Source organism: Chloroflexota bacterium (assembly GCA_034717495.1).
GTDB lineage: Bacteria > Chloroflexota > Anaerolineae > JAAEKA01 > JAAEKA01 > JAYELL01.
This window is the reverse complement of record JAYELL010000005.1, coordinates 1-54,440: the sequence shown is the minus strand read 5'-3', so window position 1 is coordinate 54,440 and position 54,440 is coordinate 1. Positions and strand designations below refer to the sequence as shown.

Sequence of the window (54,440 nt, the reverse complement as noted above, 5' to 3'; positions counted from 1 at the left end):
TTGGCTCCCAATGTGTCCCTTTGACGGCTGCGCAAATGCAATTCTCACACAAATGGTGTATAATTCTAAAGGTGATCGGGCGAGAGCTAATCTACCAGTTACGGATGACCTGAAGCGGTAATCGGTATTCGGTAATCCGATGGGATTCGACACGGTTCTGGATCGGGTTACCGATTACCGGTTACGGGTTACCAGGTTCGGTGGACGGTAAGCGGTAATCGGTATTCGCTATTCGGTAATCCGATGGGATTCGACACGGTTCTGGATCGGGTTACCGATTACCAGTTACGGGTTACCAGGTTCGGTGGACGGTAAGCGGTAATCGGTATTCGCTATTCGGTAATCGGATGGGATTCGACACGGTTCTGGATCGGGTTACCGATTACCAGTTACGGGTTACCAGGTTCGGTAATCAGATGGGATTTGACGCGGTTCCGGATCGGGTTACCGATTACCAGTTACGGGTTACCAGGTTCGGTAATCAGATGGGATTTGACGCGGTTCCGGATCGGATTACCGATTACCAGTTACGGGTTACCAGGTTCGGTGGTCGGTTCGGCAAGATAGGATGATAAATGGAATACAAAGATTATTATCAGATTTTAGAGGTATCAAAGAGCGCGGATGAACAGGTGATAAAGAGCGCCTACCGCAAATTGGCCAGGCAATACCACCCGGACGTCAACGATAACAAGGCTTTTGCCACCGAAAAATTCAAGGAACTCAACGAGGCGTACACCGTATTGTCCGACCCCGAAAAGCGGCGACATTACGATAGCTTCGATGCGCGTTGGACCCAGCGAAGCTATTCGAGTTCCCAGAGCTACGGGCGCGCGTCCACCTCCCGGCAAAGCTATCAGAGAACAACAGCACAGCAGACTGACTCTTCGACGCGAAGTCGCCAGAGTCGACGCCGCACCTACACACAAACCATCGACGCCGATGATCTGGAAAACATCCTGCGCGGCTTCGCTGCTGCCTACGGCAGCACCCGTACCAAACGCAAGTCTTCCGGCGGCGATTTCTCCGATTTCTTCGACGCCCTTTTTGGCAGTTTCTGGGCCAGCGAAGAAGGGTCCGGACAGCGCACGCCGCAGCCCCGCGGCAAAGACATCCGCATGTCAACCGAGGTTTCCCTGAAAGAGGCCTTCACGGGAACAACACGCACCCTTCGCTACAGTGACGGCCGTCGGGTAGAGGTGACGATCCCTGCAGGGTCCAGCACGGGCACTCGCTTGCGCTTGCAAGGACAGGGACAACGAAGCCTGTTTGGCGCCCGCGGCGACCTTTTTCTCGATATGGAAGTCACGCCCGATCCCAGGTTCGAACGCAAGGGCGATGATCTGTGGGTCAAAGTCAACGTCGATCAGGCCACGGTGGACAGCTCTGGCGAGCTACAGGTGCCCACCATGGAGCAACCTGTTTGGTTGACCTTGCCCGCCGATACGCAACATGGTCAAGCGATCCGGCTCCGGGGGAAGGGCATGCCCAGCCTGCAGACCCCGGGCCAGATGGGCGATCTTTTCGCCGTTGTGCAAATCACCAAGGGAAGGCGTCGAAGAGCCAAAAAGCAGGCTGGCGACTCCACCGGTGGTTCCTGGAGAAACTGGCTGCGCAGGCTGACCGGCATCGGGCTTTTGGCAGTCGGTCTGATCGCCATCGCCGCCCAGGCGGTGGCAGGTACGCCCGTCGGCTGGCTACTGGTTATGGCCCTGGCGTTGATATTGGTTGAGCAAGGATTAAGCAGTCATTCGCGCGGATGGATTATGGCAGGCGTTGCGAGCCTGGTTGCCGCGAGCTTTCTGGCCACGCAGGCCAACCTTCAGATAAACGATGTGTTGACCCAGGGCTGGCCCCTCATTCCGGCGGCCAGCGGTTATTACCTGCTTCGCCGCGGCGAAGCGTAAGTGGTCCTTTGCGAAGGAAGTTACTCTTCGCTGAAGTGACCACCAGGAGAAAACCATGCCCGAAATTCAAGATGGTCCTCATTCACCCCTGTTCGCAACCCTATCCTTTGCGGGAAACACCAGACTGTCCGATTTGACCGATGCAGATATTTCCGAAGGGATGGCAGCCGCATTGGACCACGCGCCAAGCGGGTCGTGCGTCAGTTGGGGCATCCCTTTCGAGATTGATAGCGTGCTCCTGCTGAACGAGGGACCCGTTACCATCGAATGTGCTCCGACGACCGCGCAGTGGTTCATCTTCATGCACACTTCTGACCTGCCGCCCATCGAAACCAACGCGCACGGTTTCATCTCCCCCATGCGCGGCCAGGGGCGACTGGCCGAACACACCGCCGATTACATCCTGCTTTACGCCGACGGCACAGAAGAACGGGCCGCCATCCGCCGTCGACATCAAATTGGAGCGTTCAGCAAACGGTGGGGCGAAAACTGTTTTCAGGCGGTTGCTCATCAAAAACCGCATCCCATGCGAGCGGCACATGAACAGACCCGGGGAGGCTGGGGCCGGACACAAACACGCACCATTCAACCCGGCAACAGTCTGTCCTGGATTAACTGGCTGTGGGCGTGGCAAAACCCGCAACCACGCAAGGAAATAACCGGTATTCGCTTCGAGCCGGTATCGGGGCCGGTGCTTGTGATGGCTGTTTCTGCCGGGAACGCCTCATCCAACCCTCTGCGCTGGCAAACCCGCCGCAAAGCCTGTTTGGCTTTGCCCGAGGGCGTAACCTTCCAGCCCGATTCAAACGATTTCGGCTTGCTCGAGCAGATTCAACTTGATTTGGGGCAGGTTATCTCAGCCGTGCCCCGCCCCGTCTATCCTCAGGATGAGTGGCCGGACACCGACAACAACCGGCGGCCGTTCATCTCCAACCATGAGATCCTGATCGAATACACCGCACACCCAGACGCCAATTTTCATCTCAGCGGCGGGCATACGACGGCCGTGGCCCAGGTCGAGGCTGGTGCAGCCGACGGCATCTTGCAACCGGTGGAACGGGCCAGCCGGCGCGTCAATCTGCGGGTGGTAGAAAAGGAAAACGGCCGTGTTGTGCCTGTCAGGCTGCACGTGCATGGCGAGTGGGGCGAATACCTGGCACCGATCGACCGCCACCGCATCCCCAACAGCGCATGGTTTGAGGATTATAGCGTGGATTATGTGCATACCGCCCGGGCCGAGCCCGATCGAGCCCATTATTCGACCTATATCCCTGGCGAGACGGTAATTGATCTGCCTTTGGGACAGGTGTATGTGGAGGTATCAAAGGGGTTTGAGATACGGCCGCTACGCACCATCATCGAAGTAACCGCCGATACCGAAACCATCACCCTCAAAATCGAAAGGGCGCTGCACTGGCGTGAAAAAGGCTGGGTTACGGCCGATACCCACGTCCATTTCCTTTCGCCCACCACCAGCCTGCTGGAGGGCAGCGCTGAAGGGGTGAATGTCATCAACCTGCTGGCCAGCCAGTGGGGCGAGTTGATGACCAACGTGGGCGATTTCGATGGCAGGACCACCTGGGGGTCTAAAGAAGCAGGCGGCGACGGCGAATATCTGGTGCGCGTAGGCACGGAAAATCGCCAGCATGTGCTGGGGCATATCTCCCTGCTGGGCTACCAGGGCAGCATCATCGTCCCCCTGTGCAGCGGCGGCCCGGACGAGTCGGCACTGGGCGATCCGGTTGCGGTCTTGCTGACGGAGTGGGCGCGGCAGTGCAAAAAGCAGGGTGGATTGGTGGTCATGCCTCACTTCCCCGATCCCCGCCTGGAAAATGCCGCCAGCATTATCGAAGGGGATATTGACGCCATCGAAATGACCTCATGGGGCGAGTTGTACGTCGGCATTGACCCATACTCGTTATCGGATTGGTATCGTTATTTGAACTGCGGCTATCTGGTTCCGCTGGCGGGCGGCACGGACAAGATGACGGCGAACACAGCCGTTGGCACCATACGCACCTATGCCCGCATCGCCGCAAACACGCCCTTCACCTACCAAAGCTGGATGGAGGCCGTGCGCCGTGCCGAAACCTTTGTCACCTATGGGCCATTGCTGGAATTCGCTGTCGATGGACAGCCCATGGGCAGCCGCATCGGGATGTCTGCCAGCGGCGGCACAGTAGATGTCACCTGGCAAGTAGCCAGCGTCACCACTCCTATGACACGCGTGGAGTTAGTGGTCAATGGCGAAATTCGGGAGAGTGCGGCCGTCTCCCCCAACCAGGCCGCCGGACATTGGTCGTTCAAGGTAGAGAAAAGCGGTTGGCTGGCCCTGCTGGTGCGCGGCCATCAACCCGAGCAGCCGGAAATCATCGCAGCCCACTCCTCCCCGGTCATGATCACGCTGGAAGGATCGCCCCTGTTGGCGGCAGCCGACGCCGTCACCATCCTGGAGCAAATCGAAGGGGCGCTGGCCTACGTGGACGCCATCGGCACCCGCGCCGACGAGAAGGCTTACAAGCGCATGCGGCTGGTTCTCACGTCTGCACATCGCACTTTGCACAATCGCATGCACGCTCAGGGTTATTACCACGAGCATACGCCGGTAACGGCGCATCATGAATAGATAGGACGCAACCTCACCCGCCCAGGCCATCAACCTGACCGCCCAATCACGGCCGGCTCAAATGCAAAACACCAATCTGCTCCAGGGTGATCAGGTTCGGCTGACCGCCTTGAGCGAAGAAGATCTGCCCCTTCTATGGCATTGGTACCAGGATGCCGGTTTTCTGCGTCTCCTGAACGCTACGCCAGCCCAACCGCGCAGCAAAAAACAGTTGCGTAGCTGGATCGAAAACAGCAGCGCTTCCGATCGGGACATGACCTTGGCGATCCGCACCCTGGACGACGACCGGTTACTCGGTTATGTCGAGTTAGATGGTATTCTTTGGAATCAAGGGGTAGCTTCCCTCAGCATCGCCATCGGGAACCGAGACGCTTGGGGCCGCGGCTATGGCCGCGAGGCACTGGCGTTGATCCTGCGCTTTGCCTTTCAAGAGCTGAACCTGCACCGCATTGGCATCACCGTCTTCAGTTATAATCAACGAGCCATTGCCCTCTACGAAAGCCTCGGTTTTCAGAAGGAGGGCGCGATGCGAGAGTTTGTGCATCGCGATGGACAACGCCACGACATGCTGGTCTACGGTCTACTGCGCCACGAGTGGCGGGCGCCGGGCGAGGAAGCGGGGAACTGAGGCGGGTTACGCCGCCAAACCGATAGAGACCCAGATCAGCGGCTCCACGGCCGCGGCAGGATTGGTCACCTCGTGGTCCATGTTCCGGGGAATGTTGACGCTCATGCCCGCGGCCACATCGAACACGTCCGCACCTAACAACATCTGCCCGCTGCCCTGCACAAACACGTAGAACTCGGGGATAGGATGGCGGTGTCGCTCCATGGTCATGCCGGGGTCGAGGATCCCCCAGCAGGGAGCATAGGCAAACACGTTTTCCCGGATCTGATCGGGCTCAAGATCGGGGAAGATGCGCTGTACGAACATGGTATCGGCGTGGGCCTTCTCGAACCTGGTGCGGTCGAGCTTCCCAAGGTTCTCCTTCATCGGTTACCCCTCCTGCAACTTGCGAAAGATGTCCTCCATGAGCAGCACATCGGCCAGACAACGATCCCCGCTGGTGGGAAGGTCGCTGCCGTGGACAATGGCCGCCACAAAAGCCTGAGCCTGCTGGTGAAAGGCCCACTCGACCGGCGGGAACAGCCGCTGCTCCGACCAGACGCCAGCCACCTCCCGCCAGATGCTGACCTGTGCCACCTGTTGGCGATTCAACGGAGTCGCCGAGCGAATCTCCACCCGCCCACCCCCGAAAACCAGCGAGGTCTGCTCTTCCCAATGGTGGCTGTGGCTGGGGGTGCCCCGGAGACTGACCAGCACATCCTCGTGGCGCAGGGCCACCAGGAAGGACTGGCCGCCGCGATGGGCCGAACGGCAGACCATGGGCCCACCCGGTAACAGGAAGTGCAACAGGTTGACATTGTGGGCATAGATGTTCAGAAAATGGTCGTAGATTCCTCGTTGATCTCGGGAAAGAAAAGCCGGGAAGGTCGGTTCCAGATCGTTGACGAGGGGCGGCTCGCCGCTTTCGATGGGTTTCCCGGGGTTGTTCAGCCAGTCGCCCAGAAAGCAGGTAGCGCCCACCATCTTGAGAGGGCCCAGCTCGCCACTTTCCACAAAGTTCGCCACCGCCTGCTGTGCGAACTGGATGCCGGGATCGTAGCGCTTCATGAAGCCGACCGCGTAGGTGAGATCCTGCCGGGCCGCCATATCCACCAGTTCCACATGCGCCTGGGGCTGGGAGCTCATGGGACAGTTATTGATCACCCTTAATCACCAGTTCCACATGCGCCTGGGGCTGGGTCACCCGAACTCCAGGGGTGGCTTCATGGGCTTAACTACTGGCTACCTTCGATTTGTAAGATGCTTGTACAGATGTTATACTGTGGAGCGTACACAGTCACTTCACATTCGTCAGATCCCCACAGACCCTGGAAGTCCTTTGGCGCCGGGGAGTTGGCGGAGAGGCTGGCGCAGGGCAGTGTTTCGTCCCCTGGTTTTCAGCATCGCCAACATTCCAGCATATCTATTATTGGAGGAATTATGAAGAGTCTCAAAACGTGGTGGTCCAACGACCTGCCGAAATCGGTGAAATTCGTCTTCGCCGTGTTGCTGGCCAACGCGGTGCCTGCCTTCTTCATCCTGATGGTCCTGCCGGATTGGACCGAAACCCTTTTCGTCTGGACGGTCAAGCCCGTCATCAATGCCCGCCTGGTGGGTGTCATGTATGGCAATGCGCTACTGCTGGTCGCCATCGGTATCTTCCAGCCCAACTGGCCCCGGGTACGCATCATCATGGTTGTGATCACCCTGTTCTCAATCCTGGCTACCCTCCTGACCTTCGTTTATCTTAAACCCTTCCTGGCCCATCCCTGGTACCACCTGACCTACTGGCTGGGCATGTACCTCATCCTCTTCTTCGCGGCCCCCTATGTGTTCATCACCCAGGAGCGTGCCCACGGCGGTCGGTTGCCCGTGCGGATCCCGCTCAACCTGGGGGCCAAAGTGCTGGCTGCCCTGGCCATGATCGCCGCCCTGGTCTGCGGCCTGGGCCTGCTTTTTCGCATTGACACGGTCAACCAGTACTGGCCCTGGACAATGCCACCCCTGGTGGGCGGGCTGATCGGTGTGCTCTTCACCACCCACGCCGTAGCCTATGCCTGGGCCCTGTGGGACGGAGACTGGATACGGGTGCGCCCTATGTTCTGGCAGGCGCCGCCCACTGCCCTGCTCTTTCTGCTGCTGCCCATGTTGCACCCAGGTGATCTGCGTCCCAATGCTGGCAGCACGCTGACGCTCTACTATGTCATCGCCGGCTTCGTGCTGCTCGCCTTTTCGATGGTCATTCTGAGCCATCGCTCCCCCGTGGAAAACCTGGCCGAACATGCTGAGTAAAGACCGCTTTCCCGATGTACGCCTGGACGCCGCCGGTCTCTTCCTGGCCGGGCTGATCAACACCTTCCTGGCCCTGTTTGTGGCCGGCGTTATCCTGGCCCCGGGCACCAGCAGCGGCCAGCCCGACATTCTACTGCGCGCAGCCTGGATCGGCGAGAACACGCTGCGCTGGCAGGCCGGCTGGCTCTTCTGGTTCGCCGTGACCCTCAGCTTTGCCTGGAGTTACTACGCTCTCGGCCGCCATCTTGGGGGAAGACGCCCGTGGCCCGCCCTGGCCATCGGTGTGGCCCTGGTGGCCGCCGCCGTCGATCTGGTGGGCGTGCTGGTCAACATCGTCGTCCTGCCTGATCTGGCCCAGGCGCTGGCCAACCCAGACCCCGCGCTCCAGATCCTCTTTCGCGCGATGGAAGGGCTGGCCTATGGCCTGGTCAACGTGGCCGCCTTTGGCCTCTATTCCCTTGCCGGGCTGTTGCTGCTTCCCGCCCTCTTCGCCACCGCGGACTACCCCCGCTGGCTGAGGTGGTTGGGCGTTGCCGAATGGACCATTGCCATGCTGGCCACCCTGCTGCTGGTGGTCGCGCCTCAAGCTGCCACCATTCCCCTGCTGATCAGCTTCGCCCTATACGCGCCCTGGGTGTGGGGCAGTGCCGTGTGGTTGCTGCGAGAGCGTCAACCGGTTCAGCCGGCCGAATAGTAGAGCATCGCCCCGATACCGCCATATTCCTTCAGTTTCTCACCAGAGCCACTTCGACACCCTGCTTCTCGATCACGGCCGCCCCGCTGCTGTTGCACACACCCAACAGGTTCTCCACCACCACCATGTCGCGGGACTCCTCGTAGCCCTCGGCGATGCTCTGGACAATGCGGGTAATCTCGTTTTCGGGCAACTTGAAATCGATGGTGGTACCGGCGGCGGCTAGAGTCAAATCCTTTGCCAGCAGCGAACCTGTTCCTGTTCGCGACTGGCGGTAAAAAGACATCGCCCATTGATCGTACTTAGGACATCGATACTGTTTTTCGGCCTGGGTACGGCTTTTTGCCGCTCATCGCATCAGGGTGCTGAAACCCACTGCCAGGCGACCCAGAAATGGAAAGCCTTCACGGTACAACTATTGACAGCAGCAGAACCCTATGTTATTATACTGGTATACCACATACGACATACGATACGTTTTCGCGCCGGTGAATCACAATGAACGGCTCCAACAATCTCTCCAGACTCCTCAACAACCGACCTAGCGCTGCGCCCCGTCTTGAAAGAACACTGCTGAAGGATCAAGCCACCGAGCTCCTGCGCTCCTACATCACGGGCGGCCATTTCGCTCCCGGCACCAAGTTGGTCGAGCGCGAAGTGGCGGACCTCCTGGGCATCAGCCGCGCGCCCGCTCGTGATGCGCTGATGCAGCTCGAGCAGGAAGGGCTTGTCATCTCCAAACCCAATGGCCGTTACGTCATCGAATTGTCCGAACGGGATGTTACAGAGCTGTACCAGGTGCGCCTGACGCTGGAGATGCTGGCCGTCGAGTTGGCGGCGAAAAACACCAACCCCAAGAACCGCAGCGCACTCCTGGCCAAACTTGCCGAGATGGAACAAGCAGTAGCCGAAAAGGATAGCGACTCCTACACTCACAGCGATCTGGAGATGCACCGGCTGATCTGGCACCAGGCCAACAACTGCCACCTGGTCAACGTGCTAGACTCCATGTTAGGTCCCATATTCATGTTCGTGGCCTGGCACGCCGGCGCCTATGACTGGAATAAGACCCTGGACTTGCACGTTGATCTGGTGCAGTGCATCAACTCCGGCGATCCCCAAACGGCCAAAGAAAGCCTTGCTCACCATACCGAAAACGCCCTCAACCGCTCCCTGCGTATGCTGAGAGCAGGCTCGTAGACAGTTAGCCCTTGCGATTATAACCCGACGCCGACGACTCCCTGTAAAACACTGATCAGGAAGTGTCCCGACGATGACCGAAACCCGCGACTGGAACGAACTCGAACGTCGCCACCGGGCGTTCTGGGCATGTGAACCGGCAGATCGGCCCCTGATCGGCGTGGTCTACGATGCTTACGTGGACACCGAGTTGACGGCGCGGGCAATGGGGCAGGGCGAACTCAGCCCTGACAGCATCGATCCCGGCGCCTTGCTATCCGAATACGACCGGGTCGCCGCGGCCCGCGAACTGATCGGCGATGATATGGTGGCCGTGGCCGAATGCCTCCTGGGAGTGCCCTGGCTGGAGGCTATGGCCGGCTGCCGGGTGCTGGTGCCCGAAGGCAAGAGCCTGTGGCCCGGGCAACCGCTGGATCCCACGGCTCGCACCTCCATCAACTTCTCGTCGGACAATCCCTGGTTCCGGAAACTGATGGCCGTGATGCAAACCGTCATCGAGCACGTGGAAGGCCGTTATGCGGTCAGCTTCAGCCATCTGCGCGGCCCCGCCGACATCCTTATTGCGCTGCTGGGCAGCGAGGGTCTGTTCTACACCATGTTCGACGATCCAGGTGCCATCACGCGCCTGGCTGCCGAAGCTGCCCAGCTCTGGCAACATGTGGCCCGGGCCCAGGCCAAGATACTGCCCCGCTACCGCGGCGGCTACGGCGTGCGCCAGTTCGGCCTGTGGGCGCCCGAGGCCGCACCCTGGCTGCAAGACGACACGTCGAGCATGATGTCGGAGGCCCACTACCGCCAGTTCTTCCTGAAACCATTCCGGCGGATTTCAAGCTTCCCGTTTGGCACCCTGCATCTGCATATCCCCTCCCTTCACCTGGCTGAGACCCTGGCCTCAGTGCCCAACGTGCGAGCCATGAACTTCTACTTCGACTCGCAGACGATCACTTTACAGGATGCCATGCCCACCCTGCGTAAATTGCAGGCACTGAAAATGCCGTTAATTCTTGCGCGCGAGGTCTTCTTTGGCTTCAGCCTCGACGAATACGAGGAGATCATGGATGGCCTCTCGCCGGCCGGCCTGATGGTGCACATGAAGGCCGACTCGGTCGAAGAGGGCCGAGGGGTAATGGCATATATTTCTGAAAAATCAAAAACAGCCAAGCCCAACCTTGCGCGGGAGAAAACGTCTTGAAATCGGATGTATTGGCCTGGGCGGCAGGGCAACCTGGCGGTAAACTGGTTTCCAAGGAAACTTTGAATCACCAGGGCCTGATCGAATTGGTCACCGGTCTGGATGTGTATCGACACACGGCCGAGGGCTTCATGCGAGCCTATCAAGCCCTCGGCATCGACATCATCAATCGGGTGCCGCTGGAGAATGCTCCTGCACCAACGCCGGCCGGCGAGACCCGGTTCCTGCTCGGTGCGCCCTACAACCTGGCCCATCTGGGCGTCTACGATACGGCCATGCGCCACACCTATGCCGCCAACTGCCCAGATGAGATCTGGGACCTTGACGCGGAGGCCCTGCGCTACGAAGATCTGGTTACACCCGTGCCTCACCCCTGTAAAGCTGCTGATATCGCGGCACGTGAGGACTTTGTCGGCGATGCAGGCATGTACTATCCCATGCTCTACACGACCCTGTTCATGTGGCCCGTGGAGACGCTGGGCTGGGAAAATTTCATGGTGGCCGCTGCTCTGGAGCCTGACCGGTTCCACGACCATGTCCTCTTGCCATGCGTGGCAAAATCGATGGCCATCGTGGCCGAGATGGCGATGGCCTCTGACTCGCCATTCATCTTTGTGCATGACGACCTGGCATCGGCCACCGGGCCCATGTTCAATCCGGCCTGGTACGATGACTACATCTTCCCCCACTACCCGACGATCTTCGAACCGGCCAGGCAACGCGGCAAGAAGATCATCTTCGTGGCCGATGGCAATATGACCACCTTTCTGCCGCAGCTGGTCGATGCCGGCGTTGACGGCTTGATGTGGGAGGCGCCTCTGACTCCTGTCGAAGCTGTCATCGAACACTTTGGTTCGCCAGGACAGTTCATGATTGGCGGCATCAGCACCAGAACCCTGGCTTTCGGCACCCCTGATGATATCAAGGCGGAAGTCAATGTCGTGACTTCGGTGGCGAAAGATATCCCAGGCTTTGCTCTCGCCACAGGCGGCGGTTTTCACAGCGGTCTGCCCATGGAAAACATTGCAGCCTACTTCGATGCCCGCATGGCCATCGGCGCAACGCCGGCAGATTGGCGCACGCGGGGCCGGGCATGATTTCGCATTGGCTGCTAAATCCAGGCACATAGACTTGGGAGAAACACCATGAAGAACGGCAAGCCTGATGGGCTGTCCGGTAAGGAAAGGATCCGGTTAGCACTTTCCTTTCAGGAAGCCGACCGCGTCCCGATCTGGGAGCTGGGCTTTCACAACGCGGTCGCACGCCGGATCATGAACCGGGATATCCTGCTGCCCACGGGGGGCGGTCGCACAATCCGGGCCGTTTTGGAGGCGAACGCCAGCGGGCCCAGCGCCCGGCGCGCCGTGATCAGTCGTATCGTCGACGACACCATGACCTTCTACGACCACATGGGCTTCGACATGGTGCGCGTCCGCCCCACCGACTTCCTCACACCCTTTGCGTTCGGTTCCGGGAACTGGGCTCCAAACGCATTGCTGGAGGTGAGTTATCAGCAACCCAATCCTGACACCTGGATTATCAAACACCCGGACGGATTCTGGTCCCGGCACATCTATATCGATGAAAGCGAGATCCTGGCAGATGCCGACGATTCGATCAAGCAGGGCGGCATCGACGAGTTAAGGCGTTACATCGAAGTCCTGGAAGACCGTCCAATCGATCTCAGCACCGAACCACTGCGAGATGCGCTGGACGGAATCCGCCAGGCGGTCGAACACCCGCTGGCGGAAAATATCTTTGTCCTGGGCTGGGGCGACGTATGCTACCCAGGCTCTACCGCCCACGTCACGGACTTCCTTATGGCGATGGTGTGCGAACCTGCACTCGTTCACCGGTATATGGAGGTGACAACAGAAGGAATCGTCCAGTTGGTGCGGGCTCAGGCTGACCTCGGGGTGGATGGGATCACGGGCGGCAATGACTGGGCATTCAAGGCCGGGCCCATTTTCTCGGTGCGCCACCTGCGCGAGCTGATCGCTCCTTATCTCAGACGGATCGTGGACGAAACCCACCGCTGCGGTTTGAAGTACATCAAGCATGGCGACGGCGATCTCCGCTCCCATCTGCCGGTTCTCGTCGATGATGTGGGCATTGACGGCCTGCATTCCCTGGAACCGGGCGCCAACATGGACATCTTCGCCTTCAAGCGACAGTACGGCGACCGGCTGGCCCTGCTGGGCAACCTGGACTGCGATCTGCTGGTGCGAGGAACACCGGATCAGATCGAGGCCCAGGTGGTCAAGCTGATGAAAGCCGTTGCGCCCGGTGGTGGCTACGTGTTCAGCACCTCGAACTCCGTGCTGATGGATGTTCCGCCTAAAAACCTGGATACCATGCTTGCTGCCGCGCGCCGCTTCGGAAAATACCCCATCCGATGCTGACCGGAGGACCATTTGTGAAAAAAGGTGTTGACAACGAACCAGCCTTCTGGTATAATTCTGGTATACCACATACGATATATTGCCCACGCAGTTCAACTCCGATCCGGAAGGATCTTTTTTGCTACGCTCCGCCCGGGCGCGGCAAGTCGCCCTGGCGCAAGGAGGTGCCTATTGGGCCTGACTGCCGATCCGTCGCCTTGCTTTTCTGGCTAGTCCCTCTCACCGCATATTCCCACGGAAAAAAGGAGTTCCACTATGTCCAAACCAGTCACCCGGCGCAATTTCCTCCGGATTAGCGCATTCACGGTCGGCTCTGCGGTCGCCATGCCCCTCATCAGCAGTTGTGCTGCGCCAGTAGTTCAGGCTCCAGCTCAGCCGGCCGCGGCCCCGGGCGAGCTTTCCGGCACCCTGACCTTCTGGCAGCCGATCGACAATCACTACGACGCTTTCGATTACTTCGAGACCATCATCCCCGAGTTCCAGGAAAAGTACCCTAACATCGAGGTCGATATGGTCGAGTACCCCTTCGTCGGTTTCGAGGCCAAGTTCCTGGCAGCATTCGCCGGCAGGGAGAACGCCCCCGATATCTTCGTCGGCCTGGTGGCGCCGTGGGCCGGCTGCGTAGGCGTGGCCGATCCCATGCCCGCCGACCTGGTCGAACTGGCGGAAGCGGAGATCATCCCAGCCTTTCACAACGTCATGAAGTACGACAACACCTGGTACGGCTATCCCGATGGCCCCACCAACGGCCTGGGCAGCATGCTGTTCTACAACACCGATCACTTCGCCGAGGCCGGTCTCGAAGGCCCACCGGAGACCATGGATGAGTTGTACGAATATGCCAAGATCCTTGCCCAGAGCGATGACGCCGGAAACGTCACCCGCTCCGGCTTCGCTCATCGCTACGACGACGCCCGCGGGGCCGGCACCGGCAGCAAGATCATCCCCTTCCTGCATGCCTTTGGTGCCCGTATCTACGACCTGGAGAACAGCCAGGCCGCGGATGTCGCAAACTCCCCGGAAGCGGTCGAGGCCCTCGAGTTCGCTCGCAGGCTCGTGGACGAGAACATCTCCAGCATCACGCTGGGCAAACCCGAGCAGCAATTCGCGGCCGGACAGGCATCCATGTTCTTCCGCGAGTCCTTCATGGTTGGCTGGCTGGCCGACAACGCGCCCGACATCAATTACAAGGTCTCCCACATCCCCCGCCAGGTTGATGAGGGCATGGGCGCCACCGGCGTGGTTGATTGGGCAATGATGGTCAACCAATTCAGCCCGCTGAAGGAGCCGGCCTGGGACTTCATCCGCATGGCCGTGGCCACCCAGGAAGGCGACCTCGAAGCCTCCAAGCTCAACGGCTCGCCAGTGGCCTGGACCAAAAACACCGACTCCGAGCACATGCAGGCCCGCGCCGACTACGATGCGCTGGCCTACGCCTCGGAGAACTACGTTGAGGCGCTTTATACCCATGCGCGCCACCAGGAGCTGGGTGATCGCCATGCCCAGGCGATTCAAGAGATCCTGCTTCAGAAATCAGATCCCAAAGAAGCGTTGGACGCAGCAGCTGCCGACATGCAGAAGGTCATGGATAAGGGGCCCTGCGGCTGATTCTTGTCACATGTTGGATCACGCATGAGGTTGGTTGCCGGCTCCATGCGTGATCCACGAACCCCTCAAGACAACCACCACGGAAACCCACAATGACCACGGCCAATGCCGGCAGAAACGTATCCTCTGGGCAAAGTGGCCCGCCTGGCTCCAAAAAGCCGTGGGGCACCAGGAATTACATTGTTGGCGTGATCACAGGCAGCACGACCGCCTACCGCGAGGCCCGTAGCGGCTACCTGTTCACCCTGCCAACTCTCATCTACATCATCATTATCTTTTTCATCCCTGCCGCGTACACTATCGTTCTCAGCGTCAGAAACTGGAACATCCACGGATTCGGAGATTTCGTGGGTTTGCAGAGCTACGTTGAGCTATTGACCGACCCTCTCTTTCGCAAGAGCCTGGTCAACACTTTGATCTTCACCCTGCTGAGCGTGCCGATGACGGTCTTCTTTGCCCTGCTCGCGGCCCTGGCCTTCCAATCCCGCACCAGGCTCCCGGGACGCAACCTTTTCAAGGCAGGCTACTTCCTGCCCTTGATCGTCTCGCTGGTGGCGGTAGCCTTCGTCTGGAAATGGATGTTCAACCCCTCGATCGGTCTGCTCAACAACATATTGCGATCGCTGGGGTTGCCGGAGCAAGGTTTCCTCAACGACACAGCGCAGGTGTTGCCCTCCCTCTCCATCATGTACGTCTGGGCGCGCCTGGGCTTTGCCATGGTCATCTTCGTGGCCGGGCTTGAGAGCGTCCCCAACGATTACTACGACGCCTCCTCTATCGATGGCGCCAGCCGCTGGCAACAGTTCAGGCACATCACCTTCCCGCTGCTCAATCCGCAGCTCGTACTGGTTATCATTCTGGAGGTGATCACCTCACTGCGCACGTTCGACCTGCCCTACATCGCGGCTCAGGGCGGCCCTGCCCACGCCAGCCGCACCGTTGTGCTGCACATCTATGATTCGGCCTTCCAGTATTTTCACATGAGCACGGCCGCCGCCGCCGCGATCGTGCTCTTCGTGCTCATCCTGGCACTGACGCTACTCCAGCGCCGCGTCCTCTCCCGCCAGATCGAGTATTGAGTTGCATGAACCGTCATGGTAACATCACCCGATAAGCACACGAACAGCGCTCCACACAGGCATCGGTGGTCACACAGCCTGGGCAGGATCTCTCTGTTTCTGTTTTCAATGGTTGGACTGCTGATCATGCTTTGGCCCCTGCTGTGGACCCTTCTGACGGCCTTGAAACACCCGCAAGAGGTCAACCGCATTCCCATGACCTGGCTGCCGGACAATTGGCTCTACTTCGAGAACTTCAAGACGTTGTTCAGCGAGTATCCGATTGACCGATGGCTGCTCAATTCAGTCATCGTCACCACGTTGTCGGTGATCTCCAGCCTGTTCTTTGCCTCGCTGGCCGGCTATGCCTTCGCCAAATTGCGCTTCAAGGGCAAGGAGCTGCTGTTTCTCTCGGTCATCGCCCTGCTCATGATGCCACCCGAGATCACCGTCGTTCCCCTTTACCTCATGTTCAACAGCGTCGGCCTGACCAACACCTACCCCGGTATTGTCGGATCCAACTGGATGACGGTCCTCGGGGTCTTTATCATGCGGCAATTCATGGAAGGCATTCCCGACGACTACATCGACGCCGCCCGCGTGGACGGTGCCCGTGAGTTCACGATCTTTCTCCGCGTCGCCTTGCCCCTGACCATTCCCGGTTTCGTAACCGTGGCCGTGCTCAAGACCATCCTCGCCTGGAATGATTTCCTCTGGCCGCTGGTCATGGCCAGCAGCCAGGAGATGATGACGATCACCGTGGGTCTCCAGGTCTTCAGCACCGCATTTTATGTCGAGCACACACTGGTCGCTGCCGGCGCGCTGGTCAGCATGCTGCCGCTTCTCATCATGTTCATTTTCATGCAACGCTGGGTGATGCAGAGCATGGTCATGGTAGGGATCAAGGGGTAGGGGGTTGGCAGCGGGCGAATCAGCGAATGGCGAATCGGCAAATGTTGCAGAAGGAGTGACGACAGCTAATGGCCCGTTACAGTGTGACCCTGGTTGACTATGACTCGGATCTCTTTGATATCACGCCAGCTTCCCTGGCCGATATGGCTGAAACGCTGGGCAACGCGGGCGCTGAGTTGAAGATCGGCCAACAGCGCACCGAGGAATCGGTGGTGGTGATGGCCAAAAACGCGGATGTGGTCATGATCCAGTCGGTCCGCCCCCTCCTGAACCGGCACACAATCCCCCACCTCACCCGATGTCGCGGCATCATCCGCATGGGCCTCGGCTATGACTCGATCGACGTTGGAATCGCTTCTGAATTTGGTATTCTGGTCAGCAATGTGGCAGATTGGTGCACCGAAGAGGTGGCAGAACACACCATCGCCTTGCTTTTCGCCTGCGCCCGGCGCCTGGCTCCCCTTAATCGTCGGGCAATCAATCGCCAATGGCACCGTCTCAGCGCCATCCCCTGTGTGCGAATCCATGGAAAAACACTGGGATTGATCGGCTTTGGCCGCGTTGGCCAGTCCATTGCCAGGCGCTTGCGCAGCTTCGGCCTGACGGTGATCGCAGCCGACCCCTATATCGATTCCGGGTACATGGAATCCTGCGGCGTGGAGAAGGTACCCCTGGAGGAACTGTTGCACCGCTCCGATTTCGTGACCATCCACACGCCGCTCACAGATGCAACCTATCATTTCTTGAATGCAGCGGCATTCGACGCCATGAAGCCAGGCGCGGTGCTCGTCAACACCAGCCGCGGCGCGGTAGTTGACGAGCAAGCATTGGTGACAGCGCTGCAATCGGGCAAATTGCTGGCAGCCGGCCTGGATGTGACCGAAAAGGAGCCGTTGCCGGCAGACTCCCCCTTGTATGGTATGGAGAACGTTCTGGTGACGCCCCACGTCGCCAGTTATTCAGTTTCTGCCGTGGATATGCTTTACCGCAATAGCGCGGGAATCGCAGCCCAATTGTTGCTTAACTGCTGGCCTCCCACCATCGTCAACCAGTCGGTGCGGCCCAGGGCAGAAGAGCGCTGGGGAGTTTTCGAGGATTGACATGAAAAAAGGACCAGGCCTGGTCTCAAGTCCCATCAAACAAGCGTTTGCCGATGGCCGTGTAGTGATCGGCACCATGATCGTCCAGGTGCGTGCGCCCGCGATCATTCAACTCCTGGCCAACTATGGCCTGGAATTCGTTTTCCTCGATATGGAACATGGGCCATACAATCTTGAGACCGCCGCCGACCTCATCCAAGTCGCTCGTCTCGCCGGCATTACCCCCCTCGTGCGTGTGCCGGATACCCAATACCACATGTACGCCCGCCTGTTAGACGCCGGTGCTCAGGGCATCATGACCCCGCGGGTGGAGTGCGCGGACCAGGTGCGGCAGATCATGCGCTACAGCAAGTACCCGCCGATGGGTCAACGCGGATTCAGCCGCCTGGCCGCCCACGTCGACTTCGCCGAGATCGATTTTCGTGAATATGTCCGGTGGGCAAACGATAATCTCCTCAACTTCATTCAGATTGAAAGCAAGGCAGGCGTCGAGGCCTTGCCGGAGATGATTGCCGTGCCCGGTATCGATGGCGTAGTCATTGGCATGGACGACCTGGCCCTCTCACTCGGTGTGGCTGGCAACACCAAAGACCCCCTGGCCGAGCATATGCTTGAACGCATAGTAGCCACTTGTGAAGCCCACACCATGCCTTGGGGCTTGCATTTACCCGACACTGAACGCCTGGTACACTGGATTGAACGGGGGATGATGATTGCTACCTTCTCGTCAGACATATGGATGTTCCAGGAAGTCCTCCAGGAAGGAATGCAAAAACTTCGTGCCGCAGCCGCACCAGGGGAAACTGGACAACCAGATAGTTGACAGAGTCTGATACTCCTCTGCCAGGATAGTTCTTGTACGACCACGCGCCAGCGCCTTCGAACTCCCCGGCAAGTCTCATCATTCGTGTCTCGAAGATCTGGCTTTTCCAACACTTTTCGTAGTTGTCAGCGGCCCTTTTCAGTTTCCTCCAGCTCCCGCCGGTTGGTTTCAAAGGGACTGTGACATAACCTAATCTCACATCATTTGACCGCCGAAAACGTGCCGATTTTGCCTGGCTGCCGGAGGTTTCATCCTTCATCTTCGCAAACGAGGATGGATGCATGCTCTGCTGTGTCCGGCGAGGTTTTTCCAGGTTACAGGTACGACGAGGTGGACATCGAGAGGCTTGTAGCGCAAGGCGCGATCGAGACACCACCGGCCAAACGAGTTGGGAACATACCGTCCACCCAAATGGACCGCTTCAGTTTGCCGGGGTATCCAACACGAGGTCATCCCCGGTTGCACCCGGAGAGGCCCGCGAACGCCGCGACAGGTCAGCCATCAGCAGACGATGCGAGCCGGCTTCCAGGGTAGTAGGAGGCCCTCACTGCGTAAGCTCCTGCCCGGCTCGGGCAGTGGGATGAGCACACGTCTTGCGCTATCCCCCTTGCGAAACCCCAGTTGACAGAATGCCGGTTTCAAGGTAAGATACATCGCCGGAGGGCAAGCTAGCAAACCAATGCTCGATCGTCGCATGCTATCCCTCTGCGTCCAGGAACACCATTTCCTCCATCGTCAGTCGCAACCATCCACACCTGATCGCCACCATCAGGCGCTCCAATGAGAGTTCGCTGCCTCGATCGGTGTTGCGATCAATTTAGCGGACCAACCGAACAGCTCACAGGCTCAAGCAACCGCCCGGTTGTCGCGTGACTCACGTCGTGACAGACGATGCGATTATGTCGAGCTGATTCAGAGCCTGCTAACCCAAGGAGGTGATCACTGCCCCGATTCCCTGAACCGCCGTCAAGGCCATGCCGGCGACCGGCCTATTGCGCCGTGCCGCCATCCCAGCCAGGCGCCGGTCACCCGAATCCCAAAATCACACGTCACCTAGAAAGGAGCAACCCCTTGAACATTTACGCTCGAAACGGTCTTTTTTTGTCCGCATTGCTGATCCTGGCGCTGTTAGCGACCTCCTGCGTCGCACCGGTGGCGCCCGTACCAGCTCAAGCCCCTGAGCCTGTTGCCGAAGAGCCCGTTGCCCAGGAGGCAAACACTATCCGCATTGGCGGCATTGGCCCCCTGTCGGCGCCCGGTAGCGTGGTAGGTGGCATCGCCATGCAGTTCGCCATGAGCCTGGCCGTTGATGACATCAACGAGCAGGGGGGCGTCCTGGGCAAGCCGGTGGAGCTGATCTTCGCCGACACGGAGGGGCTGCCAGAGCGCGGCGTGGCCGTGGCCGAACGGTTGATCCACGAGAACAACGTCGTCGCCCTGGCTGGTGAATATCACAGCGCAGTCGGCATTCCCATCGCCGACGTTGCCCACGAGAACGGTATCCCCGTGCTCTTCTCCGAGACCTGGTCGGATGCGATCACCGAAACCGGCTATCCTGAGGTCTTCCGCATCGCGCCCGCCTCTTCCATGAATGCCCGGGCTAGCGCGGAATGGTTTTCCGCCGTCGGTGCTGACGATATCGTCATCATCGCCGAGAACACCGACTACGGCACGGGTCAGGCGGACCAGGATCAAAAGTTCGCCGAAGAGCTGGGACTGAATATCATGGAGATCTTTTTCGTCGAGCTGGGCACCGAGGACTTCCTACCCATTCTGAGCCGCATTCAGGCCATGGACCCGTCCCCGGACGTGATCCGGGTGGCAGTCACAGGTGAGACCAGCTACAACCTGGCCCAGCAGATGGCGGAGCTGGGGGTCGCGCCCACCGAGACCACCATCGGCACCACCAACCAGGTGGCCATCCAACCTGAATTCTGGGAGAGCGTTCCCAACGGTAACTACTTCGTCTATGCCCTGGTTGGCCTGCCGCCAAGCCTCTACAACGATACCACCCGGCGGGTGGCCGAGGCCTACGAGGCCCAATTCGACACCGCGCCGCCCAGCTACGCCCTGGAAGCCTACGACACCATCTGGATCCTGGCCGACGCCATCGAGCGGGCCGGCACCACCGAGCCGGAGGCCCTGATCCAGGCCCTGGAGGAGACGGACATCAACCTGGCCCAGGGGCGTTACTACTTCGAATACACCAGCCAGAATCCCCTACCCGACGATGGCAGCGTGCCCGCCTTCATGTGGCACCAATGGCCCGACCCGGCCATCCTGTTGCTGCAGTACTTCGAGCCCAACCAGGATTGGCAGGAAGCCGCCGTGATCTGGCCCGAGGTCTACCAGACTCACGATACGCTGTACATCACCCCTGGTACCACACCCTAACCTCTCGGGGGCTTGAGGCCCAACCTTCGGGCCTCAAGCCCTTTCTGCAAAGGACAACCCAATGGGATCCTTTCCACCTATGGTCCTGGCCTGGCTGGTGCTGGCCGGACCGATCTGGGCGGCGCTAGGCACCTGGCAATTGCCCAAACACTACCGCCGGCGCGGGCTGGACGATGGGCCAGCCCGCTTCATCGGCGGCCTGGCGGGCCTGACCCTCGGGCCCTTCCTGTTGCTGCCCCTCTGGGTGCTCACCCCGGACCTGACCGGGCGCGTTTGGGCTCTGGGGTTGGGCATCTTGGCAGCCCTCCAGTTTTTCGGGCTCTTTGCCCTGCTTAATTCGGACAATCTCTGCGTGATCAACGGCGGCTACGTGGCCAACCAGATCGCCAACGGCCTCACCATCGGCTTCATCTACGCCCTGATGGCGGTTGGCCTGACGCTGATCTACTCGGTCCAGGGGGTGATCAGCTTCGCCCATGGCCAGCTCTATATGCTTGGCGGGTACATCGCCTACTACTTCCTGCAGCTGTTCGCCGATTTGAACCCCATCTGGGGCGTGCCGGTGGCCGGCCTGGTCACCATGCTGATCGGCTTCCTGTTCGAGCGCTCTTTCCTGCGGCCGATGCACACCGGGAAGATCGAACGGCCAGGGGAATATGGTATCCTGATCACCTTTGGCTTTGGTTTCTTTCTGCAATACGCGGTGCTGGCGGTGGTGGGTCCCTTTTCTCAGAAGGCCGACCCTTATCTTCCGGCCGGTAGCCTGACGTTGGGCCCGCTGGTGCTGATTCCCAACCGGTTGATCGCGGCGGCTATCGGCGCGATCCTGATTCTGGCGCTGCTCGCCTATCTGACGCGCACCTGGCAGGGCAAGGCGCTGCGGGCGGTGAGCATGGACAAACAGGCGGCTGCGGTGAGCGGTGTGAATCCCCTCTCCATGAACACGCTTGCCTTTGGCATCGGCACCATGCTGGCCGGCATGTCCGGAGCAGCCTTGATCCCGGTGTTCACCTGGGTGCCCTGGGTCGGCGCGCCCGCGGCCACCCGATCCTTTGTCATCATCGTGCTGGGGGGCATGGGCTCAGTACCAGGCGCACTGGTCGGTGGGCTGATCATCGGACTGGTGGAGGCCCTGGGCGCCGGCTGTTACCCCGATCCCAGCAAGGGGGCTGCCTACAAGACTGCCTTTGGACTCCTGATCTTCGCCATGGTGCTGCTGCTGAAACCCAACGGCCTATTTGGGAGGGAAGAGTGAACACCCTGACCATACGCCGTGCCATTGGCATCGGGTTGCTGGTTGTCCTCCCCCTGCTGGCACCCCTCTACCTGAACCAACATCCCTACCAGATGTCTGTGGTAACCGGGGGGTTTTTCTACGCCATCATGGCGTCCAGTTGGGCCCTACTGGCCGGTATCGCCGGCCAGTTCTCCTTCGCCCATATGGCATTGATGGCCATTGGCGCGTACACCAGCGGCTTGTTGGGTCGCGAGTTGGGCACCTCCCCCTTGATGGGCGTGGTCATCGGTACCCTGCTTGCTGGCCTGGTGGGCTTGATCATCGGCCTGCTCTGCCTGCGCCTGCGACGAGCCTATCTGGCTCTGTTCACCATCGCCTTCTCCGAGATCCTGCGCATCATCCTCCTGACGGAATTTCGTTTCACCGAGGGAAACAATGGGCTGCAGTTGGAGAACCTGTACGGCGATGTGACACCACTGGCCGAGTACTACATAACCTTTGCGCTCCTGCTGGGGGTGCTGGCCATCATGTACTGGTTGATCACCTCCAAGTATGGGCTGTTCATCAAGGCCATGCGGGAGGACGAGGAAGCCGCGTCGGCCATGGGAGTCAACGTGGTTCGCTACAAGGTGATGGTGTTTTTCTTCACCAGCCTGATCGTCGGACTGGCGGGCGCGACCTTCTATCACCAGGTGGGCATCATCACCCCCAACACCATGGAGCTGCTGCAGATGTCCCTGGTCATCGCCATGGCCGTGATCGGCGGAATCGAGAGCCTGATCGGCGCGGCGTTGGGCGCCTTCGTTGCCCGCATAACCCTGGAGCTGCTGCGGGAGATCACCCTGTTCGGCGTGACCATCGAGCTGGGAATCTGGCGCTATGCTGCCTTTGGCCTGATCCTGATGTTCACCCTGCGCTTTGCCCAAAACGGACTGATCGCGCCGATCATTGAGCGTCTGTTTGGGGAACAGACCACCATCGACACGGTGGCCAAGCGCCGCGAGATACAGGAGGATAGCGTAGCCTGATGGAGCTGGAGGTGCGGGATATCAGCAAGGACTTCGGCGGCGTGCGTGCCCTTGCCCACGTCAGTTTCACCGTGCGGGGCAACGAGTTGCTGGGCCTGATCGGTCCCAACGGCGCGGGCAAAACCACCCTCATCAACATCCTGGACGGAGTCCACCGCCCCACGGGCGGCCAGGTCTGGTTCAATGGGGAACGGATCGACGGCCTGCCGCCCTATGAGATCGCACGGCGGGGGATCGGTCGCACCTTCCAGGTCACCCGCGCCTTCGGCAGGATGACCGTGCTGGAGAACCTGATGGTGCCCGCACTGGCCCGCAATCCCCGAGCGCGGCAGCAGGATTTCTACGACCAGGCCCTGCAGGTGCTGAACTTCCTGACCATCGATCACCTGGTGAACGAATATGCCCGTGGCCTGTCGGGGGGTCAGCAGAAGCTTCTGGAATTGGGACGACTCCTGATGCTGGATCCGGACATCATCATCCTGGACGAACCCTTTGCCGGTGTTCATCCCAAGCTCATGGAAACGATCTACGAATACATCGTCGAAGTCAACAAGCAGGGCAAGGCGATCATCCTGATCAGCCATGACATGGAGTCGATCTTCACTCTGAGCCGGCGCCTGCTGGTGCTGAACTATGGCCAGGTGATCGCCGATGGCGAACCGAAGATCGTGCGAGAGAACCCCGGCGTGATCGAGGCCTATCTGGGTGAGGAGGAAGAGGATATCGGCCCGGTCAACGAAGAACATGGCCTGACCGCCCTGCTGGAGCAGAAGGCCGGGGAGCGCGGCGATGCTTGAAGTGCGCGATCTCTACGTGGGCTACTACAAGGATCTCAACATCATGCAGGGGGTTTCGATCACCGCCGCCAACGGCAAGATCACCGCGATCCTGGGCGCCAACGGCGTGGGCAAGTCCACACTGCTCAAAGCCATCTTCGGCTTCCTGACCCCCAACGCCGGCCAGGTTCTTCTGGATGACGTCGAGATCACGGGTACCCCCACCCACAAACTCATCGATCTGGGTCTGTCCTACATCCCGCAACAGCCAGGGATCTTTCGCTGGATGTCGGTGGAAGAGAACCTGGAAATGGGCGCCTGGACCTTTAGGGGCGACAAGACTCGCATTCAACGCAAGTTGGCCGAGAACTACAAACGCTTTCCTGCCCTCAAGGAACGGCGCAGGTCAGATGCCGGCGAGCTCTCGGGCGGCATGCAGCGCATGGTGGAGGTGGGCCGGGCGCTGATGACCGATCCCAAGGTCATCCTGGTGGACGAGCCCACCGCGGGCCTGGCCAAGTTGCTTTCCGAGGACGTGTATGCCATGCTGGTACGACTGCGGGATGAGGAGGGCATGACCATCATTCTGGTGGACCAGGAGATACGCCAGGCGCTGAAGATAGCCGATTACGTCTATGTGTTGGAATTGGGGCACAATCGCTTCGAAGGGCCGGTAGAGGAGTTCACCGACCTGAAGAAGGCCTTTTGGGCCTGAGAATAGAGGGGTCGAAATCATTGATTTCGTAGGCTTGGGGGCATCGCTGAACTTCATTTCGACGCCAAATCGCCGGCCTCGATGCACGAACATCAACAAAACGAATCCGCGGCTTGCGAGCCAATGCTTCTCGTATAAGCCATGCAGAGTTGGATGAAACGGATGAGATGGACGACGGCAACCCTGTGGAACTCGGCATCCAGCATCGGGCTCTCAAGAATAAGATGAGCCATCTGAATGTCATGGGTGGCTGTTGCGGCACCGACCATCGCCACATCGAAGCAATCACGAGGATGTGTGCGCCGTTGCCCGCTGTCCATTAGCAAACTGGGCAGCCCATGAATATGTGAGCCTTAAGAAAACAGGTGCGGCATCCCCCATGGATGCCGCACTGAGAACGGATGGAAAGTCCGATCGAAACCTGAAGTTCTCGGCCGCGGCCTACGCCTCTCCGTTGACCCGAAGCTCAACGAATTCCCCGAAATCGACATCGAACATTACCTGGAAATAGCATTCGCCCCCGTCAAGCACAAAGATTAATTGCTGCCTCCAATCCCTTCCACTATTGTTGCAGAAGAAATTCCCATAGATGATTTGGCGGCCATCCTGAAAGCTCAGTCCAATATACTGTCGCTGATACTCATCGAGTCGCTGCCAGACCGGCGGTTGGTGGAAAAACTGCTCGGGATTCTGCCGCAGATAGTCAGTGATTTTGTCTTCGAGTTGGAAGACGACATCTGCGGATGGCGTCCAAAACCCCTCGAAGGAAGGGCCGAGACCCACCATTTTTGCAAGTTGAGTCTGCTCAGCAACCGCTTCGGGGAAAACCACCCATTGTTGAGTAATGGCATCAGTTTCAGTTGGGGAAACTCCGCTGCTTTTCCTGTTGGCCGGAACGACGGCTGTCGACACAGGTTGTTGCGGAATCGATGCGCAGGCCATAAGGAGGAGAAACAACCCGCCAATTCCTAACGCTGCTACCAAGTATCTGGTTGATCTCATGAACGCTTTCACGGCATGCCTCCTGAGCACTCTCTCCAGCTTCCGAGGGTCAATATTCACATTGTACCATAAGAATCAGCTTGATCGCGAAGGGATTCTTGCCAGAAGTCAATTTCACCAGCAGTGTCAGTCTGACCCATCAAGGGCCGCGCTACCCAAGGAAGAACCGGGCTTGCAGTCGTTGGAACAGATCGAGCATATGCTTTATAATATGTGGGATATCTTTCCAGTCTTTTTCCTGATCCTTCCAAACCTGATGACGGCACACAGCGCTTGTGCGAAATCGTTCACCATGACGTGGCAACTCCAACAGGCCGATGGACAGAATGTCCTGCCAGAAAGCGGGTAGTTCGCATGAAAACCGCTACGCTATCGGCTATCCTGATCCTGCTTTCCCTGGCTGCCTGCGCGGTTGACATGTCAGGCGTTGGGGAAGAGCAGCCCCCTTCCCAGACTGGAGAATCTAACGCGGCTGCAAGCGCTCCAGCGGATCAGATCCAGACCGATCTTACCCTCGAGGCACTGGACCATGTATCGGTCACCGAGGCGCCAGAGCCGGCCCAACCTGAACCCACGGACACACCTGAACCATCCCAAGCCAACTCGCCAGTCACCCCTGAGCAGACCCTCCCAGCTCCAACCGAGTCATCCACATCACCGACGAAGGTGCCAGATCAAACGACCGCCGCGCTAGTGGTCGATCAGGTGGTGTGGGTGCTGATTCCCAGCGGGAATGTCATCGTTGGCAGCACCGATGAGCAGGCGGCTTCAGCATATTCAGCCTGTGTCTCGTCAGGCCGGGACTGTTTCGAAATGCAATTCGAACGGGAAATCCCAAGGGAAAGCGTTTTTGTCGAGCAATTCGCCATAACGAAATTTGAGATCACCAATGCCCAATACGACGCATGTGTGTTGGCCGGTGTCTGTCGACCGACCAGGACCGATCTGGATGAGAGCCCGATTTCATATCAGGCTGAGTTTGCCGACCCTGATCGGCCGGTGGTGGGGGTTTCGGCCACAGATGCCAGTACGTTCTGCCGGGAATGGCTGGATGCTCGCCTTCCCGGCCGCGCCGAGTGGGAACGAGCCGCCCGCGGCGATGACACTCGCACCTTTCCCTGGGGAGACACTCCCGATCCTGCCAGAGCAAACCTCTCCGGCGCGGGAACGTTTTCCGGCGAAAGTCATCCGGACGGCGCCAGCCCATTCGGTGTGTTTCATATGACAGGCAATGTCTGGGAGTGGACCGACCAGGATGTCCGCCTGGCCGGCAATATGCCGCCGAAGATTGTTGTGCGCGGGGGCGGATGGAACAGCCTGCCCTTTGAAGGGCGTATTTCCTATCTGGGCGAATCGCTGGATCCATTTCTGGCGCGCTACGATATCGGCATTCGCTGCGTGCGTGACCAGGGGAACCCCTCGATCGTGCAACAGACCGAGCCGATAACGATCCGTTTTGATCTCGAGGGGGATATGCTCCATTGGTTGGTGCGAAATGCCGCATCGGCCACCATAACCTGTTATCCAGTGTTGGGGCGAACGATCAGCGGTCACTGGGCCCTGGAGATAGGTGTGGAAGGATCGGCGCCGATTCCCGACAGATCGGTCACCTGTAACCTCAGTGCCACAGGGTACGACGGCTCCAGCGATTCGGCAACCCTGGCGGTTGGCAGACCATCCCCAGGCTGTGCGATAGCACCGGCGCCCGTTTTTGCCGACATCCATCAGCAACACGCAGCCGATCTCGGCTGTGCGGTCGAGGAAATGGTGACGATTCCCACCATTGCCGAACAGGGCTTTCAGGGCGGGCACATGCTTTGGCGCAGCGACACCGATGCAGTATACGTCATCTATTCGCCAGCTGGCCAATGGCAAAGTGATCCCAGTTGGAAATGGGATGGCAGCCATCCCGATGGCGCTGGCCTGGTGCCGCCGCCAGGCTTCTTTGAGCCCAAACAAGGTTTTGGTTGGCTGTGGCGAAACCACCTGGGTGGGGAGCATAGTGGGCTTGGTTGGGCCACGGAGCCTGAACGGGGCTACGAGAACACAGGACAGATTCAGGTTTTTGAGGAAGGACTTCTGATCAAGGGCAACGATGCAAAGATATTTGTGCTGCTCAACAAGGATCGGCGCTAGTGCTCAGGAAAGCTGGTACCTACAGTGTCATTGCGAGCCAGCCGATGCTTGGAGAGGCTGACGTGGCAATCTCTCACTAACCCATCGTTTCCAAACCCGCCCGGAAGCCAAGGGCAGTTACGTCGTTTGCATGGAGCCACCCAATGAATGAACAGAAGCCACTGACACCAGAGACTACGGACCAAACTTCTGCCGAGCTCACCCAACTTGGATGGGGTTCCTGGGCCCTGTGGGTGTTGGGCCTGGCTGTCGCTGGGGCCGTGAGCTACAGACTGGGTGCGGTAGCGCCCCTTGCCGTGCTCACCCTCCCACCTGTGGCAATAATGCTATTCGGAATCCTGGCGGGAGGTGTGTACGGCTTTGTATTGCGACAGCAGTTTCCCCCTGCCCGTCGGTGGATTCTTGCTAGCTCTCTGGCAGCGGTCGTGGCCGCATGTGTGAGCGTCGTGACGACCTCCCTGGCTGAGACCTCGGCAAGCCTCCTCGCGGGGTGGGCCTTCGCCTGGGCCGCGTACGGCGCTCTGTTTGGAGTCATGCTGCAGCGGATATTTCCGAATCGCTGGTTGATGCTCGCGAGCCTTGCCGCCTGGACCTCTGCCGGGATTCTGAGCGGGGCAGTTGGCTGGGCCCTGGAGGTATTCCTGGTCACCGAGACGATTCCCACATCGGCCTTTTTCGATCTACCAACCCGGACCTGGTCAACAGGAGGGCTTGCCCTCATGGGTGCTGTTCTTGGGGCCACAGGCGGAGCAATCACTGGTGCCACGCTGGTCTTGCTTTCACGAGTCCCAACATTGCCGCAAGGCGATGAACTGAGTGAGGCGAGGGATAGAAGACTTGTGGTAGTCGCGGGGGGCATCAGCGGCTTGATCGCTGCCGCCTTGTGCGTCTACACTGCACCCCTGGTTATCACCAAGCTCATCGAGGGTTCCCTGGACTCACTGGACCTGACGATCTACTTCCTAAGTGCTCTTGGCAGTACACCCTTGTGCTTACCCACCATCGCAGTAGTGACTATTCCACTGGCCGTTGGCGGCGCCCATGCCGGTCTTGAGATCGCACGAGTCAACGGTAGGACAGACTCAAGGGCCTGGATCTGGTCTGGCGCTGCCATTGGGGGAGTTGCCGGCTATCTTCTGGGCTTTCTGGTGGCATTTGCTATCGGTCATCAGTAAGAGAAGAGTCCTTCCTGTTTCTTCAAATAAACAGCTTCTGGCCAGATAATCATCTCATCATCATCCAAAAACGCATTATCTCTTGCGAGCTCATTTTGCCGCAGGACAAGAAAATACTCCTCTCCTCCAAAGCTGAAAAGTACAGGAGCGATGTCTCCAGTTCCAGCGGTCCATGATACCGTCGATTTCTCATTCTCGCTAAAAAACTCAAAGTCATAGTAAGTGAATCCCCGGGGGAATAGTTGGGAGGCCTCTCGCCTTTGGCCCAAATTGGGTATTTCATGGGGTCCTTCCAGTGCGAATTCAAGATCATTGATACGGGGGCTGGTCAGCTCACGGATCACGACCGGCTCCCCCAGCCGGTACCCAACCACTTTTTGATCGATCATCGCTGAAAAAAGGACGTATTCTTCGGGATCAACTTCCGTCACCAGCGGGGTCGGCTGGGGCGATGCTGTTGGCGCAAAGCTACAGGCGTCCAACGTACAGAGAACCAGGATGAAGAGCAGAAACCGGAACACTTCGCTAGCTCCTTTCTGGTGGACTTACACTCGTTAATTTAAGGCGCCTGCAACTTCAGCAGTTGAAAGGCACCATCGACCCAAAGGCGATAACGACATAGCTTGCCAATATCGCCAACCCGTACGCGGCAATGGTCACCAGGAAATCGGCGATATCGGGACTGGTCTTCCAACCCAAAGCACCCACAAGAACGACACTGGCAAGGAAAACCACACCTATCGTCATCCACAGCCCCACTGGCGCCCGACCCATGGTGCTGCAGCTATGTGGCTCAATCAGGATCATGAATGGGTTTATCCAGCAGTTTCAATGGGAACATGGAATCGCAGGCGATTAGCTGCCTACCAGCGCCCGCGCCTCCAGATCGTATAGCCCGTAGGCGGCCGCCAGGATTTCGATGGGATGACGGCTGGGAAGACCGGTGCCATGTTCCAACTGCCAGCGGCAAGTTTCCGAGTCGCAGGCAGTCATCTCAACTGCATCGCCTTGTTCCCGCACAAACCCGAATAACTCCTCCCCCACATCCATGCCGATCTGATACTTCTCGACCTTATAGCCATAGGTGCCGGCGATGCCACAGCAACGTGCGTGACTCTCCCGCAGATCGATCCCGGGAATGAGCATCAGTATCTCCATCGCCGGTTTGCCAACGCGGTGAGCACGGTACTGGCAGGGCGCATGATAGGGCAATACCATATCGATTCTATGAAAGTCGCTGCGTAGCTCGCCGGCCTGGTACAGTTCCCTCAGCCATTCAAAGATATCCCACACGGCCATTTTCAGCGTATTGGCTTCTTCGCTGTGCATATCCAGCAGTTCAGGCGCCTCCTCCTTCAGCGTCAACGTGCAGCTGGTGCTGGTGCCGACGATGGCGAGCCCCTCACGCGCATACCCGGTCAGTTTTTGGATGTTGCCCTCATGGTAATTTCTGGCGGCCTTGAACTCGCCGTTGCTAAGCATCGGCAACCCGCAGCAATTCTGCGGCGGCACAATCACCTCGAAACCATTATGTTCGAGCACTGCCACCGCCGCCTTGCCAATGAAGGGTTCGTAGTACATTGTCGCGCAGCCGTGGTAGTACACGACCTTTCTATCCGACCTGAGACGTTGATCCCCCGTGCGTTTTATCCAGGACCCAAAGGTGCCGTTCCTGCTCCAATGAGGCAACGGCGCCTCTTTGGCGATGCCCATGACTTTATCTGCCAACACCCGGCTGACAGGGTTATGCAGCCCGAAATTCGCCAGCGACGGCGCGATGCTGCCCACCTTGCCCAACAGTTCATTGCGGCCCAACAAACGGTTCCGTAACGAAATGCCCTGGTCAGCGACGATTTGGGCGCGCGCACGGGCGTTCAGCTCGGCGATTTTGACGCCGGTGGGGCAAACCTCGTTGCACACGCGGCAACCGGAGCAGTAATCAACCGAGTGGTCAGGGGAGTGCGGCTGGCCGTTTTCCCGAAAGCGCTGCGCCTGTGGGCCTACATATTTCGGACCGGGGAACAGGTCGGTGACGGCCGCCACGGGACAGTAACTGCTGCAGATATTGCATTTGATGCAGTCGTCGAGCGAGGGGCCGACGGATAGCCAGGATTCTGTGAACATAGGACGTGGTTTGTGATGCGTGTTACGTGAGCGCGTGACTGGTAGCGATCTGTTGAGCAGCCGCGAAACCGGTGGCCACGGCGATCCCGGTCAGGCTGCGCTCGCGGATGGGATCAGCGCCGGCCAACGTACCGCCCGCAGCCCACAGATTGGCATAGACAGGCTCACCCGAGGGTCGGACCGGCTGAAATCGTCGATTGACCGGCACGCCACCGCGGAAGACAGGCTGGCCGGTGGCCTCCAGGAATTGCGGTCGAAACCAGTGGCTACGTTGCTGCGGGATGGTGAGCGGCAGATCGAAAACCACCTCCCATACCCGTCCCGTGTGATCGCTGTCGAAACCGCCACCGAGAATGCCGCCGGTCGCCAGCAAATAGCTTTTTGCTCGATGCTTGAGAGGACGGGCGCTGGTCTCGGTCTCGACCCACTGGATGTTGTTGCCTCCGTTGGTCTCGAAACCTATCGCTTCCATGCCTGCCTCGACGCGCACGCCAAGTTGTAGCAAATGCTGCCGCAGCGACTTGACCAGGCGTATGCCCGGCACGCTGGGCGGCAAGGTGGGAATCTCGAAGATCGGAGCCTGCACGATCTGTTCGAGATGGACGAGCGCAGCGGGGTGATCATCTATGCCCAAAATGGCCGGCAAGCCAATCCGCTCACCCGGCTCAAGCAATTTTTTTAACGCCGCCGCCAGCTTTGCCCGGCGTGCGGGGGCGTCCAGTTCATGGGCCAAATGCACAGTGTTGGCGTCTCGGCGGCCGCTGAGCAACTGGTATGGCAGAAAGGCAGCACGAGCCGGGTAGCCCAGTTTATTCAGGTTTTCAGCGATGAGGGCAGGGTAGAAATCACGCAGGCCCTTGAAGCCAACGACCACCATCGGGGCGGAACTGCCGAGATCGCCGCCCTGCTGAGCAGCGGGGGCCAGAAACACCGGCCGGGCTGCGCCCAGGGGTGAGGAAAGCAAGCTGTTTTCGCCAGCGACAACGGCGGGGCTGTAGGGCAACCCCAGTTCGGCGGTCAGCGCGACGAATTGCGCAAGGGCGGCGGCCAGAGTCGCTTCGCCCAGCAGATGGTAGGGATGTGCTGGATCAAGCAAACCGAGTTGTTTCATGGGGCAGCGAAGGGAGTCGTGGGCGCCGGGCAAATAACCAAGCAGATCGATGGTGCCGGCATCCCAGTGCAGCGCACCCAGGCCCTTGCCGATGACACGCACGCTCAAACCAGCCCTGGCGGCGTGGTAAGCGGCCATCAGCCCCGACAGGCCCTCGCCGATGACGAGTAAGTCGATCATTCGGGAATGTCCATGTTCTCGTTGGGCGTCGTGTCGAAGTTATAGAACTCGCTGAGTGGACTGCTGCCGCCATCGTCGGGCAGGTGGTCGGCATTCATCAGGCTGAGGTAGATGAGCTCATCCAGGCGTTCCTGCTTCAGTTGCCGGCCCCACAAAATGGGTGTGACACCTTTCCAGCGTTCCTGCAGGAAGTCGCGCAGCAGCAGGTTGGGGCTACTGATTGCCAATGGTGAATTGTCAATTGTCAATGGTAAATGGCGGTTTCCCGCTTCATCATCCTGGTTATATGCGGGAGACTGCAGAAAAGCCACATTCCAATCCACAGCGCCGATCTCTGACCTCTGATCACCGATTTCATGCAGAATCCCCACAGCCCGATAGGTGCAGAATCCACCCTGGCAGGGCCCCATGCCCAGCCGCACGTCGCGCCGCAGGTCGTCCAGGGTCACGGTCGGGTTGTTGCGGGCGGCGTTCTCCAGCATCGAGCGGGTGACCAGCTCGCATTCGCAGACCAGTTGTCCCTGCAGGCGCGCTGCCTCCACCTCGTGCAGGCGATGGCCAAGCCAGTAAAATCCCTGCTCGACGCCGGGCACGGGCGTGTTGGCAGTAATGCACCCTTTGAGCTCACCCAGATGCCCGACCGCCTTATCGACGGTTTTCTCGGCCATCAGGCGGAAGGTCGTCCATTTGCCGCCGGTGATGGTGAGCAGCCCGGCCACGCCGTCTCGTTCTCTATGGTCGAGCAGCGTAAATTGGCGGGTGGCCTCGCGGCTGGCTCCGGTGTAGCCTTCTTGATAGAGGGGACGCACACCCGCCCAGGCCCGCACCACCCGCGCCTTGCTCAGGCCGGGCACCAGTTTGTCCCCCTCGTCCAGCATGAACTGCACTTCCCAGGGTTCGATGCGCAAGTGTTCGGGGTCGGTGACGCGCACGTCGGTGGTGCCGATCACCGAAACGGTATGGATGGGCACGAGAATATCGCCATCGGCGGGCATCTTGCAGCGGTTGAGCACGGTATTGACGAGACGATGATTCATGGCCACCATCGTGCCTTTACCCGGGATTATTTCGACCTCAATGCCGGCCATCTTTGCCAGTTGCCCCGCCCATGCCCCGGTAGCGCTGATCGTCATCGCCGCGTGGATTTCAACGTCTTCCCCGTTGGCCACGTCCCGCACGCGTGCCCCTGCCACGCGGCATTCACCCTCTCCGCCCTCGACGAGCAACCCGACAACCTCGTGATACAGAAATAATTCTGCACCGGCAATGCGCGCCGCCTGTGCTGTGGCATGGGTTGCCAGAAAGCTGTCGGCAGCGCCGTCCGGCACCTCAAAGACACGGCTGACGCGAGGATTGAGCAGCGGTTCGCGCCGCAGCGCCTCGGCCACGGTGATCTCATTGCATGGTACACCTGTTTCGGCGCAGGCAGCCACAAAACGATCGGGGAAATCGCCCTCGTCTTCGGGCGTGACCACAAAAAAACCGCCTGTTTCTTCCAGGCAGTGGGTGTGTGTTCTCCTTAATATCCTGTTTTCAGCGATGCACTCGCGGGCACTCTGCGGGTCTTTGACCACGTAACGCCCGCCGCTGTGCAACAGGCCATGATAGCGCCCGGTAGTGCCATGCGTCAAGTCCCGTTTCTCGACCAGCACTGTCTTGAACCCGCGCAGGGCCGCGTCCCACGCAACGCCGGTGCCGGTCGCCCCGCCGCCGATCACCAGGATTTCAGTTTCGATGTGTTTCATGTATGACCTGCCATCTCAGTTCAGGCTAACGATCATGCGGCCATCTCTGGGTGGTGTCGGCAGAACTGGTTGCCATCGCTCCATCTCAATTATAGCATATAGCACACTCTAATTGTCAATTGTCAGTTGTTAACACCTGCGCCGGAACCCACGCCTCATCAGCACGTCAGCACGCCAGCACGCCAGCACGCCAGCAGGCGGTGCGAGAGCTAGGCGGTGCGAGAGCTAGGCGGTGCAAGAGCTAGCTAGTACAGCTTGGCGTAGATAAACATGCGGTTAAGGACCGTCTCTACCTCTGGTGAGGGACCTTGGTAACTGCATAGTTATTTAGCCCGCAGTGTACTAAAGTGATTCCTGATAGAGACCAGGAGTTTGCCAGCATCATCGCCGCTCGTTTGGCCACCTTCAAACCCCTGTCTTGAAAACCGCCATTGCTTCAGGGGCGGCAGGGGGCAATTGTGGCCCCGCAACGTTTCGATGAGCGCGTTATCGACGGTTCGACTTCGCTCACCGCAGGCGTTTGACCAGGAATGCCTACGGCGCCTCGGGATTCGGTCCGAAGTGTTTGAGCATCACGATGGGATCGGACTCGCTGGGGTTGTGGATTATTACACCTTCCTGTGCCGCGGCACAGGACACGAAGAACTCGTCGTGAGTCAGTTGCCCGAAGCGAATCAGGGCCGGTGACTCGATTGCCCACTCGCCCATAGAGCCATGCCCCTGCAGAACAATCAGGCCGTAGGGACCGGCATCACGAATGCTCACCGTGCGGCCCGGCAACACGGTCAACTCCTTGGCTGCGAAATAATCATTGCCGTAGGTGATCCAGTTCTCGATATAACCCTGCTCGGTCATCTCCTCCAATACCTTGACTGGCTTTGGCGGCCGGAAGTAGGTCGCCTTGAAATCCGGAGTATGATTGGCTTGCCAATCCAGCATCGAGACGATGTAATCCAGGTCCTGCTTCCTGCCTTCGGGCACGTCCTTCACCAACAGATCCCAGCTCACGGGCATCTCATTGGTCATCGACTCAAACATACCGAAAACGTCGCTGGCCCACTGCGGCTCGTAGGTGCAGAGGCTGCCAGGTGCATGCAAAACCCCCGGCGGCACGTACCAGCCTGTGCCTACGTCCAGGCGATAGGCCCTGGACAGATCGGTGATGCGGTTGTCACCCTGGTTCCATACCTCCAGGCAGCGAATAACATCCTCTTTTTTTGTGCCCGACTCCAGGCCAAAGAACGTGTGGGGGAAATCGGCACCGTAGTTGTTGAGTTGGGGAGGGAAAAAATAGGCTTCCGGCTTGGGTTGCTGGCCTACGTTGGCCGCGTGTTCCTCCATCTGGTGCATGTGATGGGGCAATGGACCCTTGTTGTCGAAGAACTTGGAATAGATCGGCCAGGCTCCGTGGGCATCCCACATCGCATCGCCCAGCAGTCTGGCGCCCAGGTCGGCCACCACGTCCTTGAAGAGCACCCTGTCGGGCTTGTCGACGTCGCCGAAGAGGACGTAGCTCAGGCCCTCATCGGCTGTGGTCAGCGGGCCATTGTCGGCCCTGGTGGTGGACGAGAACCAACGCTCGTCGATCCCGCCGCGATCGGCGCCGAACGCGTAGTAGTCGCGGGGATGCAGTTTGATGCGCCGGCCGGGTATACAAAACTCCCGCGGAACCCAGGTGGGCGCCAGCCGCAGTATGTCTCCGCCCTGCTCGAGAATCTGCTGTGTCATATTTTCCTCCCTTTTCTACACAAAAGCTCTTCTGTCTATTTCATCTGGTGCCAGGTCCCGGTGCGGGCTGAGGCAAGAACAGCATCGATGACCAGCTGGACCTCGTAGCCATCGCGGAAATCAGGCACCAGCTTTTCGCCTCGCTCGATGCCGTACAGAAAGTCCGACGCCTGATGGATGAAGGTGTGCTCATAGCCGATGACGCAGCCCGGAACCCACCAGTGTTTCATATAGGGATGATCGCTGTCCCATACCTGTACGGTGCGGAAGCCGCGCGACAGGGAGTCGTCAGCATGATCATAGTACTCGATCACGTGGGCGTTTTCCAGGTCAAATGCGATCGATCCCTTCTCGCCGTTGATCTCGAAAGTATTCTGGTTCTTTCGGCCACGGGCGTACCGTGTAGACTCGAAGGTTCCCAAAGCGCCGTTCCCGAAGCGAGCCAGAAACGCGCAGGCATCGTCGATCTCCACTGGCATTACCGTCTCCGGATCGTCCTGAAGTCGGCGTTCTTTGATAAACGTCTCGGTCATAGCCGTGACCTCCCGGATCGGGCCGGCCAACCAAAGAGCCAGGTCGATCGAGTGGGCCAGCAGATCCCCTGTAACGCCGCTGCCGGCAGCCCGTGCGTCCAGTCTCCAGAGCGTATTACCCCCCTGGGGAAGATCCGGGCTGATGGTCCAATCCTGCAGATATTTGGCGCGATAGTGAAAGATCCGACCCAGACGGCCTTCATCAAGGAATTGTTTGGCCAGGGCAATAGCTGGAATGCGGCGGTAATTGAAGGAAACCATGGATGGTCTCCCGCTTTTCTCCACAGCTTCCGTCATCGCCAATGCTTCCTGGGCATTCATCGCCAGCGGCTTCTCGCAGATGATGATCTTTCCTGACTCCGCAGCCGCCATTGCGATGTCAAAGTGGGTATTGTTGGGCGTGCAGATATCGATAATGTCGATATCGCTCCGCGCGACGATATCCCGCCAATCGGTTTCGACATCCTGCCAGCCCCAGTTCTCGGCAAAAGCGGCGGCCCTCTCGGCGTCCCTGGCGCATACCGCCTTTTGGACAGGCCGAATTCGATGATTGAAGAATTTGTTTACCTGGCCAAGCGCATTGGAATGAGTCCGGCCCATAAAGCCGGTTCCGATAAGGCCTATGTTTAACGTGTTCATCTCAGCTTCCTACCGCTGCGGCTGGCCGTGGGCGCCGCAGCATTTTCCCGATGAAATGATCTCCAGCCATCGGCACGGAATCCCCTCCCTCCCCCAGGCCTGGGGAAGGGAGGGGACCTACCGTCGATACGGTAGCTGACAGGGTTTGGATTCACCGCATCAGCTAATGGATATCAGCGCTCGCTTACTTCTCGAACTTGTCCGGCGTCTGCAGAAGTGCCTGCACTACGTCAGAATCGACATTTTCAGGGGTAATGAGCACCGGCGCCAACTCGACGCTTGGGTTTTCGATCGTCTCGCCGTTGATGAACGCGTGGATTGCTGCCACGCCCTCATAGCCCATCTGATAGGGATCCTGCGCGATAATGGCTTGGATCGTGCCATCATCGAAGAGCGGTAGAATCTCGGGACTGGGATCGAATGTGATGATCTTCAATTCCTTGTCCACGCCTTTGGCCTTGGCAGCCTGAGCAATACCAGCCGCGATTGGTGCCGCAGCCGAGAAGAATCCTACCAGATCGGGATTGGCGGTGAGCTGGTCGGTAGCGATGTTCAGGGACTTGACTGCATCAGCATCCGTCCACTGAGTTTCCAGAACGCTCATTTCCGGATACTGAGCGATGGCCTCTGCGAAGCCAACGCTGCGGCCAGCGCTCACCGAGCCCGCCTGGATGCCCAGGTTGGACACGAGACCTTTTTCACCGAGCAACCTGGCCATCTCCTCACCGGCCATCCAGCCGCCTTCGTACTGATCAGTGATAATGCTGGCCAATGGAGAATCACTGTTTATTCCCGAATCGGCCATGGCGACCGGCACGCCGGCTGCCATCGCTTCTTCAACAGCTGGGATCAGGGCTTCCGAGTCGAGTGCGGCCAGAAGGATTCCGGCCGGCTTCTTCTTTGTAACGTTCCGGACAAGGTCAACCTGTGCGGCAATGTCAGCTTCTGTGGCTGGACCCAAATAGTCGACGGTGTAGCCAAGTTCATTGGCCTTATCCTGGGCACCCTTCACCAGGAACAGGTAGAAGGTGGCTGAGGTCGACTTCGGAATGAAGACGATCTCGCCCTTGTCTTCCGGCTCTGCAGCGGACTCGTCCGCCGCCGGTTCCTCAGCCGGCACCTGATCGGCGACCGGTTGTTGCACCGGTGCTGCGGGTGCTACGCATCCGGTTAGCAGTGCGAAAACCATCAGGACTGCCAGAATCTGACCTAGCTTCTTAAACATTATTTTACTCCTTATCGAACAGCAAGAGCATTGAGCTCAACTCGAAATCTCTCCGTCGTAGCCTGTTTCCTTACCGGTTTCACCTCCTTGATCTTACCGCCGTCGCCGATACTGGTCGATCGCGATGGCGGCAATAATAATTGCGCCGGTCACCACGTACTGCCAGAACGAATTTACGCCGAGGATATTCAGCCCGTTGCGAATGGTTGTCATGATGATGGCGCCGATGAGTGTGGCGATGATACTTCCTTCGCCGCCAAACAGGCTTGTACCGCCAATAACCACGGCCCCGATGGCCAGTAGCTCGTAGCCGTTGCCGCCAGCAGGCTGAATAATCCCCAACCGCCCAGCCTCAATGATGGATGCCAACCCCGTGAGCAGACCACAGATCACGTAGACGCCGATCGTAACCCTGGCAACCTTGATGCCGGACAGGCGTGCGGCTTCGGCGTTGCTGCCAATGGCATAGACGAAACGGCCGAAACGCGTGTAGTTGGCAATGATGAAGCCCACGATAAACACCACGACCATGATCACCGTGGGCACGGGGATAAGATCAAAAAACTTTCCCTGTCCGATGAACTTGTACACATCGGGTAGCCCATAGATAGGAATACCATCCGACAGAATGAGCGCCAAACCGCGGGCCACGCCCATCATGCCCAGGGTGGCGATAAAGGGGGGCACCCAGAGCTTCGTAATGAGAATCCCATTGGTCAGGCCGAGCAAGGACCCGAAGGCAATGGTGGCAGCCAGGGAGAGAGGAAGGCTTCCGGTGGCTTCCAGCACAAGACCGCCCACCACAGCTGAAGCGGCGAACAGTGCGCCGACGGATAGGTCGATGCCCGCGGAGATAATCACAAAGGTCTCACCGGCAGCGATAATCGCGATGACAGCCGTTTGCAGAGTGATTTCCATGATATTGTCGCGCGTGAAAAAATAGGGCGACAGCAGCCCGAGCACCAGCCACATAATTGCCAGGATAACCAGCATCGAGACTCCCTGATTTCGGGAAAGGCCGCGAATGCCAGCTGAAACGCTCGATCGCTCGCTCGCAAATTGATCCATATGGTTTTTTACTCCACTACCCTTTGGGCCTGCACGCTATTATGCATGATCTCCTGCTTGGACGTCTGTTTCGGATCGAGCTCGGCGACCAGGTTGCCATCGGCCATAACCAGAATGCGGTCAGTCACGTCAATGACCTCCGTCATGTCACTGGAAATGAAGATCACCGCTCGATCCTCGGCTTCGTCCACAAACTCACGTATCAGAGAATATATCTCGCCGCGGGCGCCAACATCGATGCCGATAGTCGGCTCGTCCAGGATCAGCAGATTACAATCCGCCGACAGCCACTTCCCGAGAACCACCTTTTGTTTGTTGCCACCACTCAGATACTTCACTTCCTGGGACAATCCGGAAGTCTTGATATCCATGGACCTGACTACGCGGGTCGCGATATCTGTCTCCGAATTTCTGTTGAACAGGATACCTCTCAGCTTGGTAAGCAGAACCATGGAGACGTTCTGCTTGACGCTCAAGTTGAGACACAGCCCATCAGCATCCCTGTCCTCGGGCAGGTAGCCGATACCCGACCCAACCGCCGTCTCCGGCGAATCAATCACCACCGTATCGCCGTTCAGGACCAAAGATCCTCCGACCAGTTTGTCCGCACCGAAGAGAGCTCGGGCGAGTTCGGTTTTTCCAGCACCGACAAGGCCTGTGATCCCCAGGATCTCTCGCTTGCGAACAGAAAAGTTTGCCGGGCTCAGCAAAAACACGCTTTGTATATCTGTAACATTGAGGAGGTCGCCGTCATAGGAGACATCCCTCCCCTCGTGGCTTCGGGTCAACTCTTTGCCGATCATCAGTCCAACGATCTCATCCAGATCGGCATCCTCGGCAGAAACCGTCGTGATCTTTTCCCCGTCCCGCAAAACCGTGATGCGGTCGCCAACCTGTTTCACTTCTTCCAGCTTGTGGGAGATGTAGATGATACCGATCCCGCGCGCCTTGATCTCGGCTATAGCATCGAACAGGATATCGGTCTCGTTACGGCTGAGCGCGGCAGTCGGCTCATCCATGACGATGACCTTGGCGTTTTTGGAGAGCGCGATGGCAATCTCGAGCATTTGCTTCTGCGAAACGGGAAGGTCCTTCACCTTGGCCTTGGGATCAATGTCGTAGTGGATCCGTTCCAGCACGGCCCGGGCGTGGGCGTCCACTTCCCGCCAGCGAATCAAACCGCGTTCGCTGGTAAAAAGGGGCATGGCCAGGTTTTCAGCCACGCTCAGGTGAGGGATCAGATGGAAGTGCTGGTAGATCGTAACGATGCCCAGTGCCTCGGCGGTCACGGGATGGTAGTTATTGAGATCAAGGGTCTCGCTATCGAGAACAACCGATCCGGCATCCGTTTCGTAGGCGCCAGACAGAATCTTCATGAGCGTCGACTTACCGGCGCCGTTTTCGCCGAGTAGGACATGAACTTCACCCCGGTCGAGGTCGAAATCGATATTCTTCAGGACAGGCACACCGAAAAAGGCTTTGCTGATACCTTGCATTTTCAAGAGATTCGTCATGTGAGGACCTTCTGACGAGATTTACGGTTCATCTGTCGGCGACGGGACCACAGGAGAGGTCGAACGACGGATCTGTAGTTCTATTTGCAGCATTATGCGCCGCGGCGGCAATTCCGGGTCGCGCACCCGTTCCAGAAGCATGGTAGCGGCAGCTACACCCATATTGTAGTTGGGCTGCCTGATGGTTGTAAGAGGGGGATTGGTATAGAGCGCCAAAGGGATGTCGTCGAATCCCACCACTGACAGGTCGACAGGCACGTGGCGCCCTGCCTCGCAGGCTGCGCAGATAGCGCCGACGGCCATTAGATCGTTACCCGAAAACAGGGCGGTTGGAGGTTCGCCCAAGGCCAGCAATTGCTGCGTCGCCCGGTAACCGCCGCCGAGGTTGAAGTTTCCAGGCACGATCAGGGCCTCGTCGATTGGAATGCCTGCTTCCTGCAGGGCCTGGCGATAACCGTCCACACGCTCCGCGCTAAGGGTCAAATTGACAGGGGCCGAAATACACCCAATGCGCCGGTGGCCGATTTCGATCAGATGACGGGTAGCCAACCAGCCGCCTCGAGCATTATCCGCCAGGACCGTATCGACGGTCACACCCGGTACTTCGCGATCCACCACCACCACGGGGACGTGCCGTTCCAGGAGGCTTTGAATATGATCGGTGCTGGCGCCGGCAGCCATGAAGAGGATACCGTCAACCTGTTTCTCGGTAAGCACCCCGATATAGTATTCTTCTTTGCCCAGATCAGCGTCGGAATTGCAGAGGATGAGGCTATATCCGTGCTCGAAGCTGGTGTCTTCGATGCCACGGACAATCTCAGCGAAGAAAGGATTGGCGTTGTCGGGGACAATGATACCGACGGTGTGGGTCTTGCCGCTACGCAAGCTGCGAGCCAGGCGATTGGGATGGTAGCCCAACTCGCGCATAGCCTCCAGCACCCGTTCCCTCAGCTCGATGCTGACAGGTCGGGTCTCGTTGATCACGTGGGAAACCGATGTCACGGAGACGCCGGCGCGCTCCGCTACATCCCGCATTGTCGCGATGATCCACCTCCGTAGTCGACGGTAGCAATCGTTTGCGCAATCGTTTGCGAAAAGTATAACAAAAAAGGCATGCTTTGTCAAGCGTTTTTCGCCCCTCCTGTTGACAAGGGTGACTCTCTGTGCTACAATTTTTTGGACCTACGCACTGCTCTTTGCCGCGCAGTTCAACATGGCCGTCGGCCTGTCCCCATCATCCCGGACCAGCGGACCAACGACTCCCACTCCAGCCTTCCGCTCGTTCTCGGTTCGGACCATGCCGACAACCTGGCATCTATCGGCACCCAGCGAACAATCCATCAGCGCCGGCCGGTCCATACGCTGCATTACTGCCATAATTCGAGACGGGAGTAGCTCCATGGCGGATTCCCAGCCCATCGTTGAGATGAAAAACATCTACAAGAGCTTTGGCGCCGTGCGCGCGCTTCGAGGGGTTGACTTGACGCTGCATCGCAACGAGATCCTGGGGCTGGTCGGCGACAACGCGGCCGGCAAGTCGACCTTGATGAAGGTGTTAAGTGGGGCCTATATTCCCGACGAGGGCGAGATCTTCATCGATAGCCAGCTGGCCGACATCAAGAGCCCCGAGGACTCCCGCCATATGGGCATCGAGATGGTTTACCAGGATTTTATGTTGGCCAATAACCTGGACGTGGCCAGCAACGTCTTTCTGGGCCGCGAGATGGTACGCTGGCAGCTGGGTCCCCTGCGGTTCATGAACCAGCGAGGCATGGAGAACGAAGCGCGCGCGCTGATTGACCGGCTGCGCATTGACATCCCCTCGGTGCGGCTGAAGGTGGAAAACCTCTCCGGTGGCCAGCGGCAGGCGGTAGCCATTGGCCGCGCCACCGCGTTCGACGCCAAGGTCATCATTATGGACGAGCCCACGGCCGCCCTGAGTGTGGCCGCTATCGACAAGGTAGTTGACCTGATTGGACAGCTCAAGGGGGAGGGTGCTTCCATTATCGTCATCAGCCACCGGCTGGAGGACCTCTTCCGGGTCGGCGACCGGGTCATGATCATGCGCCACGGTCGCAAGGTCGGCGATCTACCGGTACAGGGCGATATTCACACCTTCCGCGAGGAGCTGGTCGCTTACATGATTGGCGCCCGTGACGACCTCAACGAAGGTCAGCCTGTGCCCGAAAGATAATCGCTGGGCAGGTCACGCTCCGGAAAAACTGAACTTCATTCTTTACGCGAGGAGGTGGTTAAGGCACAGCGATTTTACGATCAGCGACTCCATTGCCCCCATTGAGCCCTATTTCGCTGAAAGGTTTTACCGGCCGCGATGCAACCCATCGTGCAGTATCTCAAACCATTCCTGGTTGGGTGCCCTACCCACCGGGAGACATGGAACAAGTCTCAAGGAGGAGTCTTACCATGAAGAAGATTACCCTGTTGCTCACGCTCGTTCTGTTGGCCAGCATGGTGCTGGCCGCCTGTGCAGTGCCCGCCGCTCCGGTCCCCGCGGAGCCACCCGCCGAAGCGGAGGCTCCGGATGAAGCGATGCATGCAGCTCTGGAGGATGGCACGATCACCATCGCCTGGATCCCCAAGGCGCTCAACAACCCCGTCTTCGAGATCGGCGAGGTAGGTGCCAAGGCCAAGGCCGCCGAGCTGACCGAAGCAGGCCCCTACAAGGTCGTAGTCGACTACATGGGCTCCGTGGCCTCCGACATGACGGAACAGGCTGCTGTCATGGCCGATGCGGTCACCAAGGGTGTGGATGCCATCGGCGTCTCCTGTAACGATCCCGACGGCTGCATCGATCCCATCAACGACGCAGTGGACCTGGGCATCGAGGTGATGACCTGGGACAGCGACTCGCCCGACAGCGAGCGCTTCACCTACCTGGGCGTCGACAACTACGAAGGTGGTCTGGCAGCCGGCGAGATGCTGGTTAACGTCATGGGTGAGGAGGGCCAGGTCGCCCTGCTGACCGGCGTGCCCGGCGCCTTCAACCTGGAGGAACGCATCCGCGGCTTCAAGGACTATGTTGCCGACTACCCCGGCATCGAGATCGTTGCCACCGCCGTCTCCAACGACGACATTAACCTGGGTGTCCAGGTGGTCGAGGAGACCATGCAGGCCTATCCCGACCTGGACGGCTGGTTCTTCGTGGGCCTCTGGCCCCTCTTCGCCGACCGCGGCTCCATGCCCCTCTGGGATGAGGCTGCCCAGGGCGGCGAGATGAAGACCATCGTCTTCGACACCCTGCCCCTCGAGCTGGACTACCTGAAAGATGGCTATGTCCAGGGCCTGGTCGGCCAGAAGTACTGGGGCTGGGGCTACGACACCGTCCAGATGATCTACGACAAGATCGTCGAGGGCGTCGAGTATGATGGCTTCACAAACTCGGGTATGGACCTGGTCGACGAGTGCAACGTCGATGTCATGGCCGAAATGTGGGAGAAGCAGGACTTCACCATCGAACTACCACCGCTATGTAGTGAGGGCGAAGCTGCCGTGCCGGAAGGGGAGATGCATGCAGCCCTGGAGGATGGCACGATCGTCATCGCCTGGATCCCCAAGGCGCTCAACAACCCCGTCTTCGAGATCGGCGAGGTAGGTGCCCGGACCAAAGCAGCTGAGCTGACCGATGCAGGCCCCTACAAGGTCGTAGTCGACTACATGGGCTCCGTGGCCTCCGACATGACGGAACAGGCCGCTATCATGGCCGATGCAGTCACCAAGGGTGTGGATGCCATCGGCGTCTCCTGTAATGATCCCGACGGCTGCATCGATCCCATCAACGACGCAGTGGACCTGGGCATCGAGGTGATGACCTGGGACAGCGACTCGCCCGACAGTGAGCGCTTCACCTACCTGGGCGTCGACAACTACGAAGGTGGTCTGGCAGCCGGCGAGATGCTGGTTAACGTCATGGGTGAGGAGGGCCAGGTCGCCCTGCTGACCGGCGTGCCCGGCGCCTTCAACCTGGAGGAACGCATCCGCGGCTTCAAGGACTATGTTGCCGACTACCCCGGCATCGAGATCGTTGCCACCGCCGTCTCCAACGACGACATTAACCTGGGTGTCCAGGTGGTCGAGGAGACCATGCAGGCCTATCCCGACCTGGACGGCTGGTTCTTCGTGGGCCTCTGGCCCCTCTTCGCCGACCGCGGCTCCATGCCCCTCTGGGATGAGGCTGCCCAGGGCGGCGAGATGAAGACCATCGTCTTCGACACCCTGCCCCTCGAGCTGGACTACCTGAAAGATGGCTATGTCCAGGGCCTGGTCGGCCAGAAGTACTGGGGCTGGGGCTACGACACCGTCCAGATGATCTACGACAAGATCGTCGAGGGCGTCGAGTATGATGGCTTCACAAACTCGGGTATGGACCTGGTCGACGAGTGCAACGTCGATGTCATGGCCGAAATGTGGGAGAAGCAGGACTTCACCATCGAACTACCACCGCTGTGCCAGTAGTGGATCAAGTGACAGCAGGTGTGTTCAAACATAGTTAAGGATGGTAGACTGGACCAGTTCTTGTGCATAGTTCTGATGGTGCTCTTCCGCACAGACGTGCCCAGATAAAAAATGAGCCTTCCGGGAAACTGGTCCAGTCTCTCTAACCGGTGTTGAACACACCCCGTTGCTTCGATAAGGTAAGCAAGTCGATGCGCCCCTGACGGGCCGCACCAGAAACGCGGGTGTCAGACCAGATAAGCCCTTGGACCAAACCTGGTAAAAGAGTGAAGTACACCTTCCTCACCGGGGGCCAGCAAACGGATCCAGGAGCAGCAACCTATGACCCAGCGGACGGCAGCCACATCGCCAGACCCGGCTCAGGAGTCGCCAGGATTCTTCCGACATCTGGTAGCGCGCCAGGAGTTCGGCGTATTCATGATCCTGGTAATTATTTGCGCGTTCCTTGCGATCGCCACCGACACATTCTGGTCCACGCGCAACATCACCACCGTGGTGCTCTTTGTTTCCTGGATAGCGATCGCCGCTTTCGGTGAGACGATGGTCATCCTGACCGCCGGCATCGACCTGTCGGTGGGCTCGATGATGGCACTGGCAGGCTTTGCAACTGCCTGGCTTTTGACCTGGCCTCCCCTTGCTGAGACCCTACCGGTGGGTCTGCTGGTGTTGATCGGTGTGTTGGGCGGTCTGCTGGCCGGGCTTGTCATCGGCGTTATCAACGGCGGTCTCATCACGCGGTTTCGATTGCCACCTTTCATCGCGACCCTGGGTACCATGAGCATCGCCCGGGGCGTCACGTTTGGCGGTAGCCGGGGTTGGCCAATTCGCGGCCTGCCCGAGGAGTTCAAGCAGATCGGCCAGGCGAACCTGAGCATACTCGGCCTGGAAATCCCGTTGCCGATTATTATCATGCTTGTGCTGGCAATCCTGACCTCCCTTTTCCTCAGCAAGACCGTGACTGGGCGCCATATCTATGCAGTAGGTGGCAACGAGGAGGCTGTCCGCGTCTCGGGTGTCAATCCCAACCGCATCAAGATGTTGGTGTACATCGCGTGTGCGATGTTTGCTGCTCTGGCTGGTTTGATCAACACGGCCAAGCTCGGGGTAGCAGCGCCTACCGCCGCTACGGGTTGGGAACTGGATATCATTGCAGCGGTCGTGATCGGCGGCACCAGCCTCTTTGGAGGTGAGGGCACCATTCTGGGTACGCTCATAGGCGCCCTTATCATGGGTGTCATTCGCAACGGTCTAAACCTGCTGGGCTTCCCCGCTTACTGGCAGCCAGCCGCAATCGGAACGGTCATCATCCTGGCCGTAATGGTGGATTACTACCGCAAAGACAGGCAGTAACAGTATATCACTGCAATAGACGTCATGCCCGTCACCCAGGATGAAGAAGGCAAACGCTATTCGCTCACCAGCAAACCGATTCTCCGCAAATCCTGAGAATTCACGCACGCCATGAAAGGAGGACGAAAGCGTCACCACCGTTGATCGGAAAAAATTGACTCATGGTCATAGACGACCAAAGGAGGCACTAAGTAATGAAACCCCGCATCTGGCATTTACTGGCCCTTCTTCTCATCATCAGCATGGTGGCTGCCGCATGTGCAGTACCAGCATCCACCCCTGCACCGGCCCCGCAGCCGGAGGCCGAGAAACCGGCGCCTGCCGAAACAGTAACCGTTCGCATCGCCACCTGGGCCGGAGTCGACGAGTCGGCAGAATTGCAGGAGGTGATCGAGGAAGTCAACGCCTCTGTGGATCACTTCCAGATCGTACACGAGCCTGCCCCCGACGACTACTACACCAAGATCCAGACCTCTCTGGCCGGCGGCACCTCAGCCGACCTCTTCTGGCTCTCCCAGGAATGGATCGCCGGATTGGCCGACCAGGGCGGGCTGCTGGACGTCACCGACTACCTGGAAGCCGACGATCAAAACCCGGCCGCCGATCTGGACGACTACTTCGACGATATCCTCAAGACCGCCCGCTTCAAGGGCCAGTACTACGGCCTGCCATGGATCGCCCAGCCGGTCGTCATGTTCTTCAACAGGGCCTTGTTCGACGAGGCAGGAGTCGATTACCCAACCCTCGACTGGACCTGGGACAACTTCCTGGCTGCTTCCGAAGCCCTCACCCAGGACACCGACGGCGATGGTTCCAACGACCAGTGGGGCTTCACCCTCACAGGCTGGCCGCCACCCCAGATGTTCATCTGGCAGGCCGGCGGCGAGATTATCTCTGATGATCTCTCCGAAAGCCCCGTCGACTCCCCCGAGGCCATCGCCGGCCTCGACTTCTACGCCAACATGATCTACGACGACGTGCACGCGCCGCCCGAAGCGGTGATCCAGGAACAGGGCTTTGGCGAGATGTTCAAGGCCGGCAAGGTGGCCATGTTCATGGGCGGAGCCGCCGACGACCTGGACCGCGTCGAGGGCCTGGACGTGGGCGTGGTGGCTGTGCCCGCCGGCCCTGCCGGTCGCCCCACCTTCGCCTGGACAGCATCCACTGTGGTCGCGGCCGACACCGAGTACCCGGAGATTACCTACGAAGCACTGGCCAGGCTGACCGACGGCATCCACCACTGGAAGATCGTGGCCCCTCGCAAGTCGCTGGCCACTGCCGAGGGCATCACCGCATCCGAGCCGCGCAAGGAAGCCAACGCCGAGGCCATCGCCGCGGCCGTGCCATCCATGCGGGCTTTCAACATCATCCCGCGCCACCAGGAGTGGGACACCATCTTCTGGGGCGACTTCATGGACCCACTCTTCCACGGCGAGGGCACTGCCGAAGAGCTGGCGCCTGAAATCCGTCCGTTGCTGGAGGAAATGCTGCCCGAAGGGGGCGCAGCCGCGCTGGCGCCGGAGGAACCGGCCGAGAAAGTGACAGTTCGCATCGCCACCTGGGCAGGGGTCGAGGAATCGTCCGAGCTACAGGAAGTGATCAACGCGGTCAATGCCGAAGCCACCACCTATCAGATCGTACACGAGCCTGCCCCCGACGACTACTACACCAAGATCCAGACCTCTCTGGCCGGCGGCACCTCAGCCGACCTCTTCTGGCTCTCCCAGGAATGGATCGCCGGATTGGCCGACCAGGGCGGGCTGCTGGACGTCACCGACTACCTGGAAGCCGACGATCAAAACCCGGCCGCCGATCTGGACGACTACTTCGACGATATCCTCAAGACCGCCCGCTTCAAGGGCCAGTACTACGGCCTGCCATGGATCGCCCAGCCGGTCGTCATGTTCTTCAACAGGGCCTTGTTCGACGAGGCAGGAGTCGATTACCCAACCCTCGACTGGACCTGGGACAACTTCCTGGCTGCTTCCGAAGCCCTCACCCAGGACACCGACGGCGATGGTTCCAACGACCAGTGGGGCTTCACCCTCACAGGCTGGCCGCCACCCCAGATGTTCATCTGGCAGGCCGGCGGCGAGATTATCTCTGATGATCTCTCCGAAAGCCCCGTCGACTCCCCCGAGGCCATCGCCGGCCTCGACTTCTACGCCAACATGATCTACGACGACGTGCACGCGCCGCCCGAAGCGGTGATCCAGGAACAGGGCTTTGGCGAGATGTTCAAGGCCGGCAAGGTGGCCATGTTCATGGGCGGAGCCGCCGACGACCTGGACCGCGTCGAGGGCCTGGACGTGGGCGTGGTGGCTGTGCCCGCCGGCCCTGCCGGTCGCCCCACCTTCGCCTGGACAGCATCCACTGTGGTCGCGGCCGACACCGAGTACCCGGAGATTACCTACGAAGCACTGGCCAGGCTGACCGACGGCATCCACCACTGGAAGATCGTGGCCCCTCGCAAGTCGCTGGCCACTGCCGAGGGCATCACCGCATCCGAGCCGCGCAAGGAAGCCAACGCCGAGGCCATCGCCGCGGCCGTGCCATCCATGCGGGCTTTCAACATCATCCCGCGCCACCAGGAGTGGGACACCATCTTCTGGGGCGATTTCATGGACCTGCTCTTCCACGGCGAGGGCACTGCCGAAGAGCTGGCGCCTGAAATCCGTCCGTTGCTGGAGGAAATGCTGCCGTAACAAAACATTTGGTGTAGGGGCGGGGTTATCCCGCCCCTACGGGCAACCCCCACCCGATGATCGAACTATCCTTCTGGGACGCGTACGGCTCAACCCTGCTGCACTGGATTCTGGTCGGAGCAGCAATCGGTCTGAGCATGGTGCTTTTAAACCGTGCCCTGGTGGCGTTCGGCGTCAAGCGCGAAACGGCAACCGGCTATGCACTGGTTCTGCCCTGGTTGTTGGGGCTTGGCATCTGGATCCTCTACCCCTTCGCACGCTCCCTCTATCTCAGTTTCACCCAATACAACATCCTGCAGCCGGCCCAGTGGATTGGCACCGACAACTACGTCAAGATGTTCACAGGGGACAAGCAGTTCTGGCTTTCGCTGCGACTGACGATTCTCTACTCGTTGTTCAACGTGCCTCTGGGCACCCTCGGCGCGCTGGGCGTTGCATTGATCCTCAACCGGGACATCAAGGGCATCGGCGTCTGGCGCACCATCTACTACCTGCCGGCCGTACTGCCCGTAGTTGCGGTGGCCTTGCTCTGGCGCTGGATGCTCAGCCCCTCCTCGGGCCTTATCAACTTCTTGCTGAGCCCAATCTACGCTGCGCTGGACATGGAGCCATTGGCCTGGTTCACCGACCCCGACCTGGTGCTGCCCTCCTTCGTCATCATGGGCATGTGGGGTGTCTTCGGTGCCAACACGATCATCCTGCTGGCCGGCCTCAAGAACGTCCCCAGGCACCTGTACGATGTCGCGGACCTGGACGGCGCCAACCAGGGCCAGAAGTTGCGCTACGTGACCATTCCCATGCTCAGCCCGACGCTGTTCTACGTTGTGATCACCGGCATTATCGCCTCGCTGCAGATCTTCACCCAGGCCTTTTTCATCGAGATTCCGCGGCGGGCCGGCACCTTTCTCAATGTGTTGATCTATCGGGAGGCCTTCCAGTTCCGGCACATGGGCTACGCCTCAGCCATCGCCTGGTTCCAGTTAATCCTTATTCTGTTGATAACCTTGCTTGTTTTCAAATCCTCGGCCGCTTGGGTCTACTATGAAGGCGAACGAAGGTAGGTAGATTGCGTGACAACAACACCTGTCAGTGTGGACAAACCGAGATTTGGGGTAAGCGCCAGGCGCACGGTGACGAATATCATCACCTATGCGCTGCTGATTCTCTTCTCCCTGTTTGTCTTCGTTCCACTCTTCTACATGATTTCCACCTCGCTCAAGAGCGAACAGCAGCTTTTCGCCTGGCCCATCCAGTGGATACCCGATCCCATCATGTGGCAGAACTACGGCGATGCCTTTGCAGCGCTAAGCAGCATTGCACCGGGCCTGACCTTCTGGAGGATCCTCTTCAACACCCTTTTCATCACCCTGCTGGCCATGACCGCTGAGTTGATCGCCGTTTCAGTGGTGGCCTACGGATTTGCCCGCTTTCGTTTTCCCGGCCGCAACATCCTGTTCATTATCATGCTGGCCACCATGATGCTGCCGTCGATCATCACCCTGATCCCGACATTTCTGATCTGGCGAAACCTCGATCTGATCGACACCTTCGACCCGTTGACGGTGCGGATTTGGTTTGGGGGCGGCGCCTGGGCCATCTTCTTCATGCGCCAGTATTTACTCACGATTCCCCGTGAGATGGAGGAGGCGGCCATTATCGACGGCGCCAATACCTTCCAGGTCTACAGCCGCATCATGCTGCCTCTGGCCCGCCCTGCACTGCTGGCCCTGGGCGTGCTCATCTTCCAGGGCAACTGGAACAACTTCGAGGGACCGTTGATCTACCTGAACACCACCCTCAAGTTCCCGCTGGTGGTGGCCATGAAGTTCTTCCAGGGATCGATTTCCAACGAGGCACCCAAGTGGCATTACATGATGGCCATGTCGGTGGTCATGGCCGCGCCCATCCTCGTCATCTTTTTCCTGGCCCAACGCTACTTCATCGAGGGGCTGACGGTGGGGGCGGTGAAGGGGTAAGATACGCTTGGCAGGATGAGAGTTTTTGAATATAATCATAAGCAGTAACTCAACTGGGAGTACGAGGTGATCATATGGCACTTATGCAGCTACGAGACTTGATTTCAGACATTCATGTCCTGGACCGAGAAATCCAACGCTTCGAAGAGAGGTACAACTTGCTCTCGGAGGATTTTTATAAGCTGTACGAGGCCGGTCGCCTGCGCGATGAAACTATTGAGGAGATCGACGACTATGGCCGCTGGGCAGCGCCCTATCGAATGCGGCTGCGTCGCAAGGATCAATACGACCAGGCCAAGAGAAGCACAATACAAGCACTATCACCCCGAGAGGCTGTTGTGCTCGAGCCCAATCCCGCCGGAGATACACGCGGCAGTCGCAACCGCCGCTGAAGTGGGTGGAAAGAGCATCAATCAATGGGCTGCTGAGACCGGCCATGAAAATGAACCGCTTCCGGCGAAACTTTGTACAGCTCGTAAACATCACTCTGCTCTTGATAGTAACCAGCAGTTCCTGTGTGCCCTCCCCTTTGCCGGCTCCGATCCAGGACCACTCGCAAACCTCACCTACGCCACCAGCCGGCAATCCAACGCCAGGTCATACGGTCCACGTTCCCAAGCTTCGCGACGGGCTGATCAACCTGGCCCATCTCCAACATCTGACCGAGCTGGTCGAGTGGCAGGGCGAGCCGGCGGCCATCGTGCACATCTACTCGGAGGAGCCCGAGTACGGCTGGGTGGACGCCAGCGGCGAGGGCATTGCAGCCGTCGACGATGTGGCGCGGGCCGCTCTGGTCTATTTGCAATACTTCGAGCGCACGGGCGATGGGCAAGCGTTGGAGCTGGCTCGAGCAGCTCTGAACTTCGTCATGCGGCTCCAGGCCGACGACGGCCAATACTACAACTTCGTTTTTGACCGCGATGGCACGATCAACGAAGATGGGCGCACCAGCTACAAGTCGTCGGGCTGGTGGGCGGCGCGCGGCCAGTGGGCACTGGCCAACGGCTATCGGATCTTCAAAGAGGTCGATCCCGATTACGCGGCCCGCCTGCAGACCGCTTACTTGCGGGGTGAGGATGCCCTGGGGGATACGATGGGTCCGGTTGGCGCCCACGAGGAGTTGCACGGCGAGGCCATCCCTGCCTGGTTGATCAACAACGGCTCCGATGTTTCGTCATTGGCAATGCTGGGCCTGGCCGAGTACTACCAAACCGAGCCCAACAGCCGCACCCGCCAGTTGCTCACCAATCAGGCCAACGGCGTCGCCAGGTATCAATTGGGTGGGCCGGGGGAGTATCCCTACGCCGCCCACCCCTCCACCACCACCTCGACCGCGCTGTGGCATGCCTGGGGCAGCCACCAGGTGCACGCGCTGGCCCGTGCCGGTCAGTTGCTGGAGCGCCAGGACTGGATCGACTCAGCCCAACGCGCCGCCGACACCTTCTTCGTGCGCCTGCTGACCACCGACCTGATCAACGAGATGCTGCCCCTGCCCAACCGCCGGGGTCAGATCGCCTACGGCGCGGAGGTGATGACCTCCGGCTTCTGGGCGCTCTACCAGGCCACGGGGGATCCCCAATATGCCCGGTACGCCGGTCTGACCGCCTCCTGGTTCCTGGGCAACAATATGGCTGGCGTCCAGATGTATGATCCAGAGACTGGACGCACCTTTGACGGCATCGATGGCCCTACGCCCTTTCGCGTCAACCGCAACAGCGGCGCGGAGTCGACCATCGAGGCACTCTACGCTTTGATGCAGATGGATCAAGACCCCATTGCCGGCCGGTACCTGGACTTCAAGGCGGTCAAGAGCCCGCCAATGCTGATCGTTGAAATGGAGAACGGAGAAAAAGTGGCGGGAGACGCCACCGACGGTCGCCGAGGCTGGACCGGCGAGGCCCGTTTTTCCAATGACCGCTATTTTGGCCTGAAGCCAGGCGACGCTGTGTCTGTGCCTGTCAAGATTCCCGACGACGACCTTTACCTGATCTATGCCTCCCACCTGCGCCGCGGCGCGCCCAGGCCCGAAAGGGTGTCCGAGGCGGTGCGGGCACCCGGCCCTGTGACAATCGACGGCGTGCTGGAGGAGTGGGATGCCGCGCAGGACTTGCTCGTGAACACCCGCGAGCAAGTCCTGCGCGGCGCGGCCGCCTGGCCCGGCCCACAGACCGAGACCATCGATCTGCGCTGGATGTGGGATGAGGAGAATCTCTATGTGGCTGCCAGCGTCAAGGATCCCCAACATCTGCAGGAGGAGATTGGCCCTATGGTCTGGCACGGCGATGTGCTCTATCTCTACCTGGACACCCGGGGCCGGCACGACCGGCTGGACGTCAAATTGACCCTGGCCCAGACACCGCAGGGAGCCCAGGTGTGGAACTGGGTGGCACAGAGCTTTTTGCCTGGTGCCGAACTGGCCTGGCAGCCAACCGGGAAGGGCTACATCTACGAGGCCGCGTTGCCGCTGAAAAGCCTCAACTTCCTGCAGCCCGAGCCTGGGAAACGCATGAACTTCGACGCCGGCATGGGTTTCACCGGGGGCTTCATCAACTGGACAGGCCTGGACCCGGACACCGTGGATAACCTGGCGCCCCTGGCTTTCGTGGACGAGCTATCGCCGGCCGCGATCGCCGGTGATGTGCCGGAGCAGTCGCCTGAAGACGTGGCCTTTTCCGTGGCCCTGGACGGGAGCGAGCCTGTCGTCGTGCCCCAGGCCGTCTCTCCCGACCGGGACTACCTCTGGCTCGATCCCGTGTTCGGCGAGCCGCAACGGCTGGACCAGGCTACATACAACCTGGTGGTGAAATTCGCCGGCCGGCAGCAAGATCGTGAGGCCATCGTCGACGCCTTCCTGATCCACCCCTCTGTTTTATGTAAACAGTTCGCCCACAGCGACGGCCGCGAGATCTCCCTCTGCTACGATACGCGAACTGGCCAGGCAACCTGGGATGAGCGCTAAAAAAACCGAAGAAAGTGTGAGTTGCTGGGACCGTACCCTGTAAAACCTCGTCACAAGCCATTTGACCGCCAATAACGTGCCAATCCAGCCAGGTTGCCGGTATAATCATCCTTCATCTCTGCAAACGAGGATGGTAACATGCTTTGGTATCTCCTGGCTCAACTCTGGTTCACGCCCTTCCCGTTGATACGCCTTGCCCGACTTCCGACCGATGACAAATATCTCG

47 protein-coding genes and 1 pseudogene are annotated in these 54,440 nt (G+C 59.2%); 32 read left to right on the top strand and 16 right to left on the bottom strand.

The genetic code is table 11. The features are described 5' to 3' along the window. Positions 1-347 precede the first annotated feature (347 nt). The 4 genes from U9R25_02170 (at position 348) to U9R25_02155 (ending at position 5,161) form a co-directional block, all read left to right on the top strand. Complete coding sequence (locus tag U9R25_02170; GenBank protein ID MEA3334684.1) at positions 348-572, top strand: hypothetical protein; 225 nt, start codon at positions 348-350, stop codon at positions 570-572. 3 nt (positions 573-575) lie between these two features. Next, complete coding sequence (locus U9R25_02165) at positions 576-1,907, top strand: DnaJ C-terminal domain-containing protein (protein ID MEA3334683.1); 1,332 nt, start codon at positions 576-578, stop codon at positions 1,905-1,907. 55 nt (positions 1,908-1,962) lie between these two features. Continuing rightward, positions 1,963-4,533, top strand: a complete 2,571-nt coding sequence (locus U9R25_02160) for a CehA/McbA family metallohydrolase (GenBank protein ID MEA3334682.1) — start codon at positions 1,963-1,965, stop codon at positions 4,531-4,533. A gap of 61 nt (positions 4,534-4,594) precedes the next feature. Beyond that, on the top strand, positions 4,595-5,161 hold the full coding sequence (locus U9R25_02155) for a GNAT family protein (GenBank protein ID MEA3334681.1): 567 nt from the start codon (positions 4,595-4,597) through the stop codon (positions 5,159-5,161). A gap of 6 nt (positions 5,162-5,167) precedes the next feature. On the opposite strand, the gene U9R25_02150 is transcribed toward U9R25_02155, so the two are convergent. After that, positions 5,168-5,527 carry a cupin domain-containing protein gene (locus tag U9R25_02150; GenBank protein MEA3334680.1) on the bottom strand — a complete coding sequence of 120 codons (360 nt, stop codon included), beginning with the start codon at positions 5,525-5,527 and terminating at the stop codon, positions 5,168-5,170. A 3-nt stretch (positions 5,528-5,530) separates the two neighbouring features. After that, the gene (locus tag U9R25_02145) at positions 5,531-6,286 is read right to left on the bottom strand and encodes a hypothetical protein (protein ID MEA3334679.1); all 756 of its coding nucleotides are present in this window, start codon (positions 6,284-6,286) and stop codon (positions 5,531-5,533) included. A 294-nt stretch (positions 6,287-6,580) separates the two neighbouring features. On the opposite strand from U9R25_02145, the gene U9R25_02140 reads away from it, so the two are divergent. Together U9R25_02140 and U9R25_02135 are read left to right on the top strand one after the other, a co-directional pair. After that, complete coding sequence (locus tag U9R25_02140; protein ID MEA3334678.1) at positions 6,581-7,432, top strand: hypothetical protein; 852 nt, start codon at positions 6,581-6,583, stop codon at positions 7,430-7,432. Further along, a complete protein-coding gene (locus U9R25_02135) occupies positions 7,422-8,126 on the top strand; it encodes a DUF4386 family protein (protein ID MEA3334677.1) in 705 nt (234 codons plus the stop codon). The genes U9R25_02140 and U9R25_02135 overlap by 11 nt, the downstream gene beginning before the upstream one ends. A 31-nt stretch (positions 8,127-8,157) precedes the next feature. On the opposite strand, the gene U9R25_02130 is transcribed toward U9R25_02135, so the two are convergent. Further along, a complete protein-coding gene (locus U9R25_02130) occupies positions 8,158-8,358 on the bottom strand; it encodes a hypothetical protein (protein MEA3334676.1) in 201 nt (66 codons plus the stop codon). Positions 8,359-8,624: 266 nt separating this feature from the next. On the opposite strand from U9R25_02130, the gene U9R25_02125 reads away from it, so the two are divergent. The 15 genes and pseudogenes from U9R25_02125 to U9R25_02055 all read left to right on the top strand — a co-directional run bounded on the left by U9R25_02125 (position 8,625) and on the right by U9R25_02055 (position 24,894). Beyond that, positions 8,625-9,326, top strand: coding sequence for a GntR family transcriptional regulator (locus U9R25_02125; protein MEA3334675.1), 702 nt, complete (start codon positions 8,625-8,627; stop codon positions 9,324-9,326). A gap of 73 nt (positions 9,327-9,399) precedes the next feature. Then, positions 9,400-10,518: a hypothetical protein gene (locus U9R25_02120; protein MEA3334674.1), complete on the top strand. Its 1,119-nt coding sequence runs from the start codon at positions 9,400-9,402 to the stop codon at positions 10,516-10,518. Next, a complete protein-coding gene (locus tag U9R25_02115) occupies positions 10,515-11,615 on the top strand; it encodes a uroporphyrinogen decarboxylase family protein (protein ID MEA3334673.1) in 1,101 nt (366 codons plus the stop codon). The genes U9R25_02120 and U9R25_02115 overlap by 4 nt, the downstream gene beginning before the upstream one ends. Before the next feature lie 48 nt (positions 11,616-11,663). Next, a complete protein-coding gene (locus U9R25_02110; protein ID MEA3334672.1) occupies positions 11,664-12,920 on the top strand; it encodes a uroporphyrinogen decarboxylase family protein in 1,257 nt (418 codons plus the stop codon). A 255-nt stretch (positions 12,921-13,175) separates the two neighbouring features. Next, positions 13,176-14,528 carry an extracellular solute-binding protein gene (locus tag U9R25_02105; protein MEA3334671.1) on the top strand — a complete coding sequence of 451 codons (1,353 nt, stop codon included), beginning with the start codon at positions 13,176-13,178 and terminating at the stop codon, positions 14,526-14,528. Between the two features lie 92 nt (positions 14,529-14,620). Next, positions 14,621-15,607 carry a sugar ABC transporter permease gene (locus U9R25_02100; protein ID MEA3334670.1) on the top strand — a complete coding sequence of 329 codons (987 nt, stop codon included), beginning with the start codon at positions 14,621-14,623 and terminating at the stop codon, positions 15,605-15,607. Between the two features lie 126 nt (positions 15,608-15,733). Further along, positions 15,734-16,498, top strand: coding sequence for a carbohydrate ABC transporter permease (locus tag U9R25_02095; GenBank protein ID MEA3334669.1), 765 nt, complete (start codon positions 15,734-15,736; stop codon positions 16,496-16,498). Between the two features lie 68 nt (positions 16,499-16,566). Continuing rightward, a complete protein-coding gene (locus U9R25_02090) occupies positions 16,567-17,598 on the top strand; it encodes a C-terminal binding protein (protein ID MEA3334668.1) in 1,032 nt (343 codons plus the stop codon). A gap of 1 nt (position 17,599) precedes the next feature. Next, on the top strand, positions 17,600-18,421 hold the full coding sequence (locus tag U9R25_02085; protein MEA3334667.1) for an aldolase/citrate lyase family protein: 822 nt from the start codon (positions 17,600-17,602) through the stop codon (positions 18,419-18,421). Between the two features lie 1,071 nt (positions 18,422-19,492). Further along, positions 19,493-20,815, top strand: a complete 1,323-nt coding sequence (locus U9R25_02080; GenBank protein MEA3334666.1) for an ABC transporter substrate-binding protein — start codon at positions 19,493-19,495, stop codon at positions 20,813-20,815. Positions 20,816-20,876: 61 nt separating this feature from the next. Continuing rightward, on the top strand, positions 20,877-22,070 hold the full coding sequence (locus tag U9R25_02075; protein ID MEA3334665.1) for a branched-chain amino acid ABC transporter permease: 1,194 nt from the start codon (positions 20,877-20,879) through the stop codon (positions 22,068-22,070). Beyond that, positions 22,067-23,080, top strand: a complete 1,014-nt coding sequence (locus U9R25_02070; protein MEA3334664.1) for a branched-chain amino acid ABC transporter permease — start codon at positions 22,067-22,069, stop codon at positions 23,078-23,080. Before U9R25_02075 ends, U9R25_02070 begins: the two co-directional genes overlap by 4 nt. After that, positions 23,080-23,877: an ABC transporter ATP-binding protein gene (locus tag U9R25_02065; protein MEA3334663.1), complete on the top strand. Its 798-nt coding sequence runs from the start codon at positions 23,080-23,082 to the stop codon at positions 23,875-23,877. The genes U9R25_02070 and U9R25_02065 overlap by 1 nt, the downstream gene beginning before the upstream one ends. Continuing rightward, entirely contained in the window at positions 23,870-24,571 is a 702-nt protein-coding gene (locus U9R25_02060; GenBank protein MEA3334662.1) for an ABC transporter ATP-binding protein, read from the top strand. Before U9R25_02065 ends, U9R25_02060 begins: the two co-directional genes overlap by 8 nt. Positions 24,572-24,666: 95 nt before the next feature. Then, positions 24,667-24,894: pseudogene (locus tag U9R25_02055) on the top strand (homocysteine S-methyltransferase family protein). 118 nt (positions 24,895-25,012) lie between these two features. On the opposite strand, the gene U9R25_02050 reads toward U9R25_02055, so the two are convergent. Continuing rightward, on the bottom strand, positions 25,013-25,585 hold the full coding sequence (locus tag U9R25_02050) for a hypothetical protein (protein ID MEA3334661.1): 573 nt from the start codon (positions 25,583-25,585) through the stop codon (positions 25,013-25,015). Positions 25,586-25,927: 342 nt separating this feature from the next. Here U9R25_02050 and U9R25_02045 point away from each other — a divergent pair, with 342 nt between their 5' ends. Together U9R25_02045 and U9R25_02040 are read left to right on the top strand one after the other, a co-directional pair. Next, on the top strand, positions 25,928-27,709 hold the full coding sequence (locus tag U9R25_02045) for an SUMF1/EgtB/PvdO family nonheme iron enzyme (protein MEA3334660.1): 1,782 nt from the start codon (positions 25,928-25,930) through the stop codon (positions 27,707-27,709). Positions 27,710-27,852: 143 nt separating this feature from the next. Then, positions 27,853-28,884 carry a hypothetical protein gene (locus U9R25_02040; GenBank protein MEA3334659.1) on the top strand — a complete coding sequence of 344 codons (1,032 nt, stop codon included), beginning with the start codon at positions 27,853-27,855 and terminating at the stop codon, positions 28,882-28,884. On the opposite strand, the gene U9R25_02035 is transcribed toward U9R25_02040, so the two are convergent. The 12 genes from U9R25_02035 to U9R25_01980 form a co-directional block, all read right to left on the bottom strand. After that, positions 28,878-29,405 carry a hypothetical protein gene (locus U9R25_02035; GenBank protein ID MEA3334658.1) on the bottom strand — a complete coding sequence of 176 codons (528 nt, stop codon included), beginning with the start codon at positions 29,403-29,405 and terminating at the stop codon, positions 28,878-28,880. The genes U9R25_02040 and U9R25_02035 overlap by 7 nt on opposite strands. A gap of 55 nt (positions 29,406-29,460) precedes the next feature. Continuing rightward, positions 29,461-29,691 carry a hypothetical protein gene (locus U9R25_02030; protein ID MEA3334657.1) on the bottom strand — a complete coding sequence of 77 codons (231 nt, stop codon included), beginning with the start codon at positions 29,689-29,691 and terminating at the stop codon, positions 29,461-29,463. A gap of 48 nt (positions 29,692-29,739) precedes the next feature. After that, positions 29,740-31,008: an anaerobic glycerol-3-phosphate dehydrogenase subunit C gene (locus U9R25_02025; protein MEA3334656.1), complete on the bottom strand. Its 1,269-nt coding sequence runs from the start codon at positions 31,006-31,008 to the stop codon at positions 29,740-29,742. Between the two features lie 22 nt (positions 31,009-31,030). Then, positions 31,031-32,299, bottom strand: coding sequence for a glycerol-3-phosphate dehydrogenase subunit GlpB (glpB, locus tag U9R25_02020; GenBank protein MEA3334655.1), 1,269 nt, complete (start codon positions 32,297-32,299; stop codon positions 31,031-31,033). Then, positions 32,296-34,044 (bottom strand): anaerobic glycerol-3-phosphate dehydrogenase subunit GlpA, encoded by a 1,749-nt coding sequence (gene glpA, locus U9R25_02015; protein MEA3334654.1) that lies wholly within the window; start codon positions 34,042-34,044, stop codon positions 32,296-32,298. The genes glpB and glpA overlap by 4 nt, the downstream gene beginning before the upstream one ends. Before the next feature lie 534 nt (positions 34,045-34,578). Then, positions 34,579-35,772 (bottom strand): hypothetical protein, encoded by a 1,194-nt coding sequence (locus tag U9R25_02010; GenBank protein ID MEA3334653.1) that lies wholly within the window; start codon positions 35,770-35,772, stop codon positions 34,579-34,581. A gap of 35 nt (positions 35,773-35,807) precedes the next feature. Further along, positions 35,808-36,944 carry a Gfo/Idh/MocA family oxidoreductase gene (locus U9R25_02005; GenBank protein MEA3334652.1) on the bottom strand — a complete coding sequence of 379 codons (1,137 nt, stop codon included), beginning with the start codon at positions 36,942-36,944 and terminating at the stop codon, positions 35,808-35,810. 184 nt (positions 36,945-37,128) lie between these two features. Then, positions 37,129-38,169 (bottom strand): substrate-binding domain-containing protein, encoded by a 1,041-nt coding sequence (locus U9R25_02000; GenBank protein MEA3334651.1) that lies wholly within the window; start codon positions 38,167-38,169, stop codon positions 37,129-37,131. A 93-nt stretch (positions 38,170-38,262) separates the two neighbouring features. Further along, positions 38,263-39,237: an ABC transporter permease gene (locus tag U9R25_01995; protein ID MEA3334650.1), complete on the bottom strand. Its 975-nt coding sequence runs from the start codon at positions 39,235-39,237 to the stop codon at positions 38,263-38,265. A gap of 8 nt (positions 39,238-39,245) precedes the next feature. After that, positions 39,246-40,751 carry a sugar ABC transporter ATP-binding protein gene (locus tag U9R25_01990; protein MEA3334649.1) on the bottom strand — a complete coding sequence of 502 codons (1,506 nt, stop codon included), beginning with the start codon at positions 40,749-40,751 and terminating at the stop codon, positions 39,246-39,248. 21 nt (positions 40,752-40,772) lie between these two features. Continuing rightward, positions 40,773-41,786, bottom strand: a complete 1,014-nt coding sequence (locus U9R25_01985; protein MEA3334648.1) for a LacI family DNA-binding transcriptional regulator — start codon at positions 41,784-41,786, stop codon at positions 40,773-40,775. A gap of 147 nt (positions 41,787-41,933) precedes the next feature. Continuing rightward, positions 41,934-42,152 (bottom strand): hypothetical protein, encoded by a 219-nt coding sequence (locus U9R25_01980; protein MEA3334647.1) that lies wholly within the window; start codon positions 42,150-42,152, stop codon positions 41,934-41,936. Between U9R25_01980 and U9R25_01975 the strand changes: the two genes are divergently transcribed. The 9 genes from U9R25_01975 to U9R25_01935 all read left to right on the top strand — a co-directional run bounded on the left by U9R25_01975 (position 42,151) and on the right by U9R25_01935 (position 54,214). Next, positions 42,151-42,945, top strand: coding sequence for an ATP-binding cassette domain-containing protein (locus U9R25_01975; protein MEA3334646.1), 795 nt, complete (start codon positions 42,151-42,153; stop codon positions 42,943-42,945). The genes U9R25_01980 and U9R25_01975 overlap by 2 nt on opposite strands. 230 nt (positions 42,946-43,175) lie before the next feature. Then, a complete protein-coding gene (locus U9R25_01970; protein MEA3334645.1) occupies positions 43,176-45,224 on the top strand; it encodes a sugar-binding protein in 2,049 nt (682 codons plus the stop codon). Positions 45,225-45,545: 321 nt separating this feature from the next. Beyond that, positions 45,546-46,574 (top strand): ABC transporter permease, encoded by a 1,029-nt coding sequence (locus U9R25_01965; protein ID MEA3334644.1) that lies wholly within the window; start codon positions 45,546-45,548, stop codon positions 46,572-46,574. Positions 46,575-46,768: 194 nt separating this feature from the next. Next, the gene (locus tag U9R25_01960) at positions 46,769-49,279 is read left to right on the top strand and encodes a sugar ABC transporter substrate-binding protein (GenBank protein ID MEA3334643.1); all 2,511 of its coding nucleotides are present in this window, start codon (positions 46,769-46,771) and stop codon (positions 49,277-49,279) included. Positions 49,280-49,335: 56 nt separating this feature from the next. Beyond that, positions 49,336-50,340 (top strand): sugar ABC transporter permease, encoded by a 1,005-nt coding sequence (locus U9R25_01955; GenBank protein MEA3334642.1) that lies wholly within the window; start codon positions 49,336-49,338, stop codon positions 50,338-50,340. A 9-nt stretch (positions 50,341-50,349) separates the two neighbouring features. Beyond that, positions 50,350-51,255, top strand: coding sequence for a carbohydrate ABC transporter permease (locus tag U9R25_01950; protein ID MEA3334641.1), 906 nt, complete (start codon positions 50,350-50,352; stop codon positions 51,253-51,255). A 74-nt stretch (positions 51,256-51,329) separates the two neighbouring features. Next, positions 51,330-51,647 (top strand): hypothetical protein, encoded by a 318-nt coding sequence (locus tag U9R25_01945; protein MEA3334640.1) that lies wholly within the window; start codon positions 51,330-51,332, stop codon positions 51,645-51,647. Further along, positions 51,592-52,170 (top strand): toxin-antitoxin system HicB family antitoxin, encoded by a 579-nt coding sequence (locus U9R25_01940; protein MEA3334639.1) that lies wholly within the window; start codon positions 51,592-51,594, stop codon positions 52,168-52,170. Before U9R25_01945 ends, U9R25_01940 begins: the two co-directional genes overlap by 56 nt. Continuing rightward, positions 52,124-54,214, top strand: coding sequence for a sugar-binding protein (locus tag U9R25_01935; protein MEA3334638.1), 2,091 nt, complete (start codon positions 52,124-52,126; stop codon positions 54,212-54,214). Before U9R25_01940 ends, U9R25_01935 begins: the two co-directional genes overlap by 47 nt. Positions 54,215-54,440: the final 226 nt, after the last annotated feature.

Excerpts from the sequence above, each read along its gene's own strand:
- U9R25_02170 (MEA3334684.1), top strand. The coding sequence starts at position 348 with ATGGGATTCGACACGGTTCTGGATCGGGTTACCGATTACCAGTTACGG.
- U9R25_02165 (MEA3334683.1), top strand. The coding sequence starts at position 576 with ATGGAATACAAAGATTATTATCAGATTTTAGAGGTATCAAAGAGCGCG.
- U9R25_02160 (MEA3334682.1), top strand. The coding sequence starts at position 1,963 with ATGCCCGAAATTCAAGATGGTCCTCATTCACCCCTGTTCGCAACCCTA.
- U9R25_02155 (MEA3334681.1), top strand. The coding sequence starts at position 4,595 with ATGCAAAACACCAATCTGCTCCAGGGTGATCAGGTTCGGCTGACCGCC.
- U9R25_02150 (MEA3334680.1), bottom strand. The coding sequence starts at position 5,527 with ATGAAGGAGAACCTTGGGAAGCTCGACCGCACCAGGTTCGAGAAGGCC.
- U9R25_02145 (MEA3334679.1), bottom strand. The coding sequence starts at position 6,286 with ATGAGCTCCCAGCCCCAGGCGCATGTGGAACTGGTGGATATGGCGGCC.
- U9R25_02140 (MEA3334678.1), top strand. The coding sequence starts at position 6,581 with ATGAAGAGTCTCAAAACGTGGTGGTCCAACGACCTGCCGAAATCGGTG.
- U9R25_02135 (MEA3334677.1), top strand. The coding sequence starts at position 7,422 with ATGCTGAGTAAAGACCGCTTTCCCGATGTACGCCTGGACGCCGCCGGT.
- U9R25_02125 (MEA3334675.1), top strand. The coding sequence starts at position 8,625 with ATGAACGGCTCCAACAATCTCTCCAGACTCCTCAACAACCGACCTAGC.
- U9R25_02120 (MEA3334674.1), top strand. The coding sequence starts at position 9,400 with ATGACCGAAACCCGCGACTGGAACGAACTCGAACGTCGCCACCGGGCG.
- U9R25_02110 (MEA3334672.1), top strand. The coding sequence starts at position 11,664 with ATGAAGAACGGCAAGCCTGATGGGCTGTCCGGTAAGGAAAGGATCCGG.
- U9R25_02105 (MEA3334671.1), top strand. The coding sequence starts at position 13,176 with ATGTCCAAACCAGTCACCCGGCGCAATTTCCTCCGGATTAGCGCATTC.
- U9R25_02100 (MEA3334670.1), top strand. The coding sequence starts at position 14,621 with ATGACCACGGCCAATGCCGGCAGAAACGTATCCTCTGGGCAAAGTGGC.
- U9R25_02095 (MEA3334669.1), top strand. The coding sequence starts at position 15,734 with ATGCTTTGGCCCCTGCTGTGGACCCTTCTGACGGCCTTGAAACACCCG.
- U9R25_02090 (MEA3334668.1), top strand. The coding sequence starts at position 16,567 with ATGGCCCGTTACAGTGTGACCCTGGTTGACTATGACTCGGATCTCTTT.
- U9R25_02085 (MEA3334667.1), top strand. The coding sequence starts at position 17,600 with ATGAAAAAAGGACCAGGCCTGGTCTCAAGTCCCATCAAACAAGCGTTT.
- U9R25_02075 (MEA3334665.1), top strand. The coding sequence starts at position 20,877 with ATGGGATCCTTTCCACCTATGGTCCTGGCCTGGCTGGTGCTGGCCGGA.
- U9R25_02065 (MEA3334663.1), top strand. The coding sequence starts at position 23,080 with ATGGAGCTGGAGGTGCGGGATATCAGCAAGGACTTCGGCGGCGTGCGT.
- U9R25_02060 (MEA3334662.1), top strand. The coding sequence starts at position 23,870 with ATGCTTGAAGTGCGCGATCTCTACGTGGGCTACTACAAGGATCTCAAC.
- U9R25_02045 (MEA3334660.1), top strand. The coding sequence starts at position 25,928 with ATGAAAACCGCTACGCTATCGGCTATCCTGATCCTGCTTTCCCTGGCT.
- U9R25_02040 (MEA3334659.1), top strand. The coding sequence starts at position 27,853 with ATGAATGAACAGAAGCCACTGACACCAGAGACTACGGACCAAACTTCT.
- U9R25_02030 (MEA3334657.1), bottom strand. The coding sequence starts at position 29,691 with ATGATCCTGATTGAGCCACATAGCTGCAGCACCATGGGTCGGGCGCCA.
- U9R25_02025 (MEA3334656.1), bottom strand. The coding sequence starts at position 31,008 with ATGTTCACAGAATCCTGGCTATCCGTCGGCCCCTCGCTCGACGACTGC.
- glpB (MEA3334655.1), bottom strand. The coding sequence starts at position 32,299 with ATGATCGACTTACTCGTCATCGGCGAGGGCCTGTCGGGGCTGATGGCC.
- glpA (MEA3334654.1), bottom strand. The coding sequence starts at position 34,044 with ATGAAACACATCGAAACTGAAATCCTGGTGATCGGCGGCGGGGCGACC.
- U9R25_02010 (MEA3334653.1), bottom strand. The coding sequence starts at position 35,772 with ATGACACAGCAGATTCTCGAGCAGGGCGGAGACATACTGCGGCTGGCG.
- U9R25_02005 (MEA3334652.1), bottom strand. The coding sequence starts at position 36,944 with ATGAACACGTTAAACATAGGCCTTATCGGAACCGGCTTTATGGGCCGG.
- U9R25_02000 (MEA3334651.1), bottom strand. The coding sequence starts at position 38,169 with ATGTTTAAGAAGCTAGGTCAGATTCTGGCAGTCCTGATGGTTTTCGCA.
- U9R25_01995 (MEA3334650.1), bottom strand. The coding sequence starts at position 39,237 with ATGGATCAATTTGCGAGCGAGCGATCGAGCGTTTCAGCTGGCATTCGC.
- U9R25_01990 (MEA3334649.1), bottom strand. The coding sequence starts at position 40,751 with ATGACGAATCTCTTGAAAATGCAAGGTATCAGCAAAGCCTTTTTCGGT.
- U9R25_01985 (MEA3334648.1), bottom strand. The coding sequence starts at position 41,786 with ATGCGGGATGTAGCGGAGCGCGCCGGCGTCTCCGTGACATCGGTTTCC.
- U9R25_01975 (MEA3334646.1), top strand. The coding sequence starts at position 42,151 with ATGGCGGATTCCCAGCCCATCGTTGAGATGAAAAACATCTACAAGAGC.
- U9R25_01980 (MEA3334647.1), bottom strand. The coding sequence starts at position 42,152 with ATGGAGCTACTCCCGTCTCGAATTATGGCAGTAATGCAGCGTATGGAC.
- U9R25_01970 (MEA3334645.1), top strand. The coding sequence starts at position 43,176 with ATGAAGAAGATTACCCTGTTGCTCACGCTCGTTCTGTTGGCCAGCATG.
- U9R25_01965 (MEA3334644.1), top strand. The coding sequence starts at position 45,546 with ATGACCCAGCGGACGGCAGCCACATCGCCAGACCCGGCTCAGGAGTCG.
- U9R25_01960 (MEA3334643.1), top strand. The coding sequence starts at position 46,769 with ATGAAACCCCGCATCTGGCATTTACTGGCCCTTCTTCTCATCATCAGC.
- U9R25_01955 (MEA3334642.1), top strand. The coding sequence starts at position 49,336 with ATGATCGAACTATCCTTCTGGGACGCGTACGGCTCAACCCTGCTGCAC.
- U9R25_01945 (MEA3334640.1), top strand. The coding sequence starts at position 51,330 with ATGGCACTTATGCAGCTACGAGACTTGATTTCAGACATTCATGTCCTG.
- U9R25_01935 (MEA3334638.1), top strand. The coding sequence starts at position 52,124 with ATGCGGCTCCAGGCCGACGACGGCCAATACTACAACTTCGTTTTTGAC.